Annotated in this window: 33 protein-coding genes; 20 read left to right on the forward strand and 13 right to left on the reverse strand. The window is 50.5% G+C overall.

What is annotated here, in order from left to right:
- Together B1748_RS02525 and B1748_RS02530 are read right to left on the reverse strand one after the other, a co-directional pair.
- On the reverse strand, nt 1–323 hold a 323-nt coding region (locus B1748_RS02525), incomplete at its 3' end, for a lipid II flippase Amj family protein (RefSeq protein WP_256975493.1).
- 239 nt (nt 324–562) lie between these two features.
- Entirely contained in the window at nt 563–1621 is a 1059-nt protein-coding gene (locus tag B1748_RS02530) for a LacI family DNA-binding transcriptional regulator (protein WP_087566306.1), read from the reverse strand.
- Between the two features lie 375 nt (nt 1622–1996).
- Here B1748_RS02530 and B1748_RS02535 point away from each other — a divergent pair, with 375 nt between their 5' ends.
- From B1748_RS02535 to B1748_RS02565, 7 genes are all read left to right on the forward strand, one after another.
- On the forward strand, nt 1997–2908 hold the full coding sequence (locus B1748_RS02535) for an ABC transporter permease (RefSeq protein ID WP_256975494.1): 912 nt from the start codon (nt 1997–1999) through the stop codon (nt 2906–2908).
- 18 nt (nt 2909–2926) lie between these two features.
- Complete coding sequence (locus tag B1748_RS02540) at nt 2927–3814, forward strand: carbohydrate ABC transporter permease (RefSeq protein WP_087566307.1); 888 nt, start codon at nt 2927–2929, stop codon at nt 3812–3814.
- Between the two features lie 58 nt (nt 3815–3872).
- Nucleotides 3873–5573, forward strand: a complete 1701-nt coding sequence (locus B1748_RS02545) for an extracellular solute-binding protein (protein ID WP_087566308.1) — start codon at nt 3873–3875, stop codon at nt 5571–5573.
- Nucleotides 5573–7927, forward strand: coding sequence for a glucosidase family protein (locus B1748_RS02550; RefSeq protein ID WP_087566309.1), 2355 nt, complete (start codon nt 5573–5575; stop codon nt 7925–7927). Before B1748_RS02545 ends, B1748_RS02550 begins: the two co-directional genes overlap by 1 nt.
- Nucleotides 7928–8093: 166 nt before the next feature.
- The gene (locus tag B1748_RS02555; protein WP_373271246.1) at nt 8094–10523 is read left to right on the forward strand and encodes a glycoside hydrolase family 2 protein; all 2430 of its coding nucleotides are present in this window, start codon (nt 8094–8096) and stop codon (nt 10521–10523) included.
- A gap of 69 nt (nt 10524–10592) precedes the next feature.
- Nucleotides 10593–16586, forward strand: coding sequence for an S-layer homology domain-containing protein (locus B1748_RS37205; RefSeq protein WP_256975496.1), 5994 nt, complete (start codon nt 10593–10595; stop codon nt 16584–16586).
- A 135-nt stretch (nt 16587–16721) separates the two neighbouring features.
- Nucleotides 16722–19877, forward strand: a complete 3156-nt coding sequence (locus B1748_RS02565; RefSeq protein ID WP_087566312.1) for a hypothetical protein — start codon at nt 16722–16724, stop codon at nt 19875–19877.
- Nucleotides 19878–19921: 44 nt separating this feature from the next.
- On the opposite strand, the gene B1748_RS02570 is transcribed toward B1748_RS02565, so the two are convergent.
- The 10 genes from B1748_RS02570 to B1748_RS02615 form a co-directional block, all read right to left on the reverse strand.
- Nucleotides 19922–20719 (reverse strand): SDR family oxidoreductase, encoded by a 798-nt coding sequence (locus tag B1748_RS02570; protein ID WP_087566313.1) that lies wholly within the window; start codon nt 20717–20719, stop codon nt 19922–19924.
- A gap of 102 nt (nt 20720–20821) precedes the next feature.
- Nucleotides 20822–22012, reverse strand: coding sequence for a Ger(x)C family spore germination protein (locus B1748_RS02575; RefSeq protein ID WP_087566314.1), 1191 nt, complete (start codon nt 22010–22012; stop codon nt 20822–20824).
- 56 nt (nt 22013–22068) lie between these two features.
- On the reverse strand, nt 22069–23577 hold the full coding sequence (locus tag B1748_RS02580) for a spore germination protein (RefSeq protein ID WP_087566315.1): 1509 nt from the start codon (nt 23575–23577) through the stop codon (nt 22069–22071).
- Nucleotides 23574–24698 carry a GerAB/ArcD/ProY family transporter gene (locus B1748_RS02585; protein WP_179215340.1) on the reverse strand — a complete coding sequence of 375 codons (1125 nt, stop codon included), beginning with the start codon at nt 24696–24698 and terminating at the stop codon, nt 23574–23576. The genes B1748_RS02580 and B1748_RS02585 overlap by 4 nt, the downstream gene beginning before the upstream one ends.
- Before the next feature lie 26 nt (nt 24699–24724).
- Nucleotides 24725–24958: a hypothetical protein gene (locus tag B1748_RS02590; RefSeq protein ID WP_087566317.1), complete on the reverse strand. Its 234-nt coding sequence runs from the start codon at nt 24956–24958 to the stop codon at nt 24725–24727.
- A gap of 159 nt (nt 24959–25117) precedes the next feature.
- Nucleotides 25118–26056, reverse strand: a complete 939-nt coding sequence (locus B1748_RS02595) for a hypothetical protein (RefSeq protein ID WP_087566318.1) — start codon at nt 26054–26056, stop codon at nt 25118–25120.
- A gap of 36 nt (nt 26057–26092) precedes the next feature.
- On the reverse strand, nt 26093–26293 hold the full coding sequence (locus B1748_RS02600; protein WP_087566319.1) for a hypothetical protein: 201 nt from the start codon (nt 26291–26293) through the stop codon (nt 26093–26095).
- Nucleotides 26294–26459: 166 nt separating this feature from the next.
- Complete coding sequence (uraA, locus tag B1748_RS02605) at nt 26460–27755, reverse strand: uracil permease (protein ID WP_087566320.1); 1296 nt, start codon at nt 27753–27755, stop codon at nt 26460–26462.
- Between the two features lie 223 nt (nt 27756–27978).
- Complete coding sequence (locus tag B1748_RS02610) at nt 27979–28767, reverse strand: cupin domain-containing protein (protein WP_087566321.1); 789 nt, start codon at nt 28765–28767, stop codon at nt 27979–27981.
- Nucleotides 28768–28855: 88 nt separating this feature from the next.
- Nucleotides 28856–29761, reverse strand: a complete 906-nt coding sequence (locus B1748_RS02615; protein ID WP_087566322.1) for a helix-turn-helix transcriptional regulator — start codon at nt 29759–29761, stop codon at nt 28856–28858.
- Nucleotides 29762–29933: 172 nt separating this feature from the next.
- Here B1748_RS02615 and B1748_RS02620 point away from each other — a divergent pair, with 172 nt between their 5' ends.
- From B1748_RS02620 to B1748_RS02675, 12 genes are all read left to right on the forward strand, one after another.
- Nucleotides 29934–30617: a carbohydrate-binding family 9-like protein gene (locus B1748_RS02620; RefSeq protein WP_256975495.1), complete on the forward strand. Its 684-nt coding sequence runs from the start codon at nt 29934–29936 to the stop codon at nt 30615–30617.
- Nucleotides 30618–30619: 2 nt separating this feature from the next.
- Nucleotides 30620–31468, forward strand: coding sequence for a sugar phosphate isomerase/epimerase family protein (locus tag B1748_RS02625; RefSeq protein ID WP_087566323.1), 849 nt, complete (start codon nt 30620–30622; stop codon nt 31466–31468).
- A 32-nt stretch (nt 31469–31500) separates the two neighbouring features.
- Nucleotides 31501–32511, forward strand: a complete 1011-nt coding sequence (locus tag B1748_RS02630; protein ID WP_087566324.1) for a Gfo/Idh/MocA family protein — start codon at nt 31501–31503, stop codon at nt 32509–32511.
- Between the two features lie 249 nt (nt 32512–32760).
- On the forward strand, nt 32761–33498 hold the full coding sequence (locus tag B1748_RS02635) for a GTP pyrophosphokinase (protein WP_087566335.1): 738 nt from the start codon (nt 32761–32763) through the stop codon (nt 33496–33498).
- Between the two features lie 157 nt (nt 33499–33655).
- Nucleotides 33656–34033: an ATPase gene (locus tag B1748_RS02640; protein WP_087566325.1), complete on the forward strand. Its 378-nt coding sequence runs from the start codon at nt 33656–33658 to the stop codon at nt 34031–34033.
- Nucleotides 34034–34193: 160 nt separating this feature from the next.
- Entirely contained in the window at nt 34194–34484 is a 291-nt protein-coding gene (gatC, locus tag B1748_RS02645; RefSeq protein WP_087566326.1) for an Asp-tRNA(Asn)/Glu-tRNA(Gln) amidotransferase subunit GatC, read from the forward strand.
- A gap of 30 nt (nt 34485–34514) precedes the next feature.
- Nucleotides 34515–35972, forward strand: coding sequence for an Asp-tRNA(Asn)/Glu-tRNA(Gln) amidotransferase subunit GatA (gene gatA / locus B1748_RS02650; RefSeq protein WP_087566327.1), 1458 nt, complete (start codon nt 34515–34517; stop codon nt 35970–35972).
- Between the two features lie 24 nt (nt 35973–35996).
- Nucleotides 35997–37436, forward strand: a complete 1440-nt coding sequence (gatB, locus tag B1748_RS02655) for an Asp-tRNA(Asn)/Glu-tRNA(Gln) amidotransferase subunit GatB (protein WP_087566328.1) — start codon at nt 35997–35999, stop codon at nt 37434–37436.
- 186 nt (nt 37437–37622) lie between these two features.
- On the forward strand, nt 37623–38348 hold the full coding sequence (locus B1748_RS02660; protein WP_087566336.1) for an MgtC/SapB family protein: 726 nt from the start codon (nt 37623–37625) through the stop codon (nt 38346–38348).
- Nucleotides 38330–40336 (forward strand): DUF4097 family beta strand repeat-containing protein, encoded by a 2007-nt coding sequence (locus B1748_RS02665; RefSeq protein ID WP_087566329.1) that lies wholly within the window; start codon nt 38330–38332, stop codon nt 40334–40336. The genes B1748_RS02660 and B1748_RS02665 overlap by 19 nt, the downstream gene beginning before the upstream one ends.
- Nucleotides 40337–40423: 87 nt before the next feature.
- Nucleotides 40424–40846 (forward strand): Fur family transcriptional regulator, encoded by a 423-nt coding sequence (locus B1748_RS02670; protein ID WP_087566330.1) that lies wholly within the window; start codon nt 40424–40426, stop codon nt 40844–40846.
- Nucleotides 40847–40983: 137 nt separating this feature from the next.
- On the forward strand, nt 40984–42711 hold the full coding sequence (locus B1748_RS02675; protein ID WP_087566331.1) for a glycosyl hydrolase family 18 protein: 1728 nt from the start codon (nt 40984–40986) through the stop codon (nt 42709–42711).
- 112 nt (nt 42712–42823) lie between these two features.
- On the opposite strand, the gene B1748_RS02680 is transcribed toward B1748_RS02675, so the two are convergent.
- Nucleotides 42824–43174, reverse strand: a complete 351-nt coding sequence (locus B1748_RS02680) for a YgzB family protein (RefSeq protein WP_087566337.1) — start codon at nt 43172–43174, stop codon at nt 42824–42826.
- 164 nt (nt 43175–43338) lie between these two features.
- On the opposite strand from B1748_RS02680, the gene B1748_RS02685 reads away from it, so the two are divergent.
- Nucleotides 43339–44217: a nucleotidyltransferase-like protein gene (locus tag B1748_RS02685; protein ID WP_087566332.1), complete on the forward strand. Its 879-nt coding sequence runs from the start codon at nt 43339–43341 to the stop codon at nt 44215–44217.
- The last annotated feature ends 272 nt before the right edge of the window (nt 44218–44489 follow it).

The raw sequence follows: 44489 nt of genomic DNA on the forward strand, positions 1-44489 counted from the left end.
ATTACCCTCGAAGATAGAAAAACCGCGGATGGAAACAGCAATAAAGCTGTAAAAGTTCCTACTGTTGCCGCACCAATAATAATACGAAACTGATCAATTAGATTATATTCTAAGTTAAAATTTTTTGATAAATCAATAATGTTACCTGTAAGCGGGGCCTGTAGCATATTAGCTGTTCTTGAAATGAGCAGTATGATCCCCGATAAGGATAAAGCAACCGCCAATTTCCCTAATCGTACACCTGCTAAGCGAATAGAATAGGTAAGAGTTTCCGAAAGATGAATAATAAAAGTAAACATAGATACAAGCAATACTTGCTCCAACAATCGAACACCTCATATCGTTCTTGACGATAGTGAATAAAGATAAGACCTCTATATAAATTATATTGATGTAATAACCTTCAATAAAGAGAAATGAGCTCCTTGATTTTTTCCTGTTTTTCGCATACCCAGGGGACGGTACGGTTAGAACTGAAAAAATTTAGACTGAGCCTGGAAAATGAAACAGCGACAGCCAAGGACTTTATTTCTCGTCCTTGGCTGTCGCTATTGTCATTCAACTAACGGTCCCCTACAGCGTAATCCGGATCAGGAATCAATGGGGGCGAATCCGATAATGGCTTGACGGAATCTCTTTCGATTAACTTTGAGTTCACATACACAAACTGTGCCTCTTCATCGGGATGCTGGAGTCTCCACTGCATTCGTTTTAACGCCTTTTCTGCAAATTCGAATCTATCGATATGCATCGTCGTAAGTGCAGGGACCATAGTTTGACTGATCTCCGTATTATCGAAGCTGATAAGCGAAACATCTTCGGGTACCCGAACGCCATTGATTTGGAGCTTGGATAACAAGATATGCGCAGCCATATCGCAATAACAAACAAATGCCGATGGGAGCTGGTCCGGCAACGAAAAGTCGAAGTGGTATTTTCCCGACTCATCGTTATTGACGATATGCCATTCTTTGCGAATTTCAAGTCCGTGTTGTGTTAAGGCCCTAAAATATCCGCAATATCGGTCCATTACACTGCTGGTATAGTTTGGGTTACCGACAAAACCAATAGTATGGTGGCCTTTTTCAACCAAATAATTAGTTGTGAAATAGCCCATTCGGTAATTATCAGACACGATATAATCCAATCGCAGGTTGTTTTTGTAAAAGTCGATCGCAACGATTGGTATGGGCAGATTTAAAAGCAATTTTAAATAATCGCTCTTAATTTCACCCGCAATAAACAGGCCGCTCAGTTCGCTTTGATCTTGAGTAAACGATAAAGGGTAATTTAGGGCATCTTCTTCCTTTGGTTCTAAGATGTAAAGATTCAAAGTGTAGTTCAAGAGGGCACACTCTCGATTCAAGTAATAAAAGATCTTTGTATAGAAATCATCGATCTCCAGAAAAAAACGTTTTGGGACGATGAGTCCCAACTTATAGACGGTCTGAATAGGTTTTTCTTTACGGGTTACGTATCCCATTTGATTGGAAAGCTCTATGATCTGTTTCTTTAATGCCTCACTGACACCGGGCTGGTTTTTAAGTGCTTTTGACACCGTAACCTTAGTAATCCCGAGTTTACTGGCGATCTTATCCAGGGTTACTTTTTCTTTAGTCATACTCAACTCTCCTCCAAAAGATAACAAAAACCTATATGTGCATTATCGCAATTATATAATATTGTAACTTTACAAGTCAACAGAATAAACAAAGTGGTTTAATCGTCTTTACTATTGGTTTTATCGCTATTCAGTAATGAATGAAAGCGGAAACAAGAATAACGGGAACATAAAATAAAAGATGTTGACACAAAAATGTGAAGTGACATATACTTGCTTCGAAAGGTTATTTATTAAAAATAACCAAAAAAGTAAGGTTACAAAATCAATGAGGAGGGTGCTTGAGATTTATTGGAGGCTTATTAACTTGATGAGGTGCTTGGGGCGATTGACGCGTTTGGTTCCTCGCACTAACAAAATGGTGGTGTTAATAAATTGAAGCATAAGGGCTTAAGAGATTTGGTGAAAAATCGTTACATATATCTAATGACGCTCCCGGCTCTGTTATTCAGCTTGATATTTTCTTATTTACCGCTCGCGGGCATTACGATGGCATTCCAGGATTTTAATCCGATCAAAGGTATTTTTGGAAGCGAATTCATTGGCTTGCGAAACTTCGAGTTCTTTTTTCGAGGCCGAGATTGGTTCACCGTGACGTTTAACACCGTTTTTCTTAATCTTCTATTCATTGGATTTGGAACACTGCTGTCCATCACTCTTGCCATCATGTTATCCGAGCTTGGTAAAAGCTTGTTTGTTCGAGGCATGCAGTCGATCATGATTTTGCCCAACTTTATATCCTGGCCAATTGTGGGGCTGTTCTCTGTAGCATTTTTAACTGCTGATACGGGCACCTTGGACGGGCTTATGAAAGGGTTGGGTATCTCGGATGCTTATATGGAATCTTCGATTTGGCCTGTTATTCTGCTCTTTTTCAGCTTATGGAAAGGCGCGGGCTTTGGAGCCATTGTCTACTTGGCGGCAATTGCGGGCATAGACAGGGGACTATACGAAGCGGCTAAGATTGACGGGGCCAGTCGACTCCAATGCATTTTCCGAATTACGCTGCCGATGCTTAAAAGTACGATCATTATGTTGTTTTTGCTTGCATTAGGCGGGATATTCTCGGGCACGTTGGATATGGTATATTCGTTGGTCGGGGATAACTCATTCCTGTTTCCGACAACGGACACGATAGATACTTATGTATTTCGCGCGTTGCGTACGCAAGGCTCATTTGGGATGTCCCAGGCCGTAGCCTTGTATCAATCGATTATCGGGTTCATCCTTGTCGTGCTCTCCAATCAACTTGTCAAAAAATTCGATAAAGATTCATCCATTTTCTAGAGTGGAGCGGTGAAAGTAATGAAATTATCATCTTTGTGGTCGTTGTCTACTTTATTTTACTTATTTACGGCATTGTTTTCTCTGGCCTGCGTCTATCCGTTTGTACTCGTATTGACGAGCTCGTTGACCGATGAAGTGGAATTGATACGGAACGGCTACTCCCTGTTTCCTGAAACTTGGTCTATTGCTGCTTATAAAGCTATATTAAGCACTCCGACGATCCCGAGAGCCTATCTAGTAACCATATTTACAACCGTTGCGGGTACACTTATCAGCTTGATTGTTACCAGTATGATCGCCTATGCCTTATCAGGTCGAAAGCTGTATTACCGTAACCACATTAACTTCATTTTCTACTTCACGATGCTGTTTAATGGCGGACTTGTATCCTTTTATATTTTAGTAACCCGATACTTGCAGCTAACGGACTCCATTTGGGTTTATATTATCCCTTTTGTTCTCAATCCATGGAACATGTTCCTCATGCGTAACTTTTTTAACGAAATACCGGATGAGCTTTACGAATCGTCGAGGCTGGAAGGCGCGGGGGAATGGCGGATTTTATGGCAAATTGTTTTGCCGTTGTCATTGCCGGCGTTGGCAACCATTGGTTTGTTCTACGCCCTTATGTATTGGAACAGCTGGCAACCGGCACTTCTTTTTATTAACAATGACAAGTTATTTTCGCTGCAGTATATCATCATGCAGATTATTCGCAACATTGACATTGCACAGAATATCGCGGTCTCAAGTACGGCCGGTTCGGTTATCAACACCCAGCGACCACCTGCTTTTACCGTAAGACTCGCGACCGCCATGGTTACCATTGGTCCGATTATCTTTCTTTATCCGTTCCTGCAGCGATATTTTGTAGGAGGCTTGAAAATCGGGGCAATAAAAGGATAAATCACAGCTACAATCAGCAAAGCTGAATTAGCATATAAAAATTTCGGAGGGGTTAAATATGAAAAAAGGTATAAAAAAGACACTTTCTTTGATCTTTGCAGTCACCATGAGTACTTCTTTGCTTGCGGCATGCACCGGTAAAAACTCGCCATCGACACCGGATAAGGGCGAGTCGTCACCGACAAATGCGGTGCAAAACAATTCGTCGGAACCGCCCGCAGTTAAGACTCCGTTGGAGCCTGTAAAGCTGGAGGTCATGCTCTGGGGAGACAAGCCGAAGCAATTCGACGAGATTGTCGATGAATTCGAAAGACAGACCAAAGATACCTTGAACATTGACTTAAACGTGACTTGGACGCCGCTGGCCGACTACGGCAACAAAATAAAGCTGATGCTGTCAGCCGGGCAAAAGATTGACTTGGCTTTCGATGCACCGTGGTTGAACATGCCTGGTTTGATCGCTAACGGCAGCTATATTGAATTGGACAAGTATTTTAATAACGATCAATATCCGGGCTTGCAAAAAGCGTTCGGCGAAAGCTTGCTTAACAATAATAAATTTGTTGGTCCCGATAAACAGCAGCATGTTTACGGGGTACCGCTCGGTCAAGGTTATGCTCCCGTATATGCGTTGTATTACCGGAAAGACTTGGCCAAAAAACACGGTATATCGGAACTGAAGTCCTATGACGATATGATTGCTTACTTTGATGCAGTAAAAAATAATGAGCCTGGAATTACTCCATATATCTTTAATAAGGATCAATACCCGCCAGCATGGATTATTGACGGAAATAGAGCCATTAAAATCGATCAGGCCAAAAATAATATATGGGAAGTATCGACAGGCTCCGCTGGCGTAGCCAAATTGCATATTGTAGACAACCAGATTAAAGCAGCCTATTTGCCAGGGGAAAGCACGGATGCTTTGAAGGATTTTCCTGAGCCCTTTCATGCACTCGACTTCACAACCAATGAAGAGATATTGAATTGGAACGAGAAGGGTTACATCGAATCCAATGCAATCAACCGCAAGGATGCGCAAGATCAATTTACTGCAGGCACCGCCGGCTCGTACATGCAGACGTTAGACAGCTATGTCGCACTAGAGAACGCATTAAAAGCGGCAGTGCCGGGAAGCGAGCTGGGTGTATATGTGTACGAGAACAACGTGCGCAACATGGAACCGGCTTCTCTGCTAACCGAATTTAAGTTTTGGAACTTCTTGAGCATCCCCGCTTCGTCTAAGAATGCTGATCGTTCTATGATGTTCCTGGATTGGATCTTTGCAAGCCAACAAAATCACGACTTATTTGAATACGGAATTGAAGGTAAAAACTGGGTTGCGGTAGGGGACGATAAATACAAGCTTCCGGATGGAGTGGACCCTGGCCAGAACTACGCATTTCCTGGATACCAATTAACTTGGAATCCGAACTATATGCGTCTTGCAGAAGCATATCCGCAAGATGTAGTGGAGTATTACAGTTATGTTGCTCAAGATACGACGTTCCTCAAACAAGTTAGCGCCGGCTTTACTTTTAATGGGGAGCCTGTGAAAACCGAAATGACCAACCCTTCATTTGCAAAAATGGCCGCCGAAAACGCAGGTTTTGAGCTGGGACTCATTAAAAATATTGCGGACAACAAAGCCAAACAAGAACAGAATCTGTTGAAAGACAAGCAATTGCAGGCAGATATTCAGAAAATCAAAGCGGAATTGGTTCAACAACTGCAAGCGTTCTTGGATGAGCAATAATGACGGAACTTTGGACCGTTGATAAACTGCGGGAAAGGGGCGGCAACCAGCAACGGTGGCTGAGCCTTCCCGGTAGTCGCGTCGTTGTAAATCCTTTTAATTTCAAGAAGGCGGGGACGACGTCCCCTTCTTCGTACAGCAATCGATCCACAATGCCTATGAATATCGGATATCTCACTCCGCATATTCCCGAGTCCGAGATCGGGTTCGAGTTTGGCGATATGATTATGATTCACACGGATACCAATCGCTCGCCGCAGCGAATCGAGGGATGCGTATTAAATGTATCTGACCCGGCCCGGTGGACAATAAGCGAATATGATATTCCCGGTCATGGAACCGCCCTGTTCGACGTCTCTGGTATTACGATTACGGTTAATAGCGATGCAAGAGATTACTGGCAGTATCTTACGACGGAAATTGAGGTTGACCTTGATCAAACGCCAATGCTGAATGTGGTTGTGCCGGAATGTTTGTCCGCATGGAGCATTAAAGTTGCGCCGCTTGAGGCGGAGTCTGCAAGAGAAGATATCGAACTGATGACGGAAAATTCCAACTCGGGTGTCTTTAGCGTTAATATTGCCGAAGTGACCGGATGGGGAGGACGCAAGCGTTTTAAGCTGAGGTTATATGCTTATGGGTTTGGCAAATCCATAACCTTTGAAAAACTGGAGATTGCGGGCGTTTTGAATCCCTACGCCGATGCCATCCGGTTTGAAACCGAGTGGGCGCCTCACGAACTTGCCTTTCAAGCGTTTTATCGAAATCAAATGACGTTGGAAGGACGAGACTATTTCTATAACACGAACACGGTGTGCAGATCCATAACTTGTGCGCAAGAGGCGTCGGGCGCCGACATCATCTTGGGCGGCCGTTATACGGGACAGCTAACGTATGATCCCAGCCTGGCCATGCTTGTTGTAAAAGACAGACGGTATGCCTTCGCGATTCGACTATTAGGAGAACACGTTGAGGGGATGGTTTACTATGCCAATTATTGCGATTATTTAAGCGGCACTCGGGCATTGGAGGAGCCTCCGCAATACGGGTATTGGCAGATGCGGATAAAATCGGTTCGGAGCATCGGAGAAGGCATTCATCTTTTGGTCTCCTTCCCGGGTCCGCTTGAAACGGCCGAGAGCCTGGTACGGAATTTGAGCGCGATTTCGCTTCGGGAGTCGGTTGACGAACGTTTAACGGAAAAAAGGCAACAGAATGAACGATTTTGGAACGGGTTTTTGGAAAAGGTCCCATCGCCATCTTTGTTCTCACTGGATCATGTTCCATCCAAAGGAGTAACGCCTGATCAAGCGGAGGAACAGTATTATAAGGCATGGATTTTCCTGGCGTCCAATATGCTGGACGTATCGCCGGAAGCTGGGTATCCATACCCTCAGCTTTGCTGCGGCAAACCTTCGTTATGGGGGTCCGGGGCTCACGAAGCGCCTTATTCCGCTGCATGGGAAAGCCTCTTTGCGATACAACTGTACGCGTATATCGATCCTGACGTGGCTTGGAAAGCATTTAAAGGTCTGATGTCTTTGGTTGACCCGACCGGCATGCTCGGGGGAGAAAGTCTGCCCTCCAGAAAAGCGCAAACGGCCATGATTTTATACGAACTAACCGGAGATATAAATGCCTTGCGGTCCGTATATCCGTCAATCCGTTCATACTTACGCTGGCGTGTGGACAACCCGCGCTGGATTCTTGGATCGATTAATAACCCGAATTCGAAAGATTCGGAGTTCGTCGTGTCCGCCCTTATCGACATTTCTTATTTCATTCGAATGGCGGAATTGCTCGGCATGCAGGACGAGATTCCGATCTGGCAAGAAACGTATGCCGAATTATTGCAAAATTACAAAGCATGGTTTTGGGACGCGCCGGGCGGATTTCCTAATCAATATTACGATACCGCCACGGGAGCGAGAAACCCGGGCTGGACCTCCTGGGTGCTGACGGGCGTTTACCTCCCTTCCTTGGAAACGCCTTATGCGGAGAGCCTGATTAACCGGTTTCTGGGAGAATTCGACCCGAGCAAACCGTTTGGAGGACTTGCTTACCCCAAACATCCGGATATTAACTTCGACATTTACGGCTTGATACAGTTGGGTTTTCTGGAGGAGGCTCGGCAGCTTGTCGAGGTATGTATCCGCGATGTAACGATGTCCGGTTTTTTTGCGGAGCAATATGATGTGGAGGATAAACCCCATCCGACGGGAGTCAGGCCATCCATTTTCGGGTGTGCGCAATTAATAGAATGCGTACTTTTAAAAAACGGGTACCGCTTGGAAAACGGCAAGCCTTATCGGATGAATTTGTTCCATGAGCAAGGGCTGGTTGAGAGTTTTTAGGAAATGTATTCGAACATAGAGACTTCAAGGATTGGGAGTGTAAAAGCTGACTAACACCGTATCTTTAAATGAATGTCAATGGGGATTAATGGGCTTTTACAAAAACCAATGGCGACTATATGAGTCCATGGAACTCGGTCACGAGATCATTCCAGCTATTGGACATATGAAAGCAAGGATTCCCGGCAGTGTGCAAACGGATTTAATGGCGAATGGGTGGCTAAAGGATCCCAATTTAGGATTGGCCAGCTTGGACGGCGAGTGGGTTGATAACAGGGAATGGGTATATGAAACGAATTTCAGCATATCCGATGACTGGCTGCAAGATCGATGCGAACTCGTATTCGAAGGATTGGATTACTCCGGAGAAATTTATCTCAATGGCAGCAAAGTTGCGGGTTTTGAAGGCATGTTTATCCCCGTGAGACTGGATATAACAGACCGGATCCGTACAAATGGATCCAACCGATTGTTAGTCGTCTTTCATGCGGCGCCGGATATTGACGGACAATTCGGTTATTCCAATCAAATTCGAAAGCTGAAATCGCGTTTCAACTATGCCTGGGATTGGTGTCCGAGGATTGTCCCGGTCGGTATTTGGAGAGACGTCTATCTTCAAACCTACAGCGAGGTCAAAATCAATGATTTCTACCCCAATGCAATGGTAGAGGACAACATGATCGACGGCCATGTGCGGTTTCGTACGGAAGTGACCGTTCAGAGACGGGGCTCCTATACGATCTCTTACAGGGTCATGACAGACCAAGGCGAACAGAAGGCGATTGCCGTTCATACGATGGAGCTTGAATGCGGTAATTCATTTATTATTGAACACGAACTTGCAGTGGCTGACATTGCATTATGGTGGCCTAACGGGTATGGAAATCAACCGCTGTATGAGGTTTTCATTGAGATCACGAATGATAACCATATCATGAAATGCCAGGATAGGAAGCTTATCGGATTCCGTAAGTTGGAATTTATTAAAAATCCGAATTCCCCTGAAAGCGCTCTACCTTATACGCTCGTAATCAATGGCAGACCGATCTTCATGAAAGGCGTTAACTGGGTGCCTATTCGCCCCTTTTATGGAGATGTCAAGGCGGACGAATATGCCAACTATCTTGGCCGGTTTAAAGATATGAATGTAAATATTTTGCGAGTTTGGGGCGGCGCCATTATTGAAAAACAAGATTTCTATCAATACTGTGATGCCAATGGACTCATGGTGTGGCAGGAATTATTGCAATCTTCTAGCGGAATCAACAATACACCGCCGGACGATCCCAAGTTTCTCAATGATTTGGAGCAGGTGGCCATCTTTGCCATTAAGGAAAAAAGATCGCATCCAAGTCTTGTCATCTGGTGCGGGGGCAACGAGCTCATGTGGGAAGGGTTTAAGCCTGTCGATGAGAGACATGCCAATATTGCGAGACTAAAAAAAGTTGTCGAGGAGCATGATCCTGACCGTGGATTTTTGCCGACAAGCGCCTCCGGCCCAAGCTTTAATGCCAATGTCAAACATATGGGCAACGGGCTTCATCATGATGTGCACGGCCCCTGGTTATATTTGGAGGGGGATCACTACGAATTTTTTAACAAGGACGACTCACTATTGCTGTCCGAGATGGGGACTCCCGGTATTTCAAGAGCGGAAAATATTGAGAAATATGCGATAGGCTGTTCGGCTTGGCCTCCAACAAAGGAAAATCCGTATTGGGTTCATCGGGGGGCATGGTGGATTCAATGGGAGCAGTTAAACAGATTATTCGGCGAGTGGAGTCGCGATCATAATGAATTGCAAATATACAGTCAAGCCAGCCGGTATGTGCAGATGGAATCGCTGCGTTATGCGATCGAAGCGACTCGGAGAAGGGAGCCATACGCATCCGGTTTTATTATCTGGATGGGAAATGAACCCTTTGCCAACAACTCGAACACATCTGTAATCGAATATGACGGAATGGTCAAACCGGCTTATTATGCCGTAAAGAATGCATTTTCCTCACTCCATATTTCAGCGAAGTATGACAAGGTCAACTTTAGCGAAGGAGAGCGTTTCAGCTGTCAATTGTACTTGCACGATGAGCTTGGAACAAACGGACAGACCTTTGAGGTACAGGCCGAAATTGTAGGGATCGATGGCACGGTGTATAAGCAAGACAGGTTTACCTGTACTTCCGAACAACTTGCAACGCAAGTAGGCGAGCTGGATTGGATTGTCTCAGGGGCTCCGTACTCTCTCTTTTTCTTGAGATTGCAAGTAAGGGATAAAGAGGATGCGGTTGTCAGCACCAACACGTATCTGTACTCTATGGACTTGCTCTCCCCGTATCGACCGCTAAGACAGTTGCCTAAAGCATCGTTAGCTGTGGAACTTATGGGAGAAGGGCAGCTGCAGATTCGCAACGTCTCCGATATTACAGCGGTAGGTGTCATGATTCAAGAAAAAGAAGCTTCCAGGATTGTTTCATTTAACCATAACTATCTTCATATTTTCCCTGGAGAAAGCGTTACGATTGAGAGCTCTATGCAACCTATGGATTCGGTGGAGCAGCTTATCATAAACGGTTTCAACATTGGTTTGCCGAGCTAATCATCGAGTTAAAGAAAAGGAGGGTATTTGATGTTTAGGTTTATGAGATGGAATAGGTCTATTTCATTAATGGTTATCGCATGTTTATTGTTTACCTATCCGAGTTTGGTCGCAGCGCAGAAATCGGAATTGGAAAATCATTGGGCACAACGGGCAATGACAAAATGGATTGATAAGGGGATCATCCGAGGAGATTCCAAACAGCAGTATAAGCCTGATCAACCAATGACCAGAGCGGAATTAGCCAGCTTTATCGTACGCATATTGAACTTGAAAGAAACGAGCAATAAGGAATTTGCCGATGTATCCCCCAATGCCTGGTATGCTTCCGATTTTTCGAAGGCGCATGCTGCCGGACTAATATTGGGCGATGACAGCGGACACGCAAGGCCGCTGGATTACATTAGCCGCGAGGAAGCCGCGGTCATTTATTCCCGAGTATTCCAGCTGCAAGCAAGCGACAAATCTCCATCTCAGAAGTTTGCCGATGCTGCGCTTATTGCCGATTGGAGTCGTGAAGCGGTACAGGCCATGCAAGAGAACGGCTTTATTAAGGGGAAGGGCGGAAATAAATTCGACCCCAAGGGTCGCTTAACCCGTGCGGAAGCCTTTCAAATCTTCGATAATGTCGTTGATGAAATCATTAGCGATGGTGGTGCCTACTCAGGAGATTACCAAAAAAGCGTCATCATTAATGGCAATCATGTTGTTCTTTCTAACATGAAAATAAAAGGCGATCTCTATCTTACGGTTGGAGTCGATGCCGGTGTCGTTACACTGGACGGGGTCGAGGTAGAAGGAAATATTATCATCAACGGCGGTGGGCTTGAAGGCATATCTATTGCCAATTCTAAAATTAAAGGCAAGGTTATCGTAAACAAGGAACAAATGAAAGTCGTTGCAGATAACAGTGTCATTCACACCCTGGATGTGGTGAAACCCGCAAACATCAGCTTAAATAACTCCAAGGTGGACGAAATGGTTCTCGGCAACAAGGGAACAGGGAGCGAACTCCATCTCGATAAGCAATCCAGGGTGGGGCAATTTATCGCACAAGCTTCAATAACCATTACAGGAGCCAATGGGATAGACAATGCCGATATTCAAGCTGGCGGAGTGGTGATGGATAATCAACCCGGCAAGATCATGATTGCTCCGGGTATAAGCGTGAAGATTGCGGGTAAGAACGTAACGGCTCAAGACTTGACGAGTCATCCGGGATCGACTGCCCCTGGCGGGGGGAGCACCAATCCAACAAATCCAACCGATCCAACCGATCCAATGCTAAGTCAGCAGTTAATAGAAGAGGATAGTCCGAAACAGCGTCGTTGGATGAGTGTGCCGCAGAGCAGGATTGTCGTCAATCCTTTCGATTTTCATCTGCCGGATCCGACGACACAGGTTCATAATAGCAATAGCCCAATCCTTCCCCTGAATATTGGCTTTCTGAGCCCTTGGCCAACGAATTACAAGGGGTATACCTTGGATACCGTAATGGGAATCTTCGATAAGTCGAATACGGATCAGACTGTTGACAGCATATGGTCGGCAAGCTTTAACGATCCGGACAAATGGAGAATTAGCGAGTTCGAATATCCCGAGGATGCCGTTGTTGACTTCAATTCGGATTTTATACAATTGAATGTAAAAAACGATGCAACCTTTCCTTGGCAGTTTCTAACAAGTGAATCGATAGCCATAGATTTAGATAAGAAACCATTACTGCAGCTTCATACAGAAACGACGGGAGCTTGGGCCATTAAGATCTACGACTTGAGCAAAGGCGACCGTGGAGATGAACGGGTATTACGCGCGGAGAGCTCAGCTGACGGAACGGAAACGATTGATATTGCCAAGATGGTTCCGGACTGGACAGGCGAGAAGGATGTATTGCTGCGCATATTCCAGGTGGGCAAGGGCAGCTATCTCAAAATAGATACGTTGGAGATTGTCGAGATTCAATCGACATTAGCGGAAGCGAGCGACTATACGACAACATGGGCGCCGCATGAGCTAACCTTCGGGGCGGACTACAATAGCGGTCTGCAATTGGAAGGGTCAGACTTCTTCTATGACGAGAACACGGTTGTTCGGACCATTAAAGCAAATCGAAACGGTACTAGCAATTCCATCTCTTTGTTTGGGCAATACAAAGGGGATATCCAATGGAATGAAGATATAAATACCTTATACGTATCAACGGGGACAACCTTGCAGGATCAGCAGTATGCGATTTCCTTCGGGCAACAGCCTTCTAACGGTATTCGATATTTCGAAAGTTATGCGGATATGCTGATTGACAACGGCTCATCGCAACCCCATGGCAAAGGGTACTGGCTGATGGATTTCGAACTTCATACGTTGCCGCCTGGCGGATTATCCGCAGCATTCAGCATTGGAACGCCAGCGGATAGCAAGGTTAGTATTATGGAAGCCGTTCGCAATCCATTCGAGAACAACGATCGTGATCTTAAATTTAAGGAACGATTGGATAATTGGAATCAATATCTCGCCAAAGTACCTAAACCGGGTAAGTTCGAACTGGAACATGTTGATCCGCAAGGCGTCACATTCGAACAGATTGAACAGGAATATTACAAGGCTTGGGTGTTTACGGCTTCGAACATTTTGGCTGCTGCTCCCGAAGTCGACTTTAACTATCCGCAAATCGTGACAGGGAAGGCTTCGCTCTGGGGGCATGGCGATCAAAAAGCGGCGTATTCCGCTTCGTGGGAAAGCTTGCTGTCGATTCAACAGTATGCATACATTGACGTCGAACTGGCATGGGATGCGTTTAAAGGGATGATGTCCCTGGTGGATGACGACGGACTTATGGCAGGGGAAAGCTTACCTTCCAGAAAAGCTCAAACAGCGCTCATCCTGTATAATATATCCAAGGATGCGGATTCTTTGGAAGAGATTTACCCCGCTTTAGAGCGGTATCTCTTGTGGAGAATCGATCATCTTCGTTGGATTATGCCCGGCGTCGACAATCCGGATGTCATTGACGCGGAATTTGCCGTCTCTGCACTTAAGGATATCGAATTCGCAATCGAGATTTCTCGCATATTAGGGTATATCGACAAGATTGACTTCTGGGAAGATAGATATAAGGAGTTATACAAAACATATACGACTACCTTTTGGAAGGATGGAGTGCCTTACCAATATTACAATTTGGTAAATGGCGAATTCACGCCGGGCAATCCGCTTTGGACCTCCACGGGTATGTATATTACCGATTTAGACCCGACTTTGCGTGAAAGTTTATATAATCGGTTGAAAGCGAATATGAAACCGGAAGAACCATTTGCAGGGTTGTTTATCCCGAAGCATCCGGATGTTGGTTATTTGACATACGGCTTGATTGACAACGGTTTAATAGAAGACGCAAAAATGATTATTGAAACCATGATAAGGGATGTGACCAAAGCCCATTTCTTCGCCGAACAGTATTCGGTACCGGGAGTGCCATATCCGCAAGGCGTACGTCCATCCTCTTTTGGAGCTACTATGCTCGTTGATAACGTGCTTCAGCGTAACGGATATCGTATGGATATGGGCAAACCGATGTTTACGAACTTGTTTGAGGCCGACGGTGAAGTATCCAATATTTTATTGGATGGATTGACGCTTAACTACAAACTGGACGCTTCCAAGAAGAAAATCAATTTGTCGGGATCTTGGATGGGCGGCACATCTGCGATTATTGATGCGCCTGATCATAAGCCCGTTCATTTGCCGGCAATAACGGAATCTCCGCTCAAGGATCAAATCATTGGAGTTGGCGAACAAGTGAAGCTCCAATTGCAAGACGGGGTATCCTATTATGTTGCGAGCAGCAAAAAAACGACAGCAGCAGTCGAGTTGGTTGACAACGTACTCACTGTGACAGGCCTCTCTGCCGGAAACGCTGTTATTACGGTTGTTTCCAGTCGAAATGGCTATTCGGATACAATCCGTACATTCGATGTGGGTGTTTCCGCAGCCAAAGGATGGCAACATGAAGAGGCAGGTTTGAATGCATGGACTTGGGATCACGGGAAGTTAAACGTGAACGGAGCCGGTGGAAAGCTTCAGCTTGACGTGCTGCAGGACCATTATATCGAAACGGTAATTGAAGCCGATTCCGGTACGGTACAACTGCTAAAGCTCGCTGTTGCGGAGGCTAGCGCTCATTGGGGTGTCAGCTTGATCAACGAAAGCAATGAAGAAATGGTTGTAAGAGAGAGCGGTTATGGAACAGGCGACTACCTCTATGATTTGGAAGCATTGACGGGCTGGACGGGTCAGCAGACGTTCAAGCTGCGGATCTACGCTTCGCAGTTCGGCGGACGGGTAATATTCGATACGTTGAAGCTGATGAGCAAGCCCGAGATCACGATGCAAAGCATTGCCGACTACGAAGTAGAGGCTTATACGGATACCATGATTCCGCTACGGACAACCCCGGGGCTTGTCAGCTATGCATTGACCTCGGAACATCCGGAGATCGCCAATGCTCAGATGGTGGGGAATCAGTTGAAGCTGCAAGCGCTAAGCGAAGGGACGACAACGATAACCATTCAATTAAAGAGAGAATTTTATGGGGATCGGAGTCTCTCCTTTCAGGTGAACGTCAGCATCCCGGATGTCACTGTTGCCGATATTGCGCCACAGTATGTTTCGGTCGATGCGAGCAAGCGTGTGCAAGTTGTTGCGGTTCCGGACAACGTAACGATTGTTCCGGTATCTAGCGATAGCGCTATCGTTCAGGCAAACGTGCAAGACGGGGAATTGTCGATCATAGGTGTATCCGAAGGCAATGCGACGATTTCGTTAACGTTGTCGAAGACGGGCTATCAGTCCGCAACGAAGACATTTCCAGTCACGGTATTCGCCAAAGGCTTAGGCTGGCAGGCGGACTTTACAGACTTGCAGCGGTGGAATTCCGGATATTCCTCGAACCCGGGCGGCCTTGATGTCGTGCAATTGGATGGCGGAGCGGGCGGCGTTAAACTAACCGTGACCGATCAGGCGAATCCGACCTGGCAACCGTTCTACACAAAAATAAAGGTAAACGTGGATGAAACGCCGATTCTGCAAATTCGGGCCTCCAACGCAACAAAAAATTGGACGGTAAAAATCGGGACCAGCGAATTCGGAGATGAGCAGGCCTTGAAAGGGGAGGACGGATCGGAAGGCATATTCAACTACAATCTGAAACAGTATGGACAAATGAATAGTTGGACCGGGGAGCAGGAATTTTTCGTCAAGATTTATCTTGTCGGCGGGTCGAGCGCTTCCATTACGATCGATCAACTGCGCATGGTTAGCCAGACCTATCTCGACAACAACGCGTCAGCAATTACAGTTGGCGATATATTGCCGCAGTATGTTTCGGTCGATGCGAGCAAACGAGTGCAGGTTGCGGCTGTTCCAGAAAACGTAACGATTGTTCCGGTATCTAGCGACAGCGCTATCGTTCAGGCAAACGTACAAGCCGGGGAATTGTTGATCAGCGGCATATCCGAGGGAGAAGCGAATGTTACGTTGACGTTGTCCAAGGCGGGGTTTCCTTCGGTGACGAAGACGTTCCCGGTGACGGTGCTTGCTGAAGGTTTAGGCTGGCAAGCGGACTTCACAGACTTGCAGCAGTGGGAATACGGATATTCCTTCAATCCAGGAGGTATTAAAGTCGAACAGATAAACGGCGGAGCGGATGGCATTCGATTAACGACAACAGATTTGGCCAATCCGGCATGGCAACATTTCTACACGAAAGTTAAAGTAAAAGTGAATGTGGATGAAACGCCGATTCTGCAGATTCGTACCTCCGCAGCAGTGAACAACTGGACGGTAAAAATCGAAAACTTGGACATTGGAGTTGATCAGGCCCTGAAGCCGGAGGACGGATCAGCTGGTACTTTCAACTACAAGCTGACTACTTACGGACCAATGTTAGGCTGGACCGGGGAGAAGGAGTTCATCATTAAAATATTTGTCATCGGCGAGCCGGGCGCTTCCATTACGATCAATCAAATGCGTATCGTCAGTCAAAGCTTCATTGACGGACAAGTATAACAGGTACACCTAACAGTCAGCGGTGATGTCGCAATTACTGAGATGTGTGTTTTGCGACTCGCTGCTGACTGTGTTTTTCATCTGCCGAGGGTGATTGAACGGGATGAAATCTTAATCTACAGGGAGGAGCATGAAATGATGCGGAAAACCAAAAAGTCGGGTCTGTATTTCCTGGTATTCGCGATTCTTGTAACATTGCTCGAAAGTTCCTTTGGATCTATGAAAGCTCATGCTGCACTGATTGGTAATGTGGAGATGGCGGGAGACGCTGCTTTTAACAGCGACAGTATTGCGGACAGCAGCGCTCAACAACCCCGCTGGCTTAGTTATCCGGGCAGCCGCCTATCTTTGAACGCCAACATGGGGGACTCATCAACGCCACCGGGGGCATTGGATGGAGAATTAGCGGCTCATTTGGGCGGATGGTTTAAATCATCCACTTTCAAATGGCCTTCCGTAGTGAATACAAGATTGGTAGCTACCGGAACGAACGGAAACCCGGCCGGCACCGTTCAATCTACTTGGTATCCTTACAAAATCGATTTTAATGCGACTTACTCCGGCTTGGTCAACCAATCCTTAAGCGGCTACGATTTTTTTGTGGATGACAATGGCACATTTGTCCGTTATCTCCAAAATAATTCGGGCGTCCCCAATGATGTTCTGGTAAGAGGGACGATCACCGGCTCGGGCGGCGCACAATGGGACGGCACCAACCGTGTCCTGCTTGTATCGGAAGCCAACTATTATTATGCCGTTCATTTTGTTGGCCTGACTGCGGATACAACCCCGGTAGCGTTAAATGAGGTCCCTGTTCTTGGAGCATCTACATGGAGCTTTAGAAAACATTTTAATTCAGGCGGGAGAATGGCGGTTAGCATAGGCGTTGCCTCCTCATCCGAAGGCAGTACCGTAGCCATCTCTCGCGCTAAAGATGTGTTTGCCCTTAAAGTAACCGATCGATTAACGGCTGCCAAAGCCTATATGGACACGCAACTCCGGAAAGCGCCGCTGCCTTCTGTCTGGGGATTCTCCACGGTTAACCCCTATGGGGTAACCGCTCAGCAGCATCGCGATAGCTATTACAAGGCCTGGACGTTTTATTTGCAAAATTATATGAAAGCGCTACCGGAAAATGCTGCCTCTTTCCCCTATCCGCAAATGATGACGGGCAAGCCTTCATTATGGAATTTCGGCGAACCGCGCAATCCGGGATCGGCGCAATGGGAGAGCCTGTTCGGTTACCAGTTTCTATCTTACATGATGCCTGCAGAAGCATGGAACGCCTATTTGGGCTTAATGAGTCTGGTCGATTCCAACGGAGCGCTTGCAGGAGAATCTTTGCCGACTCGAAAAGCTCAGACAGCATGGATGCTTTATAAAAATACTAACGATTTGAACAAACTGCAGACCGTATACCCTAATCTTAAACGGCATCTCGATTGGGCCGAGGATCACCCGTACTGGTTTATGGAGGGGGTCAATACTCCGCCTACGTCCAGGGATTTGGATTTCGTCGCCTCGTGGCTTTTCGATGTAGATTTTGCTATAAAAATAGCCAACGAACTAGGGATATCAGCCGACATCGCGATGTGGCAAGCCAAAAAACAATCGATGATTGCAAATATGGAGGCTTGGTTCTTCGCAGAGCCTCAGCAAATCTATCAATATTATGATACGATAACGGGGCCGGTCAGCCTTGGGGGCGACTATATTAAAATTAGCGCGCTTGCGGTTAATGGCTTGTCATCCAATCCTTTGTCCAAATTAAAAGATTATTTTATAAGCATTCATAATCCAAGCGGGCAAATGAGCGGCTTTGGCGCAATGAAATATCCAAACGCATCTTTAACCATTTATGGTCTGTTGAATTATAGCGGTCACAAGCAAGCGAAGGAATTTATCGAAGCCAATTTGCGCGATGCGATACGCGCCCCGGATTTTGCGGAGATGCTTCTTCCTGGCAGTTCGAATAATCCGACCGTCGGCGGCGTTCGGCCGAGTCTGTTTATGGCAAGCGCGGTTATTGAATTTACCTGGTTGTTGAACGGCGTTCGCATTGATTCCGGGTCGGCGACGAACTTTGCTTTTAACTCATCCGCCTTCTCTATGCCAAATGTTCCGAATGTTATGCCTACTGTGGAAGATTTCAAAAATGTGGAAGACTGGACCGAACGTGTAAATTCAGGCATGTATGCGATCAATGGAGCAGGTACGATATTCAACTATTCCGCAAACAATCTCAACTACGGATATGGGGCCAAGCAAGTTACCTATGATGTAGACGCATTCTCTCAAATGACGATCAAGGTGGATAAAGTGCAAGGCGGTTGGGCGTTAAAAGTTAATGATGGCGGAGTCGATATTGACTTGCAAACTTCCACATCCCAGGTCGGAGAGTTCACGTATGACTTGAAGGCGATCACGGGGTGGTCCGGTACGAAGACATTTAAAGTCAAGTTGTTTGCTGTTAATGGTTGGGTAAAGGCCGATACGATCCATGCCATCCCTGCAACAGTACTGGAGGATTTTAATAATGTATCGGACTGGACGAATCCATTCAATGCATCCATCTCTACAACTTCGGGGGTAGCTACAGTATTTGCTGCTGTCGGTCCTTATGGTTCTGTAAGGAAAAACGTAACTGTCAATCTAACGGATTCGCCGTTCTTGCAGATTACCGTACCCCAGGCTTCGACTGGGACCCAATGGGCATTAAAAGTGAACAAAGGTTCTGGGGATATCAACGTGCAGACGGACACCTCTCAAACCGGAACCTTTACCTATGACCTTAGGGCTATTACGGGTTGGGGCGGCAAACAAACCTTTGATATTTTGTTATATGTCGTAGGTCCAACAGGGTCGAGTTTTAAAGTCGATCTACTATCGAGCCCTGCCTACACACTGGAGGATTTCAGCAATGTCTCGGATTGGCCGATCCGTAACAATGCCATTGCAAGCTCTTCAAACGGTCTTACAACCCTTTCTGCCGTAAGTGGTCCTAACGGAAATATGATCAGAGCGGTGGAATACGATTTAAATCGATACCCTATTTTAATTGTTCAAGTTCCGACTCTGACCAATGGCGCTAAATGGGCCTTAAAAGTCAATGACGGAACCGGTGACAAAGTCATTCAAGCGGATACACTGGAGACTGGGACTTTTAGATACAACATCCCAGCCCTTACAGGGTGGAGCTCAGAGAAGAAATTTGATATCGTCCTGTTTGAAATCGGCGGAGCGGGAACATCTATGGTAGTCGATGAAATGAGGATTTCGAACGCCCTGTAATGTTAAGCGTAGTCCCGTTCAGTTGAACGGGACTGTTCGATCATTTACAGAAGCGACTCCACGCCGTCAATATAAATCGCCGTGCCGGATATATGGCTGGACTCGTCCGAAGCCAGAAACAGCACGAGATCGGCGACTTGCTCCGGCTTGCCGGGTCCATGTTCCAGCGGCTGATTGCCCTCCGGATACTTTACGGGAATTTTAATTTCCTCCACCTCGGGCGTCGTATGCGTGTTCTCGCCGATATTGGTTTCGATGGCGCCGGGACAGATGGCGTTGACGCGAATGCCGTATTGCGCAAGCTCCAACGCCGCCATCTTGGCGAAAGCGACCTGGCCGGCCTTGGAGGAGCTGTAAGCGGACATGCCGAAGCCGGTAAACTTGCGGCTGCCGTTGATGGAGCTGGTAATGACGATGCTGCCGCCGTTCTCCTTCATATGGGGAATGGCATATTTGGCGGCTAGAAACGTTCCCTTAAGATTAATGCCAAGCGTCGTATCCCAGTCCTCGGGCTCCATGTGTTCGATCGGCGCCAGCGTTCCGTTTACGCCCGCGTTTGCGAACAGGATGTCGATGCGCCCGTACTTGTCGGCCGCCTGCTTAAGCGCCCGTTCGACGCGAGCGGGATCGGATACGTCCGTATCGGCAAAGAAGGCTTCGCCGCCATGCTCTTGAATTTCCTTTTCGACCTCCTGGCTTCTCCCGTCGACAAGATCGACCAGCACGACCTTTGCTCCTTGTTCCGCAAGCCTCAACGCGGCTGCCCGGCCAATGCCGGATCCAGCTCCCGTAACGACCGCTACTTTACCTGCTACTCTTCCTTCGTTTTTCTTGTCCAACATGATACTATCGCTCCTTCCAGAATTGTCGTTCTAATCTTTCCATAACCGCCTGGCGGCTATTCCGAATCTTTTGATATTCGAATATAGCCGTATGCCGGGGATTCAGGGCTCGTTGGCAGAGAATGGTTGGCCGGCATCGATGCCCGTATTGGTTAGACGTACGTGCACGTTAATTTCGAATTTTGCTTGCTTGAAACGTTCCCCCCAATTTTGCTGCAAACTCTTCCAACGGCTGTTATGCCAGCGGTGGAGATGCGCGCCTGCGCCAAGGACATCAGCCTCCTTCTCTTGCAAGTAAGCTGCCGTCGAGGCAAGCCGCTTCTCCAGCTTTCCGGCGATTTTGTCGGTAAAACGGCTAACGTCATCCTCTGTTTTGATATGGGTGCAGGCAAGCTCCTTGACGCTTCCCGACACCTGCACGCCAACATGTACCGTCAACTGGTCATTGATCAGCCGAGGTTTGATGGTGCTGCGGAGAGATCCGATCTTAAACGCTTCGCTTCCCTGACCGTTGTTTTTGTCTTCGCCGCAGGGGATATTGACGAAACCGTTACGATAATGATTCATCAGCATGAGCAGGAATGGAGTCTTCGAGACCGGCACGATGTCAATCAGCTTGCCCTCGGGGAATCGGAACAGTGCCAAGGTTGGCGTATGGGGTAAGGCGCCTGCTCCGGTGAAAGGAAGATAAGGAAGAACGAACGTCACTTCCCGCTGCTTCGCAAGGATGCTAAGCTCCCTGAGGCTTACGGATATCGACATTCCCGTAAGAATTTGGGCCGTCTCGATACTGGAGGCCAACTGCTTGCCGACGTTGTTTTCCACGAGAGGCCTGGCATTCAGGTGTGAACTTGCATCGCCCTTGGCGATCACAATCGTCAAGGTGCTCTTCGGTTCGTTGGAGCGGGAGAAAAAATCCAGCACCTCGCCAATGTTCCGATCCCTCGCGAAAGCTTCGCTAATAATCAAGGTCTCCATATGGCTCCACTGCAGCTTCCGGCCGATTTCATTGCTCGCCATCAGCGAGGCGCCATAGACGGTGTCATTGTCGCTAGAGATGTTGAAGAACGATGACCCGGTGGAAGGGGACATGCTGGATGCCTCCGTAGAACCGGGCTTGTAGATCTGGCTGGTGAGACGCAGCCGCCCGTCCTTGGACAGATCGACGGAGGCTGCCTGCACGAATGCCCAATTGTTGATCTCCAGCTTGTCCCAGCATCCGGAAAGGAGAAAGGAAATCATGCAGAGGCAGCAAGCGGTTTTCCATCCTTTTCCTTTGCTATGAGACGGCATGGGAGCTCCTCCTTATTCGAGGTTGTATCTGGCGTTTGACGCTTCTGCAAGCGATGTTAGGGATGCGGACGTCTGCCTCCTAACCGGAGCAGCTTGCGATTGCGCGGCGATCGCAGAAAGACCTTGAGCGGCACCCTGACGAACAGATCGCGCCAATCTCTGGGCTTGAACGGCGCAATCGACGTTAAATAAGGCTCGCCAAGCGAATGTAGGCTGGTGAGATGCAGCAGCGTCAACAGGAAAACGACCATCAGCCCGTAACCGCCTAGCAGACTGGCCGCGATCATGTACGGAAAACGCAAGAGGCGCAGGGAGATCGCCAGATCGTAATGCGGGATCGCGAAGGAGGCGATGCCCGTCAGCGCCACGACGATCACCATGATCGGCGAGGCGATCTTTGCCATAATGGCCGCTTGTCCGATGACCAGCGCTCCCACGATGCTGACGGCAGATCCGACCGTCCTTGGCAGCCGGATGCCGGCTTCGCGGAGAAGCTCGAAGGAGGCTTCCATGATGAGCGCTTCGAAGAAGGCGGGAAACGGGATACCCTCGCGGGAATCTACGATCGCCAGGAGCAGCACGGTCGGGATCAGCTCCGGGTGGAAGGTAGACAGCGCAATATAGAGACTGGGCAGCGTCAAAGCGATGATAAACGCGAGCAGACGCAGCATTCGGATAAACGAGGAAAAGATGGATCGTACGTAGTAATCCTCCGCCGTCCCCATAAAATCCACCAGAAACGCCGGACAAATCATGATCATCGGCGAATTTTCCACGAGCACGATAATTTTGCCATCCAGCACGGCCGCGGCGGCCGTGTCGGTCCGCTCCGTATAACGGACCTGCGGGAACGGAGACAACGTCGATTCTTGAATCCAATCATCGATGTAGGAGGTCTCCAGTACTTCATAATCAGTGATGGATTCGACTCGCCGCCTGAATTCCGCAAGCACGTCGGGGTTTACGACCTCGTCCAGATAGCCGAAGCAGATCGCGCTCTTCGTGACTGCGCCGGATTGCAGGAATTCGAACTTAAACGCCGGATTGCGGATGCGGCTCCTGAGCAAGGTCAAATTCAGGGACAAGTCTTCCGTCGTGCCTTCCCGGGGGCCATGCACTGCAGGTTCGTTGACAGGCTCCGTAATTTGCCTTCTTGCTGCCGATTCCGTCGGGAATCCTAACGCTTGATTTACTTGGTCGAACAAAATGACAATGAAGCCGTGCATGACAGACTCGTACACGTTTTCGAATGATTCCAGCAGCGAGAACGGCTGAAGGGAGGCATTATTAACCTGCAAGCATCGGCGCAGCTTTTCCGGCGTCATGCTATTCCAGTCTTCGCTCTCGTATCCAGGGATTTTTTCCAAAGCACGCTGGAGGAGGTGGCTGGAGTAGTCGGCGAGCGATGAGCAATAGACGGACACGGCCTGGAACGCGAACCCGTCGCCATAATTCCATTGTTGGAAGTGTACGTCCCCGCAGCGGGAAAAAACGCCTTCAAGCTTCTCTCGGTTAAATGTAATGTCGTCATGAAGAGCGTTAGTCTTGCGACTGTCCGTAGTCAAGAAGTATCGCCTCGTTCCGCTTGAAGATATCGTCGATGCTTGATCCACGTAATCAAGGTAAATAGGAGAATAAGTCCGCCGCCCACGACAATGACCGTGAACGGCCAAATCGTATAGACTTGCTCCTGAAAGTCGGCAGGACTTTGAAACATTGTGGCCGATAAGAAGATGCAGGTCACCGAGAGGGGATACATCAATACATGATCGTCCTTTAGGTTAAAGAGCTGGATGAGACATTGGTAGATAATGAAGAGCAGAAGCGTTGCTTTCATATAAGAACCCAAAATAAGCGCAATGCCGATAATGGCTTCCATTCGCTGAAACAGCTCGACGATGTGAATCTCGATTGAGAGGCGGTATAGCGAATAATTGAAGTAACCGGCCGCCGGACCGAATGCCATAATGGTGCAAATCGTCGGCACGATCAGCATCAGCGCGGAAAAGGAATAGGATGCGTACAGTGCTTTGCTTATGGATTGTCCGGCTTGAAGCCGTACAAACGGCAGGAGCATCGCGAATATTACGATCTCCCCAAACGGGAAACCGGCCGAGATGAACAAACCATGAAGCATGGGCTTGATGCCGTTCTCGAATAACGGAAGAAGCATGGCCGGTTGATAGATGGGGATGGCAAGTATCATGACCAGCAGAGAGAAAAAGAGCATCAGCCACAGCAGCAAAAAAAACATGCGGGCCATAACGCGAATGCCTGAACGCGCCGTCAGCGCGGATAGCAACATGCCGATCGTATGGAAAATATACGAAGGGGTCCGCTTCATCATCACGCTCGTGAAAAAATCGCCGATGCTCGCATTAACGGCGCATGCGGCAAAAAAAAGCATCAAGATATAAAGGAGTCCGACGGGATAGGTAGCCGTCCGTCCGATCAGTTTGCGGCTATATGCGATTACGCTCGCTCCATCGTGCCTGTTGTGAAGGTACAGGACGCAAGTCAACATGATGATGCCGAAGCCGTAAGCGAGCGTCATCGAAATCCACGCATCATTGCCGGCCGCGGCCGTAAGAGGATTGGGAATAAACACGATGGCGGAACCGATCACGTAGCAGCATAACAGACCTGCCAGCTGCCTTAAGTTGATGGTGGACCGATCGGACGACATAGCTACATCCCTTTCCGCGCGCGGAATTATTTGAGCAGCGCGACGATTTGTCTGGCAGGCCATCCATACATGGCTTTGGTGAGATGTCCGATGTTGAACCAAGGCAATTGCAGGATGAACAATAAGGACAAGTAAGAAGCCGGGAGGAGAAGGAGAATATACAGCACCTTCGTCCTGCGCTCCGACCGTGCGAAGCTGCGCCTATCCGCGAACAGGAGCGCCATCGCGATAATGACTACGACTAACAGGTTTTCCAGCAAGGGGCAACTCCTTCTGGCGCTGGCCGGAATATCGGCATTATTATTCCATTTTGCTGCTAAAATATGCAAGACACCGCGGTGCGAAGGAAGAAGGAATGCAAAAAGGCCCCGAAGGGCCTGTTGGCGGGGGATGTATAGGGTGGAATGCCATGAAGCCGTCTAAGCCTGTTCGATAAGAGAGGATTGGCGCCGTCTTAATTCCGCCAACTTTCGATCCTTGGCTCCCAGTTCGGTTTCCAGCTCCGCAACAATGCGGCGAATTAGCGCACGTTTCTCCCTCACGGATTCCGCCGCGTCCTTAATACGGCCCTGTACGACCCAGTCCATCAGGAAACCGTCGAAGAAGTAATCCGCGAAAGTCATCATCGACCCAATATCGATCGTCATTCCAACGTCGCGCTGAACGTCCTTTAATTCCTTCTCGAATCGACGCAATGAGCTCTGGGCGGAGTGAATCGCCGAGCGGGCATCATCGATATGGCCGTGTTTGGCCATAGTCGTAAGTAAACCGCCTCCGAGCATGTCCGCGGTTCCCCAGTTTCTGGCTGACTGCAGACGTTCGCTGGCGCGATCCAGAGAGGAGATGACGGACCGGCCGGCGTTAACGGCCTCGCGCAGCTCCTTGGCGTCTGCCTCCGTCTCCGCTTCCTCGTCAGACCACAGTTTTAGCTCCGACGCCAAGGCGGGATGGGCATCGTAGATGTGTTTTTCCTTCTCTCTCATGGCCGCTTCGATGTCTGACTCGACATAGCGGACTGGCGCGAGATTGGCTTCGATATCCGCGAGCTCCTTTTCGAGATCGGATACCGTATCCGAGGCTTCCTCATATTGAAGCTTGGCTTGCAGCAGCTCTGCTTCTTCTTCCGAGAGCTTCTCCTGTTTTTTGCCGATGAGGGAGTAGAATAGTCCGCCAAGCGACAATTTCTTCAGCCGGTCGACGTCTCTTTGTTCCTCATGAAGCCAGGCTTCAAGCCTGCCCAGATCCTCTTTGGCGTTTGCCAGACTCACCTTCAACTGCTCTCTGCTCGCGGTCCAGTTCGATTTCTGTCTTTGCCGATTTTTTAATTCGGCCAACCGGTCATTGTAATGCTGCAGCATGTTGCGTATCCTCCTCTTCTATTTAATAATGCGCGGCTAGGCTCTTCGTATGATCAAATACACGATCAGCCCTGCAACCGGGAATATCAGCGTGCCGATCAGCAACAGCAGCGCGTATTCGTTGCTCTTGCCCAGCTTCTTTGCATCCAGGTAAGCCCATACGCTCGTAGCGATATTAATCAGGAATAAGAAGAAACCGAACATGAGAAATATGCCGAATAATCCGAACCCCGACATGCGCAACTCTCCTTTCGTCCTCTTTGTGTATCCCTATGTACGTTAGCAAACGGATGATGTTTCGGTTTCGTGGAATTGGAGGGGAATATTGTAAAAGGGTTCGTAACAAAAAAAGCCAGCTTCCGGTAGTGAAACCGGTGCTGGCTGTAAAACGTGAAGTGCCGGATCAGTGGCCCCCGGCTTCGGAGTCGTTCGTTAAACGCAGTACCTCGAACAGCTTGAACAGCAGGCTGAGCAAAATCGCGACGATTGTCGCGAGCGCCATGCCGGTGAAGGATACATCGCCGAAAGTCAGCTTGACGCCGCTCAGGCCGACAACCAATACGACCGTTGTTAGGAACAGATTAGTAGGTTTGCTGTAATCCACCTTGGATTCCACGAGCATGCGCAGGCCGGAGGCTGCGATGACGCCGAAGAGTAGAAGCGATACGCCGCCCATAACGGGACCGGGAATGCCGGACACGAGGGAGGAGAACTTGCCCGAGAAGGACAGGATGATCGCGATTACGGCCGCGCCGCCGATGACGAAGGTGGAATATACCCGCGTAATCGCGAGTACGCCGATATTTTCGCCGTACGTCGTGTTCGGCGTCGAACCGACGAAGCCCGACAGAATGGTCGAGATGCCGTTGCCAAGCATGGAACGATGCAAGCCAGGGTCCTTGGACAGATCCTTCTCCACGATGTTTCCGGTAACGATGAGATGGCCGATGTGCTCCGCAATGACGACCAGGGCTGCCGGAGCGATTGCGATAATGGCGGTCCAATGGAACTCCGGAAAGGTGAGTGTCGGTGCGGCTAACCAGCCAGCCTTATCCAGTCCGCTAAAGTCGGTCATGCCCATAAAGTAAGCCAGCACATAGCCGAAGATGATGCCGAACAGGATGGGAATGATGCGCATGAAGCCTCGGAACAGAACAGAGCCCAGTACGGTGACCGCCATCGTGGATACGGCCAATAGGACGACATCGGTATCCATCGTCCAAGTCGGCGGATCTTCCGGGTAAGGGATAAAGCCGGACATCCTGGCCGCGACCGGAATAAGCTCCAGGCCGATGATCGCGACGATCGCGCCCATGGCTGCCGGAGGGAACACGACGTTTAGCCAGCCTGTACCCGTATATTGAATAATAAAAGCAACGACCGTAAAGATTACGCCGACGGCGATGAAGCCGCCCAGCGCAGCGGCGTAGCTGCCGCCGGATGCTTCGTTTGCGATTACGGCGCCGGCAGGGCCAAGGAAGGCGAAGCTGGAGCCGAGATAAGCCGGTATTTTGCCCTTCGTCACCAGAATGTAGAGCAAGGTGCCGATGCCGTTCATCAGCAGGCAGATCGCGGGATCCACCTTCAGAATGTTCGGTACGAGCACGGTTGAGCCAAACATGGCGAATAGATGCTGGAAGCTCAGCATCAAGCTTTGAAGATGCGGCGGTCTTTCGTGAACGCCAATGCTTTTTCTCATGGTATGTAAGATCTCCTTCGGGCAAATTGGACCGGAGCTCCGTCCGGCCGCTATGGATGATTCTACCTAGTTCGACAAAAGAGCGCAAGCGTTTTCTTGTGATTATTATTAGGCGGAGGGAGCACTTGCTTTCATTCCGTATAAATGAGACAAAGCTGCTCCGCGAAAGGTCCGTCAAGACCTTTCGAAGCAGCCCCATGACAGCCAATCGTGTAGTGGTTTCCTAATTCCAATTTCTATAGAGAAAGGGAACGGGATGAAAGGGAGGAGGGTAAGGGGAGTAGGCGGACTCGATGGGCCGCAGCGGGTAAGCATACGAACCGTGGCTTTGCTGCGTTTGCCCTTGCATCAGGCCGGCTCCCTGCTGTTGTCCCGACAGTCCTTGCCCCTGAATCGTCCCCATGCCGTAATCGGCTTGCGGGTACATGCCCGGCGTATTCCAGCTTCCATCATTTATGGCAGCCGGTCCATTGGACGATTGGCAGCCGGCGGGAGGACCGATGACGACGGTGGATTCGATCGGAGCCAGCGTCTCCTTTACCATGTCCTCATTGAGGCAATAATTGGCGGCAAGTACGGAAGCCGGCGTAAGACGCAGGATGTCCGAGCCGAAGATCGCTTCCGGTACCGGAGCATCGAAGATGGCCAGCAGATGCGTGTCATCCTGAGACGCCACCTCGTAGTGCCACCAGCCTTGCGGCACGTTGGCGACTTGCCCCGGTCCGATGGGGAAGTGAAGCAGCTCGTTCGTAAAAGGGTTAATCAGCGAGACGACAGCGGAGCCGGCAATGCAGTACACTAGCTCCGACGCGTTTTGATGATAGTGCGGCTCCACATAATTTTCCTTGTCCAGATAGATGTCCAGCAACGAGGAATTGCCCAGCGTATTCAACTGCTTGACGGATAACGAAAGAATGAAGTTATGGTCGTCTTTCTTAAAGAATACATTGTTCCTCAGATCGTATGTGAATTGAGTGTTCGGCGCAGCGTAATCCATGCTTGTTGCTTCCATCAGCTATCCATTCCCTTCATGACTTAAGTGCCACAATGCCTAGGGTAGTGTATGTTTTCGCCCAGTACATGGTGCATGGCTGAGAAGGCTAGAGGACTTGCGACAGCTTCCGGTATTCGGACGCCGATACGCCCTCGTGCTTGCGGAATTGCCGGCTGAAATAATGGATGCCGGAATATCCGACGGCGTCGCCGATCTCTTCGATCGACATGTCGGTCTCCCGCAGCAGCTTCCGGGCTTCGCGATGGCGTATGGAAGCGACATATTCGCCGGGCGGGCGTCCTACGAGCTCCCGGAACAGCTTGGCCGCATGATCGAGGCTTAGATCGAGCCGTTCGGCGATCATAGCGTTGGTCCAGGCGGCGGAAGGGTGCCGTTCGATCTCTTCTGCCAGCTCTTGCAAGCGGATAGCGTGCTGCGAAGAGAACGCGTGCGACCGGGAGTGCGGGAGCCGCAGCAGATGAGCAAGAATGTTTAACATCAGCGCCTTGCATGCAAGCTCGTAGCCAAGCGGACGCATCGTAAATTCGTTCACGAGCTGCTCCATTAACGCGACGCACGCGAGAGTTGGCGTATAGACCACTTGCTGGGACAGCGGCGGAAACACATCGGGGACGGCCTCCGTAGCGAATCGATCAAGACCTGGAGCGGCATCGCCCACGATCATATCGTACTCCGTATGGATATCGAGCTCCCCGAAGAAGTCGAAGTGGATGCCGAGGAAACGCGTGCCGCCGGGCGATACCACTTCGTTCTGATGCAGCACGCCCGACGGGAGGAAGATCAGGTGCCCGGTTGACAGCTCGTACCGACGGCCGTTCATGATTGTGGCGGCTTCTCCCTGGCTGACGTATAACAATTCGAAATTATAGATGCGCCTCGGCGCAAGCTTCCCCTGTTCCAGCTTTTGAGACTTCGCATAATGAATGACGGGGGACCACTCCCGGAATGGAGCGGTCCGCTGCAAGGGAAATACCGTTTTATGGATCGTCACAGCGCTTCACCTCTTTGTAGAGAAGTTACAGAAATTCCATAACGGAATCATGCAAATATTCGCTTGTATTGCTAAAGAAAGTCTCGCATAAATCTTTTATGATATAAGCATTATTACAGAAATATGGAGATATCGCAACGAAACGGAAATGGATAAAGGAGCGATTGCGTCGATGTCTCGGGACATGGATCTGAAACAATACTTATGCAGGCCTGCAAAGTGGATCGTCGGAAGCGAGACAGCAAGCGTTGGAGAGGGGCGGCAACTGGATTGGAGCGAGTGCGAAGCCGCGCCGTTATCCGAAACGGTAGACGGAGGCGCCGTCATTGAGCCTACGGAGTTCCAAGCCTGCTGGAGCCCGGATTATGTCTGGTTTCGAATCAGGTGCACGGACCATCATGTCTTCTCGCGCTTCACGCAGCGCGACGAGCCGCTGTACGAGGAGGACGTCGTGGAGCTGTTTATTGAAGAAGGGCATCAGGAGGCTGGTCCTTACGTCGAACTGGAGCTAAGTCCGCATAATGTGGTATTCGACGCAAGAGTGTGGAACGACGGCCAGGGCGGGATTGCCCGTATTGACGTGGAATGGAATATGGAAGGACTGCGGACGGAAGTTGTCAGGCAGGGCGACGAGCTCATCTATCACTTGGCGATTCCGACCGCTGGCTTCGCAAGGAAACCGGCGCCTGGCGCATGGTGGCGAATGAACGCCTACCGGATCGATCAGGACGAGAACGGTGTCCGGCAATACCAGGCATGGAGTCCGACGGGAGCGGTCAACTACCATCTGCCCGCGCGGTTCGGGATGCTGCGGTTTCTGGATCAAGGCGACAATCCAACTATCGAGGAGGAATGACGATGAAAAAAGGAATTAATATTTGGTCGTTCAAGGAAGGGACTTCTATTGCCGATGCTATCGCTCTTGCGAAAAAAGCGGGTTTTGACGGCATCGAGCTGTCCCTTAACGAGTCGGGCGAGCTGGGGCTGGATGCCGGCGACAAGGAGATTCTCGCCGTTCGCAGCCGTCTGGAGGATGCGGGGCTGGAGATTGCCGGTCTTGCTACCGGTCTTTACTGGTCGTACGCCATGACCAGCGAGGATAGCGGCATGCGCTCAAAGGCGGTCGACGTCTGCAAGAAGCAGCTGGAGGTCGCGGCCGCCCTAGGCGTCGACGCGATTTTGGTCATCCCCGGCGCCGTAGGCGTGGATTTTATTCCGGGAGCAGAGGTCGTGCCTTACGATAAAGCATACGACCGCGCGCTCGAAGCGATCGGCAGTCTCGTGCCGCATGCGGAAAGCGCTGGCGTGTCCATCGCGATCGAAAACGTATGGAACAAGTTCCTGTTGTCGCCGCTGGAGCTGAGAACATTTATAGATGCGCATGGCTCCCGTTATGTGGGTTCTTACTTCGACGTAGGCAATGTCGTGCACAGCGGGTACCCGGAGCATTGGATCCGCATTCTCGGCGACCGCATTAAAAAGGTTCACTTCAAGGATTACCGCCGTCAAGCGGGAGGACTGCACGGCTTCGTCGACTTGCTGGCGGGCGACGTGGATTACCCTGCGGTCGTATCGGCGCTGAAGGAAATCGGCTACGACAATTACGTGACGGCGGAGATGATTCCTCCGTACACCCATCACGCCGAGCAGATCATCTACAACACTTCGGGCGCTATGGACGCCATACTGGGCAGAACGGACCGCTAAGGGCGGATTACGCGATAAGGGAGAGGACATCTATGCTAAAAATCGGATTAATCGGTTTCGGATTTATGGGAAGGATGCACTTCGATAACTATGTACGATTGATGCAGGAAGGGGCGGACATTAAGCTTGTGGCGATCTGCGACAAGCTTATCGAGGAGTTGAAGGACGGTGCCGCTTGGGGCAATATCGCTACCGAGCAATCCGTATACGATCTGACCCCGTACAAGCTGTACGATTCCATAGAGGCCATGCTGTCGGAAGAGGAGCTGGACATCGTCGATATTACGCTGCCTACGCCGTTGCATGCGGACTTGACATGCTCCATGCTGGAGCGCGGCATTCATGTATTGTGCGAGAAGCCGGTAGCCCGCACCTCCGAGCAGGGCTGGCGCATGGCGGAAGCGGCTAAGCGCACGGGCAATACGCTGATGATCGGACAATGCCTGCGCTTCTGGCCAGCTTACGAATATTTAAAGGCCTGCGTAGAGGACGGACGCTACGGCGCCGTAACGTCGGGGAGTTTCTTCCGCGGAGGCGGATTGCCTCAGCCTTGGTTCCTTAACGGGGAACTGAGCGGCGGCTGCATGGTGGATATGCATATTCACGATACGGATGTCATCAACTGGCTGTTTGGCAAGCCGGAGAGCGTCTCTTCCATCGCGCGCAACGTAGTGCCGGGCAGCGCCTACGACGTCGTATCGACCAACTATGTCTATCCTGACGGCAAGGTGCTGAACGCGCAGGCCGACTGGACGCTGGGCGGCGACTTCGGCTTCTCGATGACATTCCGGGTGAACTTTGAGCGCGGCAATCTCGTATTCGAGAATAATGTGCTCAAGGTGAATCCGCATGACGGCGAAGGGTTTGTTGCCGAATTATCCCCGGATATGGGCTACTACCGCGAGATCAAGTATTTCGTCGAAGCGGTGGCGGCGGGAGAGCCGGTTACGATTTGTTCGCCGGAGAGCGCCGTCCAGTCGCTCGAAATCGTCGAGGCGGAGATTCGATCCGCGGACAGCAAGGGCGCATACGTCAACGTTTGAAAAACAAGCAAAGAGGCTTCTACCTTCGCGGGCAGAAGCCTTTTTGCCGAGTCCTGTTAAAATATAGGGAAGCATTCTTCGCAACTCTTTCCCTATATTACTCCGAATGAACCGAGCAGCGCAGCCAAAGGACGGCGACAGTCGTTTCACCTTGTTTGCAATGGTGCCTTCGTTCATAATATGATGGATTTATTCGAGCATCAAGGGCGCTCTCCGCGTCTTGAACGAAGGAGAATGGAAGAGATGAGCATGACGAATTACCAGATCGAGCAATTCAAGAAGCTGAAGACCGAAGTGACGCGGTTTATGATGATGTACCAATTTGCGCTCAACGAGCTGGAGACAAAGATCGAGATCGTGAAGGAAGAATTCCAGTTCCTGCACGACTATAATCCAATCGAACATACGAAGTCGAGAGTCAAGTCGCTGGAAAGCATTATGAACAAGATCGGCCGCAAGGGCATCGCGTTCTCTCTGGAGGATATTAAACGGGAGATCAAGGATATAGCAGGCCTGCGAATTACTTGCTCCTTTATTTCGGATATTTACCGGATCCGGGATATGCTGCAAAATCAGTTTAATCTGCATATCTTCGAAGTGAAGGACTATATCGAACATCCCAAGCCGAACGGCTATCGAAGCCTGCATTTGCTCGCGGAGGTGCCGGTCAACATGTCGGACGGAAGCGAAAGCGTCTGCGTCGAGATCCAGATTCGCACGATCGCGATGGACTTCTGGGCAAGTCTGGAGCATAAAATCTTTTACAAATACAATCAATCCGTGCCGGCCAGGCTAATCCAGGAGCTTAAGGAAGCTTCGGATTCCGCTAATCGTCTGGATCAGCAGATGGAGCGGCTGCATAGAGAAATCTCCGTCATCAAGGAGAATCAGGCTGACGATACGGAGGAACTAACCCGATTGTTCTTAAATAATAAGGCGTTCCAACTGCCTCAAGCTTTGTTGGAGCTGGGCAAAGAAGCCGAATAATCCGCCAAGCGGGCAGCATCTCGTCAACGATCGCTCTATGAGACTCTGGCAAGTCAAATCCTCTTCCGCCTGCTATTGGACAGCGATGTCGTTTTTTAGTAGGATAATAGAAATGGAAAGAGAGACTACAACGACAAGGGCGATTGGGGGAGATTGGATGTTGCAGCTGGGCTCCAAAGTCATCATAATATCGGATCAATACGAACAGAATCTTCCCGTTGGGGAGCATGGATATATTATTGCCTATGACCGCAATGCCGACAACGTGTTCGATTACGTAGTCAGAGTTCCGGCATCGAATCGCAATTTCTTGCTGCCTGACGAGGACGTCGAGCTGGAGGAAGTGCTGTTTCAAATGGAGGCGGAGCGGATCGAACGGGAGGCGCTGATCGATTACGCGCTTGCGACGCATAACGAAGAGCTGTTCTATCGAATCATGAAGGGCGACGGAGAGCAAGAGGATGAAGTAGCGGCGAAGGAGCCGCTGAGTCGGGAAGACTTTATTCGCCAGGTAAACCTCAAGGCCTGGATCTAATAGAGCTTGTCATGGGAGCGGACTTTGGTGTCCGCTTCTTTTTGCTGCTCTTCGAGAAATTGTTCGGCTCATGCGATTCGTTGCTTCTTACTAATTGATGTACGCGCCGAATGTAGGCTATAATGATGGGTATGACTGACGCAGAGAAGGAGAGTTACCGATGAGCATTACGCTGAAGGATGTCGAGCATGTCGCTAATCTGGCGCGGCTGGAATTGTCGGATGCCGAGAAGGCGCAATTTACCGACCAGTTGAACGCCATTTTGAAATACGCGGAGAAGCTGAACGAGCTGAATACGGACGAGATCGAGCCGACCAGCCACGTGCTGCCGATCACGAACGTCATGAGGGACGACGTGCGCAAGGAGTCGCTGCCGATCGAGAAGGTGCTGCTTAACGCGCCGGACGAAGAAGACGGACAAATCAAAGTGCCTGCGGTGCTTGAATCATAATTTGCTAGGATTTGAAGGGAGGAGCTACTGTTGGCATTGTTTGATCTGCGCCTGCAGGACGTACATAACAAGTTAAAGGGCAAGGAGCTTTCCGTGGCGGAGCTCGTGGATAGCTCGTTCGAACGGATCGCGAAGACGGATTCCGCGATCGGGGCTTTTCTATCATTAAACGAGGACGGCGCCCGCACGCAAGCCGCCGAACTGGACAAGACGCTGCAAGCCGGCGGCGAACGCGGCCTGCTGTTCGGCCTGCCCGCCGGCATTAAGGACAATATCGTAACGGAAGGCTTGACCACGACTTGCGCAAGCCAATTCCTGAGCAATTACAAGCCGATCTACAACTCAACGGCTGCTGGCAAGCTAAACGCGGCCGACGCCGTTACTATCGGCAAGCTAAACATGGATGAATTCGCGATGGGCGGCTCCAATGAAAATTCCAGCTTCCATCCGACTCGCAATCCCTGGAATACCGATTACGTGCCGGGAGGCTCCAGCGGCGGCTCTGCGGCATCTGTAGCGGCCGGACAAGTCTACTTCTCGCTGGGCTCCGACACGGGCGGCTCCATCCGCCAGCCAGCTGCCTATTGCGGCATCGTAGGCTTGAAGCCGACGTACGGCTTGATATCGCGCTTCGGCCTCGTGGCTTTCGCCAGCTCGCTCGACCAGATCGGCCCGCTGACGAAAAACGTGGAGGATTCGGCTTACGTGCTTCAAGCGATCGCCGGCTACGACGCCAGCGACTCGACGTCCGCGAAGGTGGACATCCCGGATTATACGGCCGCGCTGACCGGCGACGTCAAGGGACTCCGTATCGGCGTTCCCAAGGAATATCTCGGTGCGGGAATCGATCCGCGCGTTAAGGAAGCGGTTATGGACGCTCTTCGCGTATATGAGTCGCTTGGCGCGACTTGGGAAGAGATCTCGCTGCCGCATACGGAATATGCGATTGCAGCGTACTATTTGCTCGCATCCTCGGAGGCATCGTCCAACTTGGCGCGCTTCGACGGCGTGCGTTACGGCGTGCGCGCGGACAATCCGGACAATCTGGTCGATCTGTATCGCAAATCCCGAAGCCAAGGCTTCGGCGCGGAAGTCAAACGCCGGATCATGTTGGGCACGTACGCGCTCAGCTCCGGTTATTACGATGCCTATTACTTGAAGGCGCAAAAGGTTCGCACGCTGATCAAAGGCGACTTCGACAAGGCGTTCCAGCAATATGATCTCATTATCGGTCCAACGGCGCCGACGCCGGCATTCCGCATCGGCGAGCAGGTTGGAGATCCGCTCACGATGTATTTGAACGACATCTGCACCATTCCGGTCAGCCTGGCGGGCGTTCCGGCCATCAGCGTGCCGTGCGGACAAGCCGATGGCTTGCCGATCGGGCTGCAAATCATCGGCAAGGCGTTCGACGAATCGACGGTGCTGCGCGCCGCTCATGCGTTCGAAGCGCACACGGACTATCATAAGCTGCGTCCGCAGCTGTAATTCGAACGGAAGGGAACGATAAGAATGTCAGTATCGAACAAATACGAGACGGTCGTCGGGCTGGAAGTGCACGTCGAGCTCCATACGAACAGCAAGATCTTTTGCGGCTGCTCGACCGCCTTCGGCGCGCCGCCCAATACCCATACGTGTCCGGTCTGTCTCGGACATCCCGGCGTCTTGCCGGTCCTGAACAAGCAAGCCGTGGAGTACGCGATGAAAGCGGCGATGGCGCTAAACTGCACGGTCGCGGATGTTAGCAAATTCGACCGCAAAAACTACTTTTACCCGGATTCGCCCAAAGCGTACCAAATCTCGCAATACGATCAGCCGATCGGCGAGCATGGCTGGATCGACATCGAGGTGAACGGGGAGACGAAACGCATCGGCATTACCCGTCTTCATCTGGAAGAAGACGCGGGCAAGCTGACGCATGTGGACGGCGGCTACGCGTCGCTAGTCGACTTTAACCGCGTAGGCACGCCGCTTGTCGAGATTGTCTCCGATCCGGATATTCGCACGCCGGAGGAAGCCAAGGCGTATCTGGAGAAGCTGCGCGCGATCATGTTGTATTGCGACGTATCCGACGTCAAGATGGAAGAAGGCAGCCTGCGCTGCGACGCCAATATCAGCTTGCGTCCATACGGACAAGAGAAATTCGGCACGCGCGCCGAGCTCAAGAACATGAACTCGTTCCGCAGCGTGCAGCGCGGCCTGGAGTACGAGCAGGTCCGCCAGGCGGAAATTCTGGATGGCGGGGGCGAAGTCGTGCAGGAGACGCGGCGCTACGACGACGCTGTCGGCAAGTCGTTTTCGATGCGCGGCAAGGAAGAAGCGCATGATTATCGTTACTTCCCGGATCCGGATCTTGTCCGTCTGCATATTAGCGAGGAGTGGAAGGAGAACGTACGCGCCTCCATACCGGAGCTTCCAGATGCACGCAAGGCACGCTACCAGGCCGATTACGGTTTGTCCTCCTATGATGCCGACGTTATTACGGCATCCAAGAAGCTTGCCGACTTGTTCGAGGAGAGTCTTGCCTATACGAAGGACGCAAAGGCTGTGGCGAACTGGGTCATGGGCGATCTGCTCGGTTATCTCAATGCCAATAATCTGGAGCTGTCGGACGTAAAGCTGACCGGTCAAGGCCTTGGCGAGATGATCGGACTTCTGGAGAAAGGCACGATCAACGGCAAGATTGCGAAGACCGTCTTCAAGGCGATGCTGGAGAACGGCAAGCTGCCGGGTCAGATCGTCGAGGAGCAAGGACTTGTACAGATTAGCGATGAAGGCGCGATTTTGGCGATCGTCGATGCCGTGATCGAAAGAAATCCGCAATCCGTGGAGGACTTCCGGGCAGGCAAGGAGAAGGCGATCGGCTTCCTTGTCGGACAGATTATGAAGGAAACGAAAGGCAAGGCCAATCCGGCACTCGTAAACAAGATGCTGCTTGATCGGCTAAGCTGACATAGACCCGGACGCGAACGGCGGGGGATATAGAGCGAAGGCGCGGTTCATCCTAGAGATGGACTGCGCTTTTTGTTCGTTTTTGATATCCCGCCGATTTGGGTATTCATGCATCCGGCCATTAATAGTCTGATAAACGTCGGACATATCCGGCGATTTCGAAAAAAAGGCGGGGTATTTATGGATATGTTTGTTGCTGCGGCAAGGGATCCCTGGTTCATTAACGAATTGGACATTGCCGCCCGACTTGGGCTCGCGATCGTGCTTGGGGGGTTGATCGGCTTCGAACGAGAATCGTCCAATCATGCTGCCGGCTTCCGAACCAATATCCTGGTTTGCTTGGGAGCCTGCTTGTTGATGTTGTTATCGATCTATGGATTCGCGGACTTTGTGGAAGAGCCCAATGTGCGTGTAGACCCTGCGCGTCTGGCTGCAGCCGTTATTACCGGGGTAGGCTTCCTTGGAGCGGGTACGATTCTATTTACGGGCAAATCGATTACGGGACTGACTACGGCGGCTTCCTTATGGGTTGTTGCGGCTATCGGTCTCGCTGTCGGAGCGGGCTTCTACTTTGCATCGGCGACAGTTACGGTTATGGCATTATTAACATTATGGGGTTTTAACAAGATCGAGAAGAAGTTTATGAATGCGAAGAAGGACAGAATAATCAAGATTGAAGCTCATGATCTGTCCCCCTTGCTGAGCAAGATTAACGACATGCTGGACCAACGCAAGGTTACGATTCGCAAAATGTCGATGGAAACCGTAGCTGCTTCAAGGCAGAGCGGAGACGAAGCCTTGACGAGGCTGATTCTTCATGTCAGGATGCCTTCGCGCAAGAAGGATCCCGCCGTTCGGTTGCTCGACGAGTTGAATAAATTGGAGGGCATACGTTGGGTAAGCTCCGAATAACGCAACGAAAACGGGCGTGGCTTGCGGTCTTGCTTGCGTTCGGGATCCCGGGTATGGGACATGTGTACAATGGACAATATTCGCGCGGCTTGCTGCTTCTTGCCGGCTTGTTGCTGGATGTTACCGCCATCTTCCGGCTTGCCGATTCCGACGGCGGCAGACATCTGCTGTTAATCGTTTATCTGGGCATGCTGCTGCCCGTCTTCTATTTCGTCAGCGTGTACGAGGCTCTTCAACTCAAGGAGATTCCGCGAGAAGAGCGGATGCCTGTGCGTCTGGCGCACGGCATTTTGCTTGCTTTGTCGGGAATCGTCATGATGATTATGGTCAAGCCGCCGGACATGCTGCTGCCTTGGATGAACGAGCTGGCGGAGCTGATTGTCGGTCCGCTGCTCATGACGCTCGCTTGCGTCGTCGTATGGACAGCAGCGAGGAGAGGAGGGGGCGCCGTGTTTAAGCTGGGGCGGCTGACGGCTGCCATTCTGATCCTGAGCGTCGGAGCGCTGCTGCTCTGGGACCAGGCGAGGGGATCAAGCGATATTGCGCTTCTTGGCGACTGGTGGCCGCTTCTGTTCCTGCTGCTTGGCATTGAGGTCATCCTGTACAGTACGGTGCTTCGAGCCAAATCCGCCAAGCTGAAATTTGATTTGTCCGGCGCCGCCGCGGCGCTTGTCGTTACGGTGACGGCTTACGCGGTGACGCAATATGCGGACTTCCCTGTCCGCTGGCTGGACCAATTTAACGTCGATTTAAACGGAATGGTCGATTACGGCGATGAGAAGGGCTACCGCATCGACAAAAATGTGATGAAGGTGCTTGTTGACGAGGATTTGTCATCGATTACGGTCAAAAATGTTAACGGCAATGTGACTCTCCGCGCCGATGACGTTGCAGGAATCGAGGTCTACTCCACCGTGTGGGTCGATGCCGGAGACGAAAACGAATCGAAGCGGATTGCCGAGCAGTCGACCGTCGACGTGACGCCTGGCAACGAGATTGTGCTGGAAGCCAAAGGACAGCGGTATGGAGCTGATAACAACCGCGTTCCCAAGATGAATCTGACGGTTGTGGTGCCGCGTATCGAACCTAGCGTCAAGCTGTCACCTCCGGATGTGCAGCAGGATGAGCAAGATGATCAAGGCGGAATCGAGGGCGATGGACAAATAGAGGACGCGGAAGGAGCACTAGCGACCCCGTCCACGGATATTGAAGCCGATGGATCAGAAAGTCATTCAGGCAATACTCCGACAGCTTCTTCCGAGACCGTGCAAACGCTGGAAGAACAACTCGCGGCACTGCCGGGGGATGAGCTTTCGCTTGCTTTACCCGATTTCGAATGGGAAATGTCGCCGCCCCCGGCAGCTCCTTCCGCCATCAGGGTTGCGATTGAGAACACCAATGGCGATACGGAGGTTACGGATCTGGTCGCTGAAGACGGATTAACCGTGAAGAGCGGAGATGGCAATATCAGGGTCGCGCGAATTATCGGTCCGCTTGCCGTAACGGGTAACAGCGGGAGCATCGAGGTCGATACGCTGGACGGTTCCAGCACGCTGGAATTGAAAAACGGCGAAATCACCGTCAATGACACGACCGGCGGCGCGTTATATGCGGTTACATCCAACGGGAACATTTCGTTGGGAGGAGTTTGGGAAGATGCGGAAGCCGAGACCAAGAACGGCAGCATTACGATAGCGGAAGCGTACGGACCGGTAAAGGCGAGCACGATGAACGGCGGCATTGCCGTAAGCAGCAGCCAGGTTGGCGGCAATTGGGATCTCGACAGCTCCGTGGGCGAGATTAAGGTTGTTGTGCCAGAACGGGGCGACTATTCGCTTTACGGCTCGGTAACGTTTGGCAAGATCAATGCCGAGATGCCGTTCAGGCAGATCCGCAAGACAGTGAGGGGAACGGTAGGGACAGGCGTATACCGGATTCATATTAATGCAACTAACAGCATAACCATTGAAAGTCAGGACACTACTTAGAGGCGCTTTCATTGACAAAATCTTTGAACTGAACGTACAATAGATTATAACGATTATTAATTAACAATAAAGAAAGGCGTGAGGGGAATGGCAGCCAACGTTCATTCGGCACTGGAACAACTGAAGATGAATGGCGTTCGTATGACCCCGCAGCGACACGCCATACTGGGATATTTGATGGATACCAAGTCACATCCGACCGCCGACGAGATCTACAAGGCGCTGTCGCCGACTTATCCGAGCATGAGCGTTGCGACGATTTACAATAACTTAAGGCTGTTTGTGGAAGCGGGCCTGGTTCGAGAGCTGACATACGGAGATGATTCCAGCCGATTCGACGCTGACTTGTCCGACCATTATCATGCAATCTGCAAGGGCTGCGGCCAGATCGTAGACTTCGGATACCCGCCGCTGCTGGAGGTCGAGAAGGTAGCCTCGAAGGAAACGGGATTTACCGTTCACGGGCATCGAATGGAAATATATGGGTTGTGCGCTACTTGCAACACTTAAGACGGATTCGTCGTCTATAGAATTGGATAATGGCTATTATAACGTGCTGGGCAGCGTTCTGACGCTACTTCTTGCACGTTTTTATTTGAGGTGACAGCTGTTTCCGTACAATATCGAACTATAAGGAGAGTGAGTGCTTGGAGACGAATTACGTCCGCTCGCCGCGCAAGAAGCGGAGAGTCGGATTCATGACACTGGTATTCCTATTTATGATTTCAGCTATAGCTACCTTCGGGTGGTTCGGATATATGAAGTATGTACCAAGCAGGGAATATCAAGCGCCTGCGTACGCATCGACGAATCCCATCATGATCGGCGGCAAGGAAATGGGGCATGGAGCGTTGATCGAGAACGGCGAGGTAAAGCTCCCGCTGCCCGTATTGGAGGAGCTCTTCGCCCAGGACAAGCCTCTTCATTACGAAAGCTCGACGGGGACGATTGTGCTGACGAGCGCGGACAAGGTGCTTCGGCTCAAGACGGATACGCTGACCGGCATCCTGAACAGACAGCCTTACAAGCTGACAATAGCGGCGGAAGTAACGAATGAAACGGTGTACATTCCGTCTGCGCCCTTGAAAGAGCTGTATGGCCTCCGAGTGGATTATGATGCGGAGAGCGGCATCGTCACGCTTCTTACGGAAGGAGAAACGGTGCCGCTGGTAGAAGCAAAACCCGAAAAGGGGGCGGCGGTTCGCACGGGACCCTCTATACGCGAGCCCTACTTGCTTAAATTGCCTCAAGGAGAGAAGCTTCGCGTCTGGGAGGAGAATGAAGGCTGGCTGCTCGTACAGAGCGGCGATGGTCATATCGGCTACATCAGAGAGAAGGATGCGACGCCTGCCGGCTCCGAGACGGTAACCGAAGTAGAACGAGACGACCCGTTCGTGCCGTGGAAGCTGGACGGCCGAAAGATCAATCTGACCTGGGAAGCGGTTTATGAGCGCCGCATTGATCCCGCCAAGATCGGCGAGATGCCGGGCCTTAATGTGGTTAGTCCGACGTGGTTCGAACTGATTGACGGTACGGGGGCGATTAAAGGCAAAGCGGATTCCGCTTATGTAAAATGGGCGCATGACAGAGGGTATCAGGTATGGGCGTTGTTTAGCAACGGCTTCGAGCCTGATCGGACGACGGAGGCGCTGGCGACGGTAGAATCCCGATTTGTTATGATTCAGCAACTGCTCGCCTTTGCGGAGATGTACAACCTTCAAGGCTTTAACATCGACTTCGAGAATGTCTATACGAAGGATAAGGAAAATCTCGTTCAGTTTATGAAGGAGCTGACTCCATTGCTGCACGAAGCGGACCTGGTCGTATCGATCGACGTCACTCCCAAGTCGAACAGCGAGATGTGGTCGGTCTTCCTGGATCGCGAAGCGCTTGGCCGGACGGTAGATTACATGATGGTGATGGCCTACGACGAGCATTGGGCGTCGAGTCCGAAGTCCGGCTCTGTTGCATCGCTTCCATGGACGGAGCAATCCATCGCCCGCATACTGGAAGAGGATAAAGTGCCCCCGGGCAAGCTGATTCTCAGCATGCCGCTTTATACGAGAATTTGGAGCGAGGAGACGGGCGAGGACGGCAAACTTAAAGTTTCGTCAAAGGCCGTGGGCATGGAGCGAGTGAAGACGATTATTCAAGAGAAGGGGCTAAAGCCCGTGTTAGATACGGCTTCGGGACAGAATTACGTGGAATACGACGAAAATGGCATCAAGCAGCGGATTTGGATCGAAGACGATATGTCCATGAAGGCAAGAGTTGAGCTCGTGCACAAGTATAAACTTGCAGGGGTCGCGACTTGGCAAAGGACTTTCCAGACGCCATCCATCTGGCAAACGATCGACGAAGCCTTGCATGACTAGCTGAAAGCTCTAATTCAAATCATCATCATCATTTTAATCAAAAACCTCCATGCTCAAGCGGCTTAAATGCATGCCGCTAAGCATGGAGGTTTTTTTGTGGCTTCGTACGAAGTTATGCATTGACCTCGTTGGCGGCATCTCTGGCTTGATTTGGATCAAGTGTCAGCATCGTTCTGCAGAACATGCAACGGTCCGTCTTGCCCAACATCTTGGTCTGGCGTCCGCATTCCGGACACACCAGCATAGTAGCGCTCGTCGACATCATGCCGGCCCAGAAGTAGACGGCAACGCTGATCAGCAGCGAGATCATGCCGAAGATCATAAAGATGCCTGCAACGATCTTGCCGGCTTGCCCCCACAATACGATTCCGGCCGTTCCAAGGATCATGATACCCATGCCGACAAGCGTGAATACGAGTCCCCAGAGGCGGAATTCATTGATTTTGGCCGATTTGAAAAAAATTCTGTTCATGGTTCAAACCCTTCCTATTACTATTGGCTTACGAAATTGAGACTGGAAAGCTTCGTGTAAAAGCAGGAAACCGCAAGGTTGTTGTCGAAAAGAAATAAATCTGTAGATTATTATTATAGCCTAATAGAAGGCGATAAGCTATACGGAGGAGCCCAGTGGAGCATATCAGAACGCAATTCTTAGACATCTTTCGGGAACGCCCCGGACTGCTATCCCTAGCCGTCATCGAGAACCCTTACCTCTATAATCCGCTAATGGATGGGCTGGATGCGCTTGTATTGGCCGTGCTCAGCGAAGAAGCGCAGACGGAATACGCAAAGCATATTCGAGTGGGCGGCGCGCGCTTGTTAGTCAGAGCTGTTCGTCAAGATACGATTCAGAGCTGGATTGCGTCAGGGGAACATCGGCATTATATCGATTGGTTGGTACGGGGGGAGATATTATTGGATCGCGACGGTTATTTGGCGGGCGTACGTGAGCGGTTGTCGTCATTCCCGGATTCCATGCGCGAGAGGAAGCGGTTCACGGAGTTCACCGGCTTTCTTAAAACGTACTTGCAAGCCAAGCAGGATCTAGTGGAAGGCAACTTGCTGGATGCATACAGTTATGTGCTGCAGGCGTTAACCTACTGGGCACACATCGTGCTAATAGAAGAAGGCAGGCATCCGGAGCTTACGGTATGGAAGCAGCTTAAGCGAGTTCATCCCGGCGTCTACAAATTATACGAAGAGCTGACGGCGAGTCCGGAGACACTCGAGCAGCGGGTGCAGCTTGTCATGTTAGCCTGCGAGTTCTCTGTCATGAGTCTCATGAAATCTTGCTGCGAGCCTCTGATCCGCATCATGAATTCCCGAACCGAACCTTGGAGTCTGGGAGAGCTGCAGACTCACCCGCAGCTGGCGGAACATCAGCTTGAGTTGTCGCTTGTCATACAGAAGCTGGTGAAACGGGCTTATGTACGGGAAGTGGCCGTTATGAAGGATAACAACGACAACGGAGCTATCGAGCTTCGATATACGATTATGAATGCTTAAAGTTTGCCGCCTCTGTCGATGGGAGTTCCAATCGGAATGGAACCTCCTTCCGCAGAGGTTTTATTGTTAGATGGAACTAAGTTTGCGTGTGAATTTTAAGTTGACTGGTCTACGAGGGTTATGATAAATTGGAATTCGCCGCTGGTTCAGGCGGGGCGGATGTAGAACGTCCAGTCAAAAAAATGTCGAATGCTGAAAAAAAGTACTTGCAATGAGCTAGGCAGCTGTGATATATTATTTCTTGTCGCCGCGAGAGATTGACGCCGGCAACG

The sequence above is a fragment of the Paenibacillus sp. MY03 genome (genome assembly GCF_002165585.1).
Lineage (GTDB): Bacteria > Bacillota > Bacilli > Paenibacillales > Paenibacillaceae > Pristimantibacillus > Pristimantibacillus agaridevorans.

Bases quoted from the DNA above. Each gene is read 5' to 3' on its own strand.
- B1748_RS02530 (WP_087566306.1), bottom strand. From the start codon at position 1,621: ATGACTAAAGAAAAAGTAACCCTGGATAAGATCGCCAGTAAACTCGGG.
- B1748_RS02540 (WP_087566307.1), top strand. From the start codon at position 2,927: ATGAAATTATCATCTTTGTGGTCGTTGTCTACTTTATTTTACTTATTT.
- B1748_RS02545 (WP_087566308.1), top strand. From the start codon at position 3,873: ATGAAAAAAGGTATAAAAAAGACACTTTCTTTGATCTTTGCAGTCACC.
- B1748_RS02550 (WP_087566309.1), top strand. From the start codon at position 5,573: ATGACGGAACTTTGGACCGTTGATAAACTGCGGGAAAGGGGCGGCAAC.
- B1748_RS02555 (WP_373271246.1), top strand. From the start codon at position 8,094: ATGAAAGCAAGGATTCCCGGCAGTGTGCAAACGGATTTAATGGCGAAT.
- B1748_RS37205 (WP_256975496.1), top strand. From the start codon at position 10,593: ATGGTTATCGCATGTTTATTGTTTACCTATCCGAGTTTGGTCGCAGCG.
- B1748_RS02565 (WP_087566312.1), top strand. From the start codon at position 16,722: ATGATGCGGAAAACCAAAAAGTCGGGTCTGTATTTCCTGGTATTCGCG.
- B1748_RS02570 (WP_087566313.1), bottom strand. From the start codon at position 20,719: ATGTTGGACAAGAAAAACGAAGGAAGAGTAGCAGGTAAAGTAGCGGTC.
- B1748_RS02575 (WP_087566314.1), bottom strand. From the start codon at position 22,012: ATGCCGTCTCATAGCAAAGGAAAAGGATGGAAAACCGCTTGCTGCCTC.
- B1748_RS02585 (WP_179215340.1), bottom strand. From the start codon at position 24,698: ATGTCGTCCGATCGGTCCACCATCAACTTAAGGCAGCTGGCAGGTCTG.
- B1748_RS02595 (WP_087566318.1), bottom strand. From the start codon at position 26,056: ATGCTGCAGCATTACAATGACCGGTTGGCCGAATTAAAAAATCGGCAA.
- B1748_RS02600 (WP_087566319.1), bottom strand. From the start codon at position 26,293: ATGTCGGGGTTCGGATTATTCGGCATATTTCTCATGTTCGGTTTCTTC.
- uraA (WP_087566320.1), bottom strand. From the start codon at position 27,755: ATGAGAAAAAGCATTGGCGTTCACGAAAGACCGCCGCATCTTCAAAGC.
- B1748_RS02610 (WP_087566321.1), bottom strand. From the start codon at position 28,767: ATGGAAGCAACAAGCATGGATTACGCTGCGCCGAACACTCAATTCACA.
- B1748_RS02620 (WP_256975495.1), top strand. From the start codon at position 29,934: ATGTCTCGGGACATGGATCTGAAACAATACTTATGCAGGCCTGCAAAG.
- B1748_RS02625 (WP_087566323.1), top strand. From the start codon at position 30,620: ATGAAAAAAGGAATTAATATTTGGTCGTTCAAGGAAGGGACTTCTATT.
- B1748_RS02630 (WP_087566324.1), top strand. From the start codon at position 31,501: ATGCTAAAAATCGGATTAATCGGTTTCGGATTTATGGGAAGGATGCAC.
- B1748_RS02635 (WP_087566335.1), top strand. From the start codon at position 32,761: ATGACGAATTACCAGATCGAGCAATTCAAGAAGCTGAAGACCGAAGTG.
- B1748_RS02640 (WP_087566325.1), top strand. From the start codon at position 33,656: ATGTTGCAGCTGGGCTCCAAAGTCATCATAATATCGGATCAATACGAA.
- gatC (WP_087566326.1), top strand. From the start codon at position 34,194: ATGAGCATTACGCTGAAGGATGTCGAGCATGTCGCTAATCTGGCGCGG.
- gatB (WP_087566328.1), top strand. From the start codon at position 35,997: ATGTCAGTATCGAACAAATACGAGACGGTCGTCGGGCTGGAAGTGCAC.
- B1748_RS02660 (WP_087566336.1), top strand. From the start codon at position 37,623: ATGTTTGTTGCTGCGGCAAGGGATCCCTGGTTCATTAACGAATTGGAC.
- B1748_RS02670 (WP_087566330.1), top strand. From the start codon at position 40,424: ATGGCAGCCAACGTTCATTCGGCACTGGAACAACTGAAGATGAATGGC.